The following is a 57,671-nucleotide window of genomic DNA, read 5'->3' as shown; positions in this document are numbered from 1 at the left end:
GCCCAACAGGGGATAGATGCGGCCAATCACTTTGTTGATCGGCAAAATAGTCGCCAAAATAAAATAGAAGAAAATAATAACTAAAGCTGTCATAAAATTAAGCGGCGTAATTTGCGCAATCAATTGTGCAGGACCTGCAGTAAAAGCTGCAGTCACAAGCAGCATCAAAACTAGCGACAAGCCGTTGATAAATACTTTGGCGTTCTTGCCCAAGTATTTCCCTACCAATGTCGGGAACTGTGCACCTCCGTGGCGCATGGACATGACTCCCGAAAAGTAATCATGCACCCCTCCGGCAAAAATACAGCCAAAGACGATCCAGACAAATGCAACAGGACCATACAAAGCTCCGGCAACTGCTCCGTATATCGGTCCAAGGCCGGCAATATTCAATAATTGAATCAGGTTGCCTTTCCACCAGCTCATCGGCACAAAATCCAATGTGTCTGTTTTGGAATAAGCCGGGGTCAGCGTGTTGTCATCGACTCCAAATACACGCTCGATAAATTTTGAATAAAATATATAACCTAAAATAAGTAAAACTAAGGCAGCGAAAAAAGTAATCATATGGCGTTTCCTCCTGATGTCGTGTTATATGTATAAATTATGATAACATGTATTTTCAATATATAAACATAATATTTAGAAAAAAACAAATATACTGTAAAATAACTATATCAAATACCCAGAAACTAGCTTCACTGATTTTATGTACCTAGATAGGAACTTTTTCACGCGCTTTGAATAGTATTTTAGAAGAAACGGCTAATAAAATATTATTCTTTAATCGTTTTTTGACCTCTCAAAAAGCGCACAGGGAAAGTTTCTCCCGTGCGCCTGTGATTTTTTTCAAATTCTTGCTTTTCGGATGCCTTGTATGGCGTCAACTGCTGAAGAAATAATTACGACTACCACTATGCTGCCGATCAGCCAATTGAGAGCAGATACCCCGCCGAACACATCCTCAAGTCCTTGGCGGAATGCCTGATTGATCAGGTTGGAATTGGTGAAGACCAGTACAAATACCAGAACGGATGTGAGCTGCACAAAGCTGTTGAACAACGCTAGTTTATTGGTCCATTGCACGGCCCGCCACTGATAGGCAGCCAACGTAATTTCAAGTACCACTACCAGGATGATCAAAGGCCAATAGGAAACCAATACTTCCTGATTGAAGATGGGCGTCGTAAACTCCAGGCCGCCCTGCTGTCCTTCCTGGTAAATCCCGAGCAGCTTGTCTGCATTAAAGTACACCGTCGTCCAGATTGCTGTCCAGATCAGGCTGCCAAATATTTGGCTCCTTGGAATTTTTTTATTTTTCGAGATATGCGGCCGCTCTGGAAACTCTCTCAAGCTATCCGGTGTCCATTCTTCGAAATTCAGTGCAAGCGGCCTTTGTGATTTTGAATGCTCAGCCCGCTCCACAATTGCCAGCACCAGCGTCAGCCAGAATATAGCCTGAATCACCGTGTTGATGATTCCAGAAATGATTCCTCCAACTAAATCTCCAATGATGGTGAAGACCGGCTCTTCTCCTGCGCCTGATACAATCGTGACAATGAGGATAATAATGGTGGCCACCGTTATGGCAATCGGGAGAATGAGCTTCAACAGCTGAAGATAAAGATCATAATACCGGGGACCTATCAAATACATCGGCTTCTCGGCATAGCGGCTTGCCAAAACAGCGGGATGGCCCAGTTCGGAAAGAATGTTTTTGACGTCCTGTTCCGAGTAATCTTCCGGCAGCCTCGCTTCAATCATCGACCTCAGTTCCACCTCAACTTTGCCCCGCCTTTTATCAGGAAGCCTTCTCATCACTTCCTTGACATACAGTTCAATCAGCTTCATGGAAAACACCTCCCTCTACGATTCCCTAAAACTGCCCGCCGCCTTTTGCTGGCTCTTCTTCGCCTGATCGCTGTCCCAATAAGCAATGGACGGTTCGTTTTCCTCGAACGTGCTCTGTTCTTTTTCTGCTGCATTAATCATACAACGTAATTTCTATTTTAAAAATAGAATTCATTTTATTTATTTGATTATTCTGATATCTATATTGCAGTTTGTTTAGAAACGCAAAAAAGCAGGCTCATGTCAATGAGCCTGCCGAGCTTCAGCTGCTGATTATTCGAAAGCTTTATCGAATTCCAATGCTTCTGCTATTTTGTTATCCTCGTTGTCATAGACATCGCTTGTGGTGATCGTCATCGAGTCAAAGCTGCCTTCTTCAACAATAAATCCGATATTACCCCGCTTTGTTTCGCCGGCAGCAAGTTCGCCGTTCAGTTCTTCCAGGTAAATATCATCTTCCCAAATCTTCAGTTCCTCTGCAGCAGTTTCCAATAAGGCTACTGGCGCAAAATGCAGCGGTTCATCCGAAGTATTCGTAATTTCCACGAACATTTTCACGACTTCAAACTCCTGGTCATGCGTATAAGAATGGAAAAAATCAATCAGGCTGTAATCGGGCTTTAGCTGAAGAATTTTTGATTCTTCTACAGTCAGCTCAACAGGACCAACCTCATAGGTTTCCTCGTCCATGTTCACCGCTTTGACTGCAGCTTCTCCTTTAGCATCCCGCTCTTTTTGGCCGGCTTCCTGCAGCAAGCGGTCATCTGTCACTTGCGGGCTTAGTACATAGTCTTCGTAATACTCCGGAATATCATTTTGGCCGGAGGCAGCCGATGCCACTACCGTTGAATCTGCCTGTTCCGAACACCCTCCAAGCAATAATGCGGAGAGCGCCAATAAATAAAGAGTTTTTTTCACGTCGGTACCTCATTTCACTGCTGTTTTATGCTGTCTTACTTATCGTCTATTTCCACTTTCGCTTTCAACAAATCAAAGATGATTTTTGCGTGGTCGGTGTTATCGAGCTGTCCTGCAAATTTATCGCTTGCTGGACCATAGGCGTAAACAGGCACATCTTCTCCTGTATGGCCGCCAGTTGTCCAGCCGGTATGCGAACGTTTATCGAAAATCTTCTCAATGGAATTGTCGATGGCTGTGTACTCGCCGCCCTCTGCCGCTTTTTTCACAGCATCAATTTCTTCCGTTGTCAGGTCAAGGTCAATATACTCAGCCAAAGTTTCCTCCACGCCGGCGCCGCCGACGATTTGTTCAGCCATGAAATCTGGTGTACGTTTTGCCGCTTTGATCGGCTCTCCGAACCAGTTGTAGATGCCGTCAGCGCCGATGGAAAAACCGCCGGTCGAATGGTCAGCTGTTGCAACAACAAGCGTATTGCCGTCTTCTTCTGCAAACTTGATCGCTGCCTGGAATGCTTTATCGTAATCCTCCATCTCGCTCATCGCAGCCACGATGTCGTTGTCATGTCCTGCCCAGTCAACTTGGCTGCCTTCTACCATCAGGAAGAAGCCTTCATCATCTTCCGATAACCGGTCAATGGCCGATTCCGTCATTTCCGCCAATGATGGCGTGCTGTCGTCACGGTCGATCATTTTCGGCAGACCAGCCGGTGCAAACAATCCGAGCACTTGCTCGTCATCGTTGCTTAACAACTCGTCACGGTCTGTGACATAGCTGTAGCCGTCTTTCTGGAACTCCTCCGTTAAGTTACGGTCACTCCGGTCAAACAAATCGGTTCCCCCGCCCAGAAGAACATCGACTTTGTGTTCGCCATCGATCAACTCGTCATAATAGTCATCTGCAATTGCATTCATGTTTTTTCGTGCAATGTCGTGTGCCCCGAAAGATGCCGGGGTCGCATGTGTAATTTCAGAACTTGCAACCAAGCCCGTTGCCTTGCCTTTTTCTTTTGCTGCTTCAAGGACTGTTTTTACTTCACTTTCATCGTTATCAACGGCGATGGCATTGTTATAGGTTTTAATGCCGGCTGCCATTGCTGTGGCAGCTGAAGCCGAATCCGTGATGTTTTGTGCAGGATCTTCCGGATAAGTCGATTGCTGTCCGACCAAATACGAATCAAAAGACATGTCTTCAACCATTTTCGTGGAAGCATCGTCTTTCAAGTAACGGTAAGCGGATGTATAAGATGTTCCAACTCCGTCGCCAATCAGGAAAATGACGTTTTGCACTTCGTCTTTTTTGCCGCCTTTTCCTTTGCCCTGGCTATGTTCGGGTGCTTTCCCTTGGTTCTTGCCGGGAGCATGTGCGTCAGCTGATGGAGCAAAAGAATGGATGCCTGTCAGAGCCACTGCAGAAGCTAAAGCAATCGGAAGTACTTTCAATTTCAAATTTTTATGTATCATTTTTTTCCCTCCAGTCATTTGATGAACAAACTCAGTGTAGTGTTCTATTGTTAAGCGTTGATGAGAAATTTGTTTAGCTTTTGTAAACTGGCAAAAACAGGTATTTTTACGCAATACAAAAAGCCCAGAATAAATTCCGGGCTTTTGATTACTTGACAGTTGATTGAGTTGTATTTTTCGCAAGAAATATATATGCCAGCAAGGCAATGGAGCACATGATGAAAATGACCAGCCCCATTGGAACTGCCGTATCTTCTCCTGCAATCCCTACTAATGGCGCAGTCGCTGCCCCAAGAATAAATGGCAGCAGGCCGAGCAATGCAGAAGCACTTCCAGCTACATGGCCCTGGCTTTCCATGGCAAGAGTGAAAGCGGCTGTCCCCACTACACCAATCGATGTGATAAAAAAGAAGATGGGGATGACGACTGCCAATAAAGGTCCATCCAGCAAAACTACAGCCAATAACACAGCACCGGCAGTTGTGGCTGTATAGAGCGCAGTTTCCAAAAACCGTTTTTCAGACCAGACATGCGAGAAGCGGCCGACAGCGTAACTGCCGATAATCAGTCCGATGCCGTTCATTCCGAATAGCAGGCTGAATGTCTGCGGCGATACTCCATACACATTCTGATAGATGAAGGGCGTACCCGACACATAAGCGAAAACGCCGCCGATCAGAAAGCCTTGCGCCAACGCATACCCTGTAAATTGGCGGTTTTTTAAGATTCCTGCAAAATTGCTGAAGGTTGCCTTCAGATTGCTTGGCACCCGTTTTTCAGGCGGCAGGCTTTCCTTAAGACGGAAAGCTGAAACAAGCAGCAGAATAATCCCCAGAACCGTCAGCACCAGGAAAATCCCTCTCCAGTCTGCAAACAGCAGGACTCCACTGCCGACAGAAGGCGCCAGCAACGGCACGAGGTTGTTGACAACCATCAACAAAGCAAACAATCTTGTCAATTCTGCTCCATTGCTAACATCCCGCACAATTGCCCGGGAAATAACTAATCCGCCAGAAGCTGCAAAACCTTGCACAAAACGCAGAAGAACAAATATGTAAATGTTCGGAGCAAATATACAAGCAATCGATGCCACGATGTAAGCCACCAGGGAAATCAGAAGCGGCTTTCGTCTTCCTTGCACATCGCTAAGTGCACCCGTGATCAATTGGCCAAGTGCAAGTCCAAGCAAACAAGCAGTCAAACTCAATTGAACAGATGTCGCATTGGTTTCATAGACGTCTGCAAGAATTGGAAAAGCCGGCAAATACATATCGATCGTAAAAGGAATCAAAGAAGTCAGTGCACCCATCAGCAAAATAAAATGGACGCGTTTTAAACCAGTCGAGCTTTCCAATATTTTCACACCTTCTTTTCTATTATAAGTTGACCTAAAGAAATCAGCTTTGGCCGGGTCGAAAGGCTAAGAGCCTCACATAAGAAATGCACTCAAGCATTCAAATCTAATTCGATTTGCGAAATATCCATTGCATAACAATACCTATATAAGTTGAACTAATGATCTTCGCCTGTTGATATTCCACAAATCAGCTCCGCTTTCCTACGGGCTTGCGCCGAAATCCCGCGGGAGTCTCCGCTGATTTGCTCCATATCCTTTATGATTACAGTGAGAAAACAAAGGCTCACTTCGAATTCACTCTATTTCTTAGCGCCGGCGCGCCCAGGGGCTAGACGAAGCAAGAAGACGGGCGCTCTTTGCCTGGCTTCTTGCGGGAGCTATGCCCAAAGCGTCCGAAGCGTTGTGTAAAAGCTAGATTCTTTAGTTCAACATATATAGTAAAAATAATTAGTGCAACTTATTCAATTCATCCAAGACTCGGTGTTCTTCTTTGCAGTAAAATTAACGTTTTCTAACATAACATAAAAGCTTCTGCATTTCTTTAAATATGTTCTTTCTTATCCCCATTTTTAAATCTTAAATTCAATAAGACAACTAAAAACCCACGGCTGACAGCCGCGGGCCCAATCAATATGATTAGTCGTATTGATTTTCCTTTACTTCACTTCCACAGTCCACCCGAGTGTATCTTCGATTTTTCCTGTTTGGATGCCCGTAATGGTATCGTACAGCTTTTGCGACAATTCACCGATTTCGTGGTTGTTGATGATCATCTTCTTGCCTTGCCAGTTAAGTTCTCCAACTGGAGAAATGACAGCGGCCGTACCGGTTCCGAAAACTTCCTCTACGTGGCCCGCTTCGTATGCTTCGTATAGTTCATCAATCGAAACGCGTTTTTCGGTTACGGTAATTCCCCATGTCCCCAGCAATTCGATAATGGACATGCGGGTAATGCCTTTTAAAATGCTGCCGTTCAGCTCAGGCGTTACCACTTCTCCGTTAATTTTGAAGAAGATGTTCATGCTGCCGACTTCTTCAATGTATTTTTTCTCAACGCCATCCAGCCACAGCACATCCGCATTGCCTTCTTTCTTGGCACTCGCCTGCGCCTGGTAGCCGGATGAATAGTTGCCGGCTGTTTTGGCCATACCGGTTCCGCCTTTTACAGCGCGGGTAAACTTATCTTCCACGTGAATGACAACCGGCTGAAGGCCGCCCGGGAAATAAGAGCCTACCGGCGACAAGATGACCATGTATTTATACGTTTGAGACGGTCCGACTGCAAGATTTGCATCTGTTGAGATGATGTAAGGACGGATGTACAGAGAAGTTCCCGGTGTTTTCGGAACCCAGTCTTTTTCGAGCTTGATCAATTGCGTCAAGTGCTCCAAAGCCTGCTCTTCATCGATTGGCGGAATGCTCAGGCGCTCGCTTGAAAGGTTCAGGCGCTCAAAGTTTTTCTCCGGACGGAACAACAAGATGCGTCCATCTTCTGTATGATAGGCTTTCATGCCTTCGAAGACCGTTTGGCCGTAATGGAAAATCATCGCTGCCGGATCTAACGTAATTGGTCCGTAGGGAACAATCTTCGGATCATACCAGCCTTTTTGCGTTTCATATTCCAAAATATACATATGGTCTGTAAACGTCGTCCCGAATGGCACCTGGTCTTTCACAGGCTTTGCTTTTTTGCTGTTGTTCTCAATAACTTCAAGTTGATGCGTCGTCATCGTCAGGACTCCTTTTTTGTGGAAATAATTTTAATTATCAGTAATGTGAATAATTATACACGTTCCTACTATCCTTTAAAAGCTTCTCCGTTCCACAATTCCGAAATTACGATAAAAGGCCTGTTCGTTTCCAAAACAAAAAGACCATTCAGCGAATGATCTCAATAAAGTGTGCAAGAATTTTGGCGGTAAGGCCCCAAATAACTTTGTCCTCAAAAATGTAGAAGTGTTCATCTACTTGACGCGTCCGCCAATTGTAATTTTCCCCTCCGGCAATCAAATCGTACGGAAAGCTTTCCTCCGGCTGGATATCGAAATTGATGCGGTATACTTTCGGCTCATTTTCCAGGAAAAAGGACAAAGGCACCGTAAAGATGCTGTCGACTTCCGGAGGATTGGGCACAAACTTGGCATCCTGCTCGATAACGCCGGCAAAGGTGTAGACAATCATGCCAAAAGGCGAAACAATATAGTCCAATGGAAAAATATCCGAAATTTCGGCTCTGCTTATCCCCAATTCCTCAATTGTTTCCCGGACTGCGGTGTCTTCTTCCGTCTGGTCCTCATAATCAATCCTGCCTCCAGGAAAACAGATTTCACCGGGCTGGTTTCTTAAGTCATAGGAGCGGACTTCAAAGAGGACATGAATTTCTCCGTCTTTTTCAATTAGGGGCAAAAGAATTGCATATTTTGAAAAATCCTTGTTTCCCAATACATCGGGAATCCGGTTTTTCACTTTATCCAGCATGCTTTTCGGATCCATATCAGCACCTCATCTCTTTCATCCATCTTACCAAACCCGGCGCAATAATTCCTTTTCGGAAGAGGCCATCTGCAGTCCGGCAGCCGAAATAGGCAGTCTACATCGTCAAAATTTCCCGTATGTCATCGGCCGTCATCGCTTTCAGCGGTTCTTCCCCTGACTGGATCACATCATCGATCAAATTCTTCTTTTTCATCTGCAGTTCATTGATTTTTTCTTCAATGGTGCCTTTGGCGACGAGCCGAATGACTTGGACTTCTTTTTTCTGCCCCATGCGATGAGCCCGGTCAGCGGCTTGCTGTTCGACTGCGGGATTCCACCAAAGGTCATATAAGATAACCGTATCGGCTCCGGTCAAATTCAGGCCGGTCCCGCCAGCTTTCAGGGAAATCAAAAACAATTCTCCTTGCCCTTCATTGAAACGGCGGCAGAGGTCCACCCGCTCTATCGGCGGTGTCTGGCCATCCAGGTAAAAGTAAGGCACACCTTCTCTTGCCAATTGATGGCCAATAATGCCAAGCATTTGCGTAAATTGTGAAAACACCAGCACACGCCGGCCAGATAGGCGGCATTCCTCTACAAGCTCCATCAGCTGATCAAATTTGGCGGACCCGCCATCATAGCCTTCGACAAACAGCGCGGGATGGCAGCACAATTGGCGCAGCCTCGTCAGCCCTGCCAGAATCCGGATACGGTTTTTCTGAAAACTGTCTTTGTTCAGGTGCTTTAGTGCATCCTGTTTTAATTCGGCTAAGTAAGCCGCATATAATTTCTTCTGCTCTTTTTGCAGCTCCGAAAAATGCATCGTTTCCACTTTATCCGGCAGCTCGGTTAAGACATCCGCCTTGATGCGGCGCAGGATAAACGGGCGGACCCGTTTTTTGATGCTGTCGCGCCTCATTTCGCTGAACAGCCGGCGATTCGGCAGCAGTTCCGGAAACACCACATTGAAAATCGACCACAATTCATCCAGCGAATTTTCGATTGGCGTGCCCGTCAGTGCGAACCGGTAATCCGCCTGAATGTCCTTGACCGCTTTTGCCGTTTGGGTAACTGGATTTTTAAAAGCCTGTGCTTCGTCCAAAAACAAACTGTGGAAACTGTGGTTCCGGTACAGCACCTGGTCCATGCGGAGCGATGGATAGGAAGTGATGACCACATCCAAGCCTTGTGTTTTTTGGATGGATGCGGCTCTTTGTGTTTTATTGCCATCAATGATTGCGGCTTTCACGCTGGGTGCAAACTTCTCCAGTTCATTCAGCCAGTTGTAGACAAGCGATGAAGGGGCGACTACCAGCACAGGCTTCTGCAGTTTGCGAATATTCGGCAGCACCGAAACGATAAAGGCAATGCTTTGCAAGGTTTTGCCGAGCCCCATGTCATCAGCCAAAATTCCGCCGAATTTATACGTTGCCAGCAGCTTGAGCCAGCGGAAACCGGCTTCCTGGTAATCACGCAGCACCCCATTCAAACTTTCCGGTATATCAGTTGCCAACTCGTCCGGTTGAGTCAAGTTTTGCAGCAAATGAGCAAAATTGGCACCTGGATCGAGCAGTTGCCCGTCATCCAACGAAGCTGCCAAATGCAGCCCATGGATCAGCGGCACCCGGATTTCCTCACGTCCGAAATTAGCCGCAGTGACATCCAATTCACGCAGGAAATCGCTTAATTCCATGAACTCAGCTGTCTCGAGCGACATTAACGTACCGTTAGGGATCCGATAATACGGCCGCTTTTCTTCTAACGCTTTCAAAATCTTTTTGATTTCCGCTTCCGGAACGTCCTGAAGATCAAAGCGGAACTCCAGCCAGTCGGTGCGCTCGCTGATTTCAACTTTCACTTTCGGACCACCGTAACTTTTTTGAACACGCAGCTTAACGGCAGTCGTCGCATAAATCTGCATCAGCTCTTCCAGTACGGGAATCACGTGGTACAGAAAATGGTATTCCAATTCTTCGTCCTGCATATAGAAGCCGCCATCAGTTTGTATAAAGGCGCTGTCTTTCATGATCCGCAGGATTTCCTGCTCCTGCTGGCGCTGCCGGCGAATCCCCGGGTAATGGCGGAAGTCGTCTTCCGGTTCTTCACAGGGATTGATGACCAAATGGCCATAATGGAATTCCACCCCGGCCAGCAGCCGGTGTTTGATGCGGTCAAGATACAATTTAGCGCGAAGAGGGGTTTCCACCAGCCGTTCGGCTACGGCATCGGCAATGTGAACTTTTCCTAAACGCTCCAGCCCTGGGACGACCGTAGCCATGAAATGGTCCATGTCCTCTGCCGGAATGAGCAGCTGATCACTGGATCCCGGCAGCAATTTCTTCAGTTCCACCAGGCGCCGGGTATCTTCTTCAGCCAAATAGACCAAGGCACCGTCTGCAGCAGCCATGTCGTATGCTTTCAGAATGAGCACACTCTCCAACCCTTCAACGTCCAGCCGAAAGCCGCCCAAACGGTTTTGATCAAAATGAAAAGACAGCGGCAGCTCTTTTTCAATGCGGAGGCCTTCCGTAATCCGTCCCACACCGACAAGCTTAACGTTAGGTGAAGCCTGCAGCAATGGCAGAAGCCGCTCCCAATCTGAAGCAGCCAGGACCAGCATGTCTGCCTCTTCTCTCTTTCCAGCCCCTGTCATCCGTGTTTTTGCCAAGTAAGTAAGAACCTTTTCGTTTTCTTCCTGCAGGCGATGCTGCGGTGAATAGTGGAAGGCCGGTGATTCTGTATAAGAATCTTCCATCTTTACGGCCGCCAGAAAGTCGGCAATATTCCCTATGGCTTCAAGTTCCTCTGTTCCAACTGCAAGCCGCAGACCGAGCACATAGCCTGCTCCATCCAATGGGACCGGCAGGATGCTGAATTCCACTTGAAGCGTTTGGCGCTTGTCAAAATACTGCCGCCTGCCTTTTGCGCCTGCGGTTTGCCGCGCAAACACATCCAGCATTTTGGTAGTGGGGTTTTCGCGTTGCTGCATATCATCAATGGCCAGCAAAACACCGGCAATGTGATGGCAGTAAGTCTTTACAAAACCGACCGGCGGACAGCTGCAGGAAGCCAGGACTTCTCCATCAGATTCCTGCCTGACGCTGACATGGAATTCATTGCGCCCGGTAACAATGCCTTTGATGAGCCGGTCTTCATTGGCATCCGGCATCAGACGGATTTTGCCGGCCTGAATAAAAGCACGGCCTTTTTTGTAAGCAGCCTGCCCGCATAATTTTTTTATTTTTGTTTCATTAAGTGAAAAGTTCATAAGGGCAGTTCCTTTCTAAGATGGCTGAATCCTGGAGACAATGGCGTAGGGTTTGTCGGTTCCCTCCATTATCTCTGACTGCGTGCAGCTAATCAACTTCGCTACTCGCTCATCAATGGTGAAGAAAGAAAATCCCTTCAACACGAAAGTTGAAGGGATTTTCTGTACGTGAAAAATGATTTTTTCAGTTTAACCCACATTGCCTGCCGGAGACTTCTCAATCTCCGGAATCTGCCTCTTGATCGCTTCAATGGCTTCTTCCAAGTTTTGGACCTGCAGCATCTTTTTTTGCTGATCCGGGTATTGAAGGCCCGTATGCTTGTAGCGGGAATCGTAATAATACTCCAGCAGCAAGCGCACGGCAGAGTCGAATTCACCGGTTTCCAGATCCGATTCGATCTGTTTTGAAATATCTTGCGGCATCCGTGTTTTGATCCGTTGGAAGGCGGCGATGCATTCGGCCTGGTATTCCACGGGACGGTAATCTTCGATAATTTCTTTGATTCGTTCCTCCATCGGCATATCAATGATAAGCTGGACGCTGTTGGCTTTCAGTTCCGTCACCCAATTGGGGATGACCACTTTGCCAATCCGCGCACTTTCCGCTTCAAACAGCACGAAAGGCGCCTTTTGGAGTTCACGGAATTGCTGAACGAACAGCGAATCGAATTTTTTTTGGTTGTTCGGCTCCACGCCGATATGGCCGAAAATCGATCCTTTGTGATTGGCCAGCCCCTCCAAATCGATAACAGGGTAGCCCTGCTTTTCCAAGGCTTTTAAAATTCTTGTTTTGCCTGTTCCGGTCAAGCCATTTAATACATACGCTTTAAAAGGAGCTTCCGGCTGCTCAAGCTGATTGATGACCCATCTGCGGTATTCACGGATCCCGCCCTCCAGCCGGTTGACGTGAACGTCCATCAGCGACAACAGGGTGGCGGTTGTTCGGCTGCGCATGCCGCCGCGCCAGCAAAACACTGTTTTATTGCCCTCAATCTGTTTAAACTGCCGAACAAATTCGGGCAACTTAGCGGATATAATTTCAAGACCGCGCACTTTGGCTGCTTCTACACTTGCCTGTTTATAAAGAGTGCCAATCTCGGCACGTTCTGCATCATCAAAAAATGGAATATTGATGCTCTCGGGAATCGAGAAATTTTGAAATTCGGATGGCGACCTGACATCGATCAGCACCATCTTTTTCTTTTCACTTAAAGGAATCAATTCTTTTACTGTAATATCAGTGAACATCCATTTTCCTCCAAACACGCACTTGTTTTAACTATTTTATAAGTATACACCCATCCCGAACGCTTTTCGTTTTTAAGTGCTTATCTATAGGAAGTGCCCACTCTCTCTTTTCCATTTTATCAGTCAAAGTTATTTCTATATATTTTGAACTAATGATTTTCGCCTGTTGATATTCCACAAATCAGCTCCGCTTTCGGGCCCGCAGGATGCGGGTCATGCAGCTGGCGCGGCAGGACGTCGCGGTGCCAGCTGCCAAGGGCTTGCGCCGAACTAACTCGGGCTCTTGGCCCGAGTGGATTTCTTGTATGCCGCTGCATCGCTGCGCTGCTCCCTTGGGAGTCTCCGCTGATTTGCTCCATATCCTTTATGATTACAGTGAGAAAACAGAGGCTCACTTCGAATTCACTCTATCTCTTAGCGCCGGCGCGTCCAAGGGTAAGGCGAAGCAAGAAGACGGGTGGCCAAAGCGATGGGAAAAAGCTGTTTTCTTTAGTACAACATATATAGTAAATTTTCTCCAAAGAGCTTTTCGCTTTCAAAATGCCCGGAAACCAAGGTTCTGAAGCATTTTCTTTTGACACCGAAAAGCTCAAGCATTATGATAACGGAGTATTCCCGACTAACTCACTAAGAAAAGGATGGTTTCATGACTTCAATTACGAAAGTTCAACCGGTCAACGACGCACAAGACCCCGTTGCACGGCAAGATACAGCTTTAAACAATCCTCAAGTTCCGTTGATTGTCGGTGGACTGGCCGTTGCAGCCTTATTGATGGTTTATTTACTGGCTACTCAGCACGTTTCCCAGCCAATCCTGCTGATCATCGGACTGTTGCTCGGCTATACCCTATTCCACGCACGTTTCGGTTTTACTTCAGCATTCCGGCGCCTGGCTTCTGTCGGCAACGGACAGGCAATGCGTTCGCATATGCTCATGCTGGCCGTAGCCGTAACGTTGTTTGCGCCAATCTTGGCGTACGGCTACTCGTTCTTCGGAACCGAAGTTGCCGGCTATGTTTCGCCAGTTGGCGTCAGCCTGGTCGTTGGTGCCTTCATCTTCGGGATTGGCATGCAGCTAGGCGGCGGCTGTGCTTCCGGCACCTTGTATGCAATCGGCGGCGGACGTACCGTTATGTTTGTTACTTTGTTGTTCTTCATTATCGGAACGACAATCGGTGCTTACCACCTGCCATTCTGGACTGAAGAAATGCCGGCATTTGAACCAATTTCATTGGCAACGTCTACTGGACTCGGCTATGGCGGGGCTTGGCTTGTATCGATTGTCATTTTCGGTTTGATTGCCTTAATCAGCGTGGTTATCGAGAAAAAAAGACGTGCACCAAAAATGGCGCCTGTCCCATCCGCATCTGGCTGGAGACGGATTTTCCGCGGCTCATGGCCGTTATTTGCAGCTGCGATTGTCCTGGCCGTTTTAAATGCTTTAACATTAATGGTTCGTGGAACACCATGGGGCATTACATCTGCCTTTGCTCTTTGGGGATCAAAAATCGCTGAGCTGTTCGGCGTTGACGTAGCAAGCTGGGGATATTGGCAAGGCGCCAATGCGGCCATGCTTGAAGCTTCGATCTTTGCAGATTCCACCACGATTTTAAACTTCGGTGTTATCATCGGGGCGTTCGTTGCTTCAGCAGCCGGTGGCTTGTTCAAATTCACCAAAGTGCGCGTGGGCAATTTCTTTGCTTCTGTTATCGGCGGCCTGCTGATGGGCTATGGTGCCCGTCTGGCATTCGGCTGCAACATCGGCGCTTACTTTGGCGGCATTGCTTCGTTCAGCCTTCACGGCTATATTTGGGGCATCCTGGCTTTGGCTGGAACGTTCGTTGCTTTGTACCTTCGTCCACTGTTCGGACTGTCGGTACCTAAATCCAACGATTCAGTTTGCTGACAAAAAACACTGTATAAATTCAAATCCCCCAAAACGCTCACCTTGCAGTGGCCGTTTTGGGGGATTTTTGTTATTCGCTTTACGCTTTTGATGCTTTTGCTTCCAATTGAGCCCATACTTTCGTTTTCAAGTAATGGTAGACGCCATTTTCATCGCAGCTAAACTCTGTTACTTCATCCACTAACTCTTGGATATGCTCTGCCGCATTTTTCATCGCTACGGCGTGGCTGACATATTCGAACATCTTGACATCGTTGTCGCTGTCCCCGATCGCCAGTGTCTCGCAGCCGGTCAAGCCGAACCGTTCCAGCATCTGGGCAATGCCCGATGCTTTGCTGACGCCTGCTACCATCACTTCGGCGTTATGCGGAGATGAGGGTGTCATCGAAAATTCCATGTTTTCCTGCAGTAACTTCAATTCAATTTTCCAGTCATTGATTTCATCGCGGGTTCTTGCGAAAAAGTAAAACTTGGAAAAATGACTGCCTGTAATTTCGTCTGTCCATTCAATTTCCTCTTCGATCGCTTTTTGGCGTGAAATCCATTCATTGATCTGCACGGAATCGGGTTTGGGATCCCGAACGGCAGCTTCAATAAACGCCTTATCCTGCTCCAGCACCAACCGCGGTTCTCTATGCGGGAAAAGTTCGTAGTAGATTTCGCGTTCCCGCGCCTTCGTTAAAACGGTTTCCACCAAATCCATCGGCAGTGCATGCTCAAACACCACTTCTTCGCCGATATATCCGGCCATGCCATTTGCGGTGATGATGCCGTCCACCGCAAATCCTTCCGGAAGCATTTCCGCCAGTTCATCCGCAGATCTTCCTGTTGCGATAAAAACGAAAACTCCTGCGCTTCGCAGTTCATCTATGATTTCTTTCGTATCCATGCTTACTTCGTTTGTATGATTTAAAATAGTCCCGTCCATATCCAAAAAGACGGCTTTAGGGTTAACTGCCACTCCATTACCTCCTGATGTTAAATACAATTGATTTAGCCTCAGTATACGCCTTGCTTTTTTTAAACTCAACGAAAGTGCAGCAACTCTTATTGGATCCGCCAGTTTAATACCTATTGCAGAAAGCAAAGAAATGCTAGAATAAGAGACAGAGAAATTTTCAGATTTTTTATGTGCCGATGGCGAAAGGATCCGCTTGAATCACGCGGCTCTTCTCCATTTCAGGAAGCATTGCGTCCACCACGTTTAACAAGCTGCTTCTAAAGGGCTTCTATAGATTGCAGGAAAATCGGTTGTGATGCCAGTCAGACCGGCAATAAAATCCGGAGGCAGATGGAGGCTTAAATGAAACAGATCTTGACCATACAAAAAGTATTGAATAACAATGTCGTCATTGCCAGCAATGACATGTACAAAGAAGCCGTATTGATCGGCAATGGCCTTGGCTTTAACCGGAAAAAGGGAGATTCTGTTCCATTCGATGAAGCAGACAAAACCTTTTTGCTGCAGGATGAAAAGGAAATGGAGCAGTACGTCAATCTGCTTCCTCATATCGAGGAGAAACTCATTGCCTTTATTCACGAGCTGCTGCTGTTTATCGAAGAAAAAATGGGCAAGGAGCTGAATGAACACATCCACGTGGCGCTGACAGACCATATCGCTTTTGCCATTAACCGGGCAAAAAAAGGGATCCAGTTCTCCAATCCTTTCTTGTTTGAGATCGAGTCGCTGTATCCCAAAGAATATATGGTGGCCAAAGAAGTGGTCCAAAAAGTGGAAGAGCGGACAGGGGTTTCGTTTCCGGAAGGGGAAATCGGCTTTATTGCGCTTCATGTCCACAGCGCCGTTACCGACAAGTCTTTGCGCGACATCAACCGCTACCATACTTTAATTTCGAAAATGGTTGGAATCATCGAAGACAGCCTGGACATCCATTTGGAAAAAGACAATATCGACTACCACCGCCTTATCCAGCACCTTCACCGTGCCATCGACCGCGCCGATAAAGGAGACCCGCTGGGAGAAGAAAATAAATTGGCGGCTATGTTGAAAAGTGAATATCCTGTATGCTATAATCTTGCTTGGAAGCTCATTAAAGTTATGCAAAACCAATTGAATAAGCCTGTGGATGAAGCTGAAGTCATGTATTTGACCATTCATCTGCAACGCTTGACACATAAATTCTGACCATACGTGTTACTGATTCGATCAGGCATGAGTATGAAAAGATGCAAAAGTTGACGCTTAGGACGATTCTGCCCTCTTATCGACTTTTCCCTTTTCTGCTCATGCCTTTTTGTATTCAATTGGCCTGTTCTATATTCAAAACAACGAGGAGGAAATCACATGTCATTCAATTTGTTCGGCACATTGCAAAAAGTTGGTAAAGCCCTCATGCTGCCCGTGGCACTGTTGCCTGCTGCCGGTATCCTATTGGCTTTTGGTACCAGCTTTGCACAAGACTCATTTTTGGAAGCGGTTCCGTTTATGGGAGCTGACTGGATTCAGCAATTATTATTCGTTATGGCGGAAGCCGGCGGCGTTATTTTCGACAACCTGCCTTTACTGTTTGCTGTAGGTGTCGCAATCGGCCTTGCCGGTGGTGATGGAGTAGCGGGACTTGCTGCGATCATCGGTTACTTGATCATGAACGTCACAATGAAAGCTTTTGGTGGAATTACCATGGAAATGACCGCTGACCCGGCATATGCCAATGTATTGGGAATTCCAACATTGCAGACAGGCGTATTCGGCGGGATTATCGTCGGTATAATGGCTGCCTTCATGTACAATAAATTCTTTAAAATCGAATTGCCACAGTTTTTAGGTTTCTTCGCAGGAAAGCGCTTTGTTCCGATTATTACGGCCTTCTCTGCTGTTTTTCTTGGAATCGTCATGTTTATGGTTTGGCCATTTGCCCAAACCGGCTTGAACACACTTTCCCACTTTATGCTGGAAACAAACCGCACGCTTGCAGCTTTCGTTTTCGGAACCATTGAACGCTCATTGATTCCATTCGGTTTGCATCATATTTTCTACTCACCGTTTTGGTTTGAATTTGGCCAATACACAAATGCTGCCGGTGAAATCATCCGCGGCGATCAACGCATCTTCTTTGCTCAACTGCAAGACGGTGTAGACTTTACAGCCGGCACATTCATGACTGGTAAATTCCCGTTCATGATGTTCGGCCTTCCGGCTGCGGCACTTGCCATCTACCATTGTGCACGCCCCGAGAAAAAGAAACTTGTCGGCGGTATCATGCTTTCAGGTGCTTTGACATCATTCCTTACAGGAATCACTGAACCTCTTGAGTTCTCGTTCTTGTTTGTAGCACCAGTTCTTTTCGGTATCCACGCAGTTTTTGCAGGTCTGTCGTTTATGACCATGCACTTGCTGGACGTGAAGATTGGTATGACATTCTCCGGCGGACTGATCGACTTCCTGCTGTTTGGGGTACTTCCAGGCAGAACAGAATGGTTCTGGGTCATTGTTGTCGGCCTCGTCTTCTCAGTCATCTACTACTTTGGTTTCCGCTTTGCCATCCAGAAGTTCAACTTGATGACACCTGGACGTGAAGCAGATGAAGAAGGCGATGAAGAAACAGAAGAAATCGGCGATCTGCCGTATGAAATTCTTGCTGCCATGGGCGGACAGGAAAACATTACACACCTCGATGCTTGTATCACGCGCCTGCGTGTCAGCGTAGCGGACAAAGGCAATGTCGATAAGAAGAGATTGAAAAAATTGGGCGCTTCCGGTGTTATGGAAGTCGGCAACAACATTCAAGCCATCTTCGGACCTGTCTCGGACAGCCTGCGCGGACAAATGCAGGACATCATCAATGGCAAATCGCCTCGACCTGCTGCTAAAGCAGCGGCTCCAACTGAAAATGCAGCTGCATCGGCAACACCGTTGGAATTCAACAACCCGATTACAGGCGAACTCCTGCCAATTTCAGAAGTTCCGGATCAGGTATTCTCAGGCAAAATGGTCGGAGACGGATTCGCCATCAAGCCGACAGAAGGAAAAGTTTATTCGCCGGTAAACGGCAAAGTCGTTACGGTCTTCCCTACCAAGCATGCTATCGGCATCGCGGCAGACAACGGCACAGAAATTCTGATCCACATCGGTATTGATACGGTCCATCTGAAAGGTGAAGGATTTACTTCACATATTGAACAAGGCGACCTCGTTGAACAAGGACAGCTTCTGATGGAGATGGACTTGGAATACATCGCTGAAAAAGCGGCGTCAATTATTACGCCGATTGTCTTCACGAACCTTGAAGAAGGCCAATCGATCAAACTTAAAAAATCCGGCGCTGTAGCAGCCAAGGATCAGGACATCATGGAAATTATCCATGGCGAACCTGTCGTTTGATAGAAAGCCAAACTAAAGCCCAGCTGCATTCGGAAAATTTCCGTATGCAGCTGGGCTTTCTTATATACACAAACAAATCAGGAGGCTGCATAAATGAATGTTTTAACCTTGAATTGCCACTCATGGCACGAAGAAAATCAGCATGACAAAATACGCCACTTTGCCGAAACCATTAAAGAAAAGGATTATGATGTCATCGCCCTTCAGGAAGTCAACCAATCAATTAAAGCCAAACTGCTGTACGGAGAAATTAAGGAAGATAATTTTGGAGTCGTGCTGCTGCAGGAGCTTGAAAAGATCGGTGTTTCGAATTATTCGCTTGTATGGAGTTTTTCCCACTTGGTCTACGGCATTTACGAAGAAGGCGTCGCCATTTTAACGAAGCATACCATTCTAGAAGAAGACTCTTTTTTCGTCAGCCAAAGCACTGCCATCGATTACTGGAAAACGCGAAAAATCGTTGGCGTTACAATCGATTGCGCAGGTACTCCGATCTCTTTCTACTCCTGCCATATGGGTTGGTGGATCGACGAGGAAGAACCTTTTAAGCAGCAGGCAGAACGTCTTCTGCAACAAGTCAAACAGGATGGCCTGCTTTTTCTGATGGGAGACTTTAACAACAGTGCTTCCCTATCAGGAGAGGGATACGACTTCTTAATCGGCCACGGGCTTCACGATACGTATGAGTTGGCACAACATAAAGACCATGGAACAACAGTCGAAGGAAAAATTACCGGATGGAATGACAACAAAGAAGATTTGCGCATCGATCTGATCTTGGCGAATAGCCCCGTAAATGTGCGATCTTCTCACGTCATTTTCAACAACCGCAACAAATCCGTTATTTCAGATCACTTTGGCGTAGAAGCAATAGTGGTTATTCCCAGATCAACGGAATCATGAAACAAGTACAAACTTAGAGTGGAGATTTGACGCTTCACTCTTCGCAGTTGAAACAGCGAATGCCTGCAGCGATTTCTAACAATCTGCTCTTCTTTGGTCATTTAAATGCTCTAAAACAAAACTGACCCCTAAGTTTTGTTGGGAATTGATACTTTTAACTAGTCCACACCTCTGCTAATCTTATCTGAAAAAGAAAAGATAGGAAGGTTACCGACAATGCAAAAAACAACTAGCTACTCACCTGCGAATAATTCCCGCACTCTTGATTTGGTTTTGACTTCCATGGCCATTGCACTTGTCTTTGTTGCCACGTTATTATTGAATATCCGCCTGCCGATTGCGGCAAACGGCGGCCTTGTCCACCTCGGTACTGCCATGCTCTTTATCATTGCGATCCTGTTCGGTCCAAAAAAAGGGCTGATTGCCGGTGCAGTCGGCATGGGCCTGTTTGACCTCGTTTCCGGATGGACGCTGTGGGCACCGATTACGATCCTGGCGCGAGGCCTGCAAGGTTACCTGGTCGGTAAAATCGCTTGGTCTGGCGGCAGAAACGGCGGCAGTACACGCTTCAACATTTTAGCTGCCGTCGTGTCAATTCCATTAATGGTCGCTATTTACTATTTGGGCGAAGCCATCATTTTCAGCAGTTGGATCATTCCGGCAGCTTCTATTCCCGGCAACCTTGTCCAAAATACTGTCGGCCTGATTATCGCCATTCCAGTGGCAATTGCTTTGAAGAAAACACCATTCTTTAAATAAGCTGACTTGGGATAAACTTCGATTTATAGAAAAAAGAGCGTGCCTAAACTTGGGCACGCTCTTTTTCAGTTATTCACTTTTGATAAGGTCAGCCCATCCCCCACCGGAATCAGCATGGATTCGAGCTGTGGATGATTCGCCACTGTTTTATTGAAAGCTTTCATAATTTCGGTATTGCGTGTGGCTTGGATGGTCTCATCCACTACTGTTCCAGCTGCCAGTACATTGTCCGCCACAATCAAAGCGCCAGGCGCTGCCAGCTTCAGGCAATAGTTCAAGTAATTTTCATAGTTTTCTTTGTCCGCATCGATAAAGAAAAAGTCGAACTTCCGATTTTCCTCAACCAGCTTTTCCAGGCTCTCTAAAGCCGCTCCTGTCCGATACGCAACCTGTTCACCAAAGCCCGCATTCTCCAAATTTCGGTAAGCCAATTGTGCATAGCTTTCCTCAAGTTCAAGAGAAGTCAGTTTGCCTTCTTTACTGTTGAACCCTCTAACCAGGCAAATTCCGCTATAACCGCCAAGAGCGCCAATTTCTAAAACATTTTTTGCATCTGAGATTGATACCAGCATCGTTAGCAATTTGCCGGATGAAGGCGATACCGAAATCGATGGCATGCCATTTTCTTCTATCGAGGAAATAACGCTCTCCAAAATTGGATCTTGTGCCGTGAAGACCGTATTGATATAGTGATTTGTTTTCTTCATGGTCTGCAGCTCCTTTTTCAATAATTTTTTTGTGTAGACGAACGGACATTCAAATAAAGTTTATACGCCATTATACAAAATTGTCCAAAAAAAGCCCCTTTCATCATTTCGGATGAAAGGGGCTTTCACAATGCATTCTTATATGAAACTTAGATTTCTATCGGGCTTTTTTCATCCAGTTGCAATGCTTTAGCTGTTGATGTATGAATTTCCTGAAGAAGCTCAGGGTTTTCAGACAAGGAAACACCGTAAGATGGAATCATTTCTTTGATTTTTGGTTCCCAGCCGCCTACTTCATCCGGGAAGCATTTTTTGAAGATCTCCAGCATCGCATGAACAGCTGTGGACGCACCAGGAGAAGCTCCAAGCAACGCAGCAACCGAACCGTCTGCAGCAGTGACAATTTCTGTACCAAATTGGAGAGTTCCTTTGCCTTTATCCGTATCTTTGATGACCTGTACACGTTGCCCGGCTACGACAACATCCCAATCCTTAAGTTTGGCAGTCGGAATAAACTCACGCAATTCTTCCACGCGTTTTTCATTCGACAACATGACCTGCTGGATAAGGTATTTGGTTAAGGACATTTCTTTGGCGCCTGCCGCCAGCATCGTGAAGACGTTGTTCGGTTTTACAGATCCGATCAAGTCCATGTTCGAACCTGTTTTCAGGAACTTCGGCGAAAATCCTGCGAACGGTCCGAACAACAACGATTTCTTGTTGTCGATAAAGCGCGTGTCCAAATGCGGAACTGACATCGGTGGAGCTCCGACTTTCGCTTTTCCGTATACTTTAGCGTGGTGCCGTTCGACGATTTCCGGATCGTTGCAGACCAGGAACATCCCGCTTACAGGGAATCCGCCAATGTGCTTGGATTCCGGAATGCCTGTTTTTTGAAGCAATGGCAAGCTTCCGCCGCCGCCCCCAATAAAGACGAAGTCCGCGCTGTGATATTCGATTTTATCATTTTCAAGGTCCTGCACTTTTACTTCCCAAGTGCCGTCGCCGCTGCGTTTGATGTCTTTCACTGCATGCTTGTAATTGATTTCGACCTGCTGTTCTTTCAAGTACTCAAACAGCATTTCCGTTAAAGCGCCAAAGTTGACGTCAGTCCCGGAATCGATTTTTGTAGCTGCGATTGCATCATTTGAAGTACGGCCTTCCATGATAAGCGGCATCCATTCCTTCAATTTTGCAGAATCGGCTGAATACTCCATTCCTTTGAATAGAGGGCTCTTAGACAATGCTTCAAACCGTTTGTTTAAGAATCGAACATTGTCTTCTCCCTGTACCATACTCATATGAGGAATCGACATGATAAAGTCCTGCGGATTGCTGATGCGTTTATTGTTTACAAGAAACGACCAAAACTGTCTTGACAGCTGGAATTGCTCATTGATGCTGATCGCTTTTTTGATGTCTACAGAACCGTCAGCCTGTTCCGGCGTATAGTTAAGCTCGCAAAGTGCGGCATGCCCTGTTCCGGCATTGTTCCATTCGTTCGAGCTTTCAGATCCCGCTTTTTCAAGTTTTTCAAATACTTTAATATTCCAATCGGGTGCTAGCTCTTTAAGCATGGCGCCTAAAGTTGCGCTCATGACTCCGGCACCGATTAAGATGACATTTCTTTTTTTCTGTTGGTTGTCCATTATAACCTTCCTTATCCCGTATATTTGCATATAGGTGCAGCTGCTCCTGATCAAATAATACAAAAAGCCAGGTTCAACCGAAACGCACCTTTTCTGCTTCAATTGTATAATTATATCACATTTTTTGATTGTACTCTTCTGGTTTTGCCTGTCAAGTATACCTCACTTGGTGCCAGTACAAAAGAAAGATGCCCGTTTCCAGTTTAAGGACTTTATTAAACGTACAAATGGCAGACACATGGGGGGTGTCTGCCATTAGAGTTTATCTATTTCAGTTCTTTTGCGCTTGCAAGGTTTCGTACTGGCGAACGACTTCTTTAGTGATGTCACTGTCTTCCGGCAGGCCGCTGAACGTTTTCAGCGCAGCTGCCGGTCCGGATTTCCGGATCACTTCCTGGATTTCCATGGCTTCCTCGTCTTCCGGATAATCGAACAACAGCGCAGCCGCGATGGCATTGGCTAAGTTGGTGTATGGCAATCCAGCCTTTTGCGCCTGGGTTGCAGGACGGATGAGCCGGTCTTCAGGACCGAGTTTACGGATAGGGGCACGGCCGACTCGTGTCACGCCATCATTCAAATAGGCATTTTTAAAGCGTTCAATGTTCTTGTTGATATAAGCCAAATGCTCTTCTTCATCGATGCCGTATTCCTTCACCAGATAAGCGCCGGTTTCTTTAAGTGTTTCTCTGACTTGGTCGACAATCTTGTCATCAGCCAAGGTTTCGTCGATGGTGGACTTTCCAGCAAGATAGCCCAGGTAAGCGATTACGGCATGGCCTGTGTTTACTGTAAACAGCTTGCGTTCAATGAACGGAGCAAGGTCTTCAACCATCTTCATGCCGGTTACTGAAGGAATGTCTTCAGTCGTTTCCACAACCCATTCGAAATAAGGTTCAACCAGAACGTCCAGTGAACTTTGGTCCTGGATCGGAACAATGCGGTCAACCGCTGAATTAAAGAAATACACTTTTCCGTCCAACTGGCTCTTAGCCTCTTCATCAAGATTATCCATGATGTGCTGCTTAAGGATATCCGTTGCCCCAATTTGGTTTTCACAAGCAATGACGTAAATCTTATCATCTGTTTCCGCTACGCGCTTGGCTAAGCCGCGGGCAATCAGCGGTGCGATTCTCGGCAAGATGTTCGGGCCAATCGCTGTCGTTAAATAAGTTGCTTGCTGAATCGCGTCGATCACATCGGTTTCGTTCGTCATGTTATTAATGCCGGATACGTTTTCAATGGTGATGGATTCTTCCTGGGACTGAGCCATTTTTACTTTGTAACTTTTTTCTTCGTTCAGCTTATTGATAACCTGCTCTGCAACATCCACAAATGTTACGTGGTAGCCCGATTCGGAAAATAAAGCCCCGATAAATCCTCTGCCAATGTTTCCTGCGCCAAAATGAATGGTTTGTTTCACTGATCATCATTCCTTTATCAAGTTTTTTTGTAGATACTCCAAGAAAATGTCTTCTAATTTTTGACGAATCACTTTTTCATTCGAGGAGGAGAAAATCATCATCGATACGTCGCTTTCGATCAAACTGGTGCTGATCAAGCTCAATATTTCCTGCTCTCTGCCCGTCAGCGCGGTGGGTGCCAGCATCAAGAGCAGATTTTTCATCGGCATGGTTACGCCGTCCATTCCTTTAACCAGGAGTGGATTGTCCAAGTGGACGATTTGGAAGACCGGTTTTTGAATCGAATCATCACGACAGTGAAAAAGCGCCATATTGGTATCCGGAATCCCCAATCCGCCTTTCTTTTCCCGCTCTTTCAATTCTTGCATGGCCGAGGCGGAATCTGTAATCAGCCCTTCCCTTTTCGCCAGTTCAATGACTTCCTTCAACACGTCCCAATGATCCGTGGCAAGATGTTTATGGATGACCTTGAAATTGGCCAGAATCGCATCTATGCTGGCCTGCACTTCTTTTATTTCCCGCAGGACCTGATGGATATCGGGGCGGCCTTTCGGTACCAAGGTACCGCTGGAATTTCCTGGATTTAAGTATTGCCGTTTCCCGGTGATTTTCTCCACATTGTTCTGCAGATAACTTTCGATATAGCCGATATCCCGATCGCTAAGCAATGGGCTCACCATAATGTAATCGACTTCTGTAACAGGCAGCCGGATAGTTGAAATCACCAAGTCATAATCCTGAAAATGTGCCGTTTGAAAATCATTGATCGACAGGATTTCCACCGAATTGATTTCCGGCAGCTCTTTTTGAATCCGGCTTGCCAGCATTTTCGAAGTCCCGATGCCTGTCGGACAAATGACGACCGCATCAATTCGGACCTTTTCTTCCTTCATCAGCAAAGCCGAACCAAAATGGAGGACGATAAAAGCTGTCTCATCAGCTGAAAAATCGAGATCTTTAAACTCGTTTTCCAATCCCTGCTTGACCGCCATAAACAACACCGGGTATTTCCGCCTGATTTCATCCGTCAACGGATTAAACGATTCGAGCTTTTGATTTAACCGGAAGATTGAAGGCCCCATGTGCGCAAGCAGCCCCTGGTACAGCGAAAAATCATCGATCAAATCGACATGAAGCTGCGCTGAAACATCTCGGATCAAGTTTTTTATCAGCCGTCCAAGCAGCACGCTGTCGTAATAGGCTAAATCCGCCGCCTGCACTTTCGAGCCTTTCAAAATGACTGCTAAAAAATGCACATCGGCGTCCGTCAGCCGAACCGAAAGCTGCTCTTGCAACTCTTCACTCACATTTTCCATCAACCGGTACTCGTTGTCAGAGTCCTTCCCTGTCCCGTCTCCCGGCTCCAGCATGAATCCAGCTTCTGTCCGCTGAAGCGCCAGGCAACTGTAGACGACCAATCCGATATAGTCGCTGTCCGCCAGCCTGGTTTGTTCCTTGTTGATTTTTTGGTCCACCAATTGATCCACGACCGCCAAGTATTTAGGCGAAAAATAACCAAGAATGTTCTCTTCTTGGCTTTTTCCCTGTTGAAGAAAATACAAACTCTCGATCATTTCCTCATAGAAGTAAGCGAGGATAAAGCTGCCAAGAGCGTGGCGCTTGTCGGCTTCTTCGCCATCCACTTCGACGCCCACGCCTCTTGTCCGCGACAGCTCAATCGAAAACTTCCGCAGCCAGTCAGTTACCTCATCCAAATAGGCAGTCAAGGTGGCGGTGCTGATCCCCAATTGTCCGGCAAGCACCTGCTTTTTGAAAAAAGGCCCTTCGTGCAATAAAATAATCAGCAGTTTCAGCTTTCTCTCTTCCGGGGTTTCATCTGCCGGACTGACTGTCATCAGATTTTGGATCAGCCGGTAAACTTGTTCATTTTTTCCTGCAATAAAAAGCCCTTCGTCTCCCGTGCGTTCGACGGCCAGTTCAAATTGCTGCAGCATTTTCCCTACTGATTTTAAGTCCCGCTGGATTGTCCGGGCACTGACATCCAAATATGAAGACAGCGAATGCACGGTATGTTTTCCGGAAGTTCTGACAATCAGTTCGATAATGGATTTTTCCCTAAACGTGATAAACATTCAGCTCACTCATTTCACTTTTGGATGCCTTCTTCAAGACCAGGAAATGCAGATAGAACAAAAAGGCAGGAATCCCCGCCTTTCTATTGCTGCTATTCAGTTGCTGTTGATGATGGCCATTAGTTCTTTAGCCGTTTTTGCATTGACCAGCTGATCCACATTGTCCTGTTCGGCACAAATGACGGCGATTCCTGAAAGGATTTCCAAATGCGTGCCATCCTTACCGGCGATGCCAAAAATCATTTTTGCACTTTCTCCATTAAAGTCTACTCCATTTGGAACCTGAACAACAGTAAAGCCTGACTTGATGACGGATTTTTTTGCTTCTTCCGTTCCATGAGGGATCGCGACATTGTTGCCCATATAAGTCGTCGTTATTTCCTCTCGCTTCAACATTTCATCCACATAAGACTCTTCGACGTATCCGCCTTTGACCAATGCTTGTCCTGCAAAGCGGATTGCGTCTTCTTTTGTGCGGAATTTCTGTCCGATAAAGATATTTTCCTCAAGCAGGAGCTGATCATCTTCTGGATTGTGCGGAACAGCTGCTTCGCTTTCTTCCGCCAGCTCATGCTGATCACCAGTCCCTCCATTTTGAAGACGGTCGATCAGTTTGTCGTACTCCGGGCTTGATAGGAAGTTGTCGACTGAAATATGGTAAGCATCCGGCACCTTGTTTTCGGCACGCGGCGTCAGTTTTTCCTGTGTAATGACAATTTGGGAATCGGCAGGAATCGTGCTGATGGCTGTATTCGAAACCGATACGCCCAGTCCAGCTTCTTTCACTTTCTTGCGCAGAAGAGAAGCGCCCATTGCACTCGATCCCATTCCGGCATCACAGGCAAAAACGATTTTTTGTACATTTGACGGGAAGACTCCGTTTCCAGCGCCTGCTGGTGACGTTATTTCCCGGGAAATAGAACTTTTCTTGCCTTTCATCTGTTCCATTTTCTTTGTTGCTTCTTCCATATCTTCATCTGTTTGCTTGCTGGATTTCAAAACGATTGCAGAAATGGCGAATGATACGGCTGTAGCGACAAAGACAGCTGCAAAGTTGGCCAGATAAGCCAGGCTTTCAGGCGGTGTAACCGCTGCAATCGCCAAGATGCTCCCCGGTGATGCAGGCGCAACCAATCCGCCACCCATTAATACAAGTGTAAAGACTCCGCTCATCCCGCCGAAAATGACAGCTAACAAAAGCATCGGCTTCATCAATACGTACGGGAAATAAATTTCGTGAATGCCTCCAAAGAAATGGATGATGGCTGCACCAGGCGCTGATTGCTTCGCAATGCCTTTTCCAAAAAGCATAAACCCAAGCAGCACTCCAAGTCCTGGCCCCGGATTCGCTTCCAGAAGGAACAGAATCGATTTCCCTGTCTGCTGAACTTGCTCCAACCCGATCGGTGTCAATACACCGTGATTGATGGCGTTATTCAGGAATAAAATCTTCGCTGGTTCGATCAAGATGCTGGTTAATGGCAATAAGCCTGCATCAAGCAACCAGTCCACACCTGAAACAAGAACCGATGTAAACGAACTCACAGCCGGTCCGATTCCGAGAAATGCTAGAATGGCAAGTGCACCGCCCAGAATTCCGGCAGAAAAGTTGTTGACCAGCATTTCAAAACCGGTGCGGACTTTCCCTTCGATCAATTGGTCAAATTTCTTGATAACGTATGCGCCGAGCGGACCCATAATCATGGCGCCCAGGAACATTGGTGTATCAGGAGCCCCGACAATGACACCCATTGTCGCGATGGTTCCTACCACTCCACCCCGTTGGTCGTAAATCAATCGACCGCCTGTGTAACCGATCAGCAGCGGCAGCATGTAGGTAACCATAGGCCCTACTAATGAGCCAAGACCTTCATTCGGGAAAAATCCTGTCGGGATAAATAGCGCTGTAATCAATCCCCATGCAATAAATGCACCAATATTCGGCAAAACCATTGAGCTCAGGAAATTTCCGAACTTCTGCACGCGAATCTTCATTTTTGAATCGTTCATGTAATCCTCTCCTTCTAACTATACTTATAATGTTCCTTTATCATAGACCTCGGATGGAAGCGCATTCAATAACAAGGAAAGTCAACTTTGTCGGGCTTGTCGTGACAAGAGTGTTGTTTTACAGAAAAAGACTGTCCCTCGTCAGGAAGCATGACGAAAGGACAGCCTTTTTTATTGTAGTAATCCCATAAAAATAGTCAAAGATCATAAAACAGGAAAGTCTTTCTGAAAAAGCAACGGAATCCTCTGAGCCTGCTACAGAAACCTGCTGTGCAATCTTAAATTGGGAACTTGGGTATTGAAACCAGGGCTCATTCACTCTTTTTAGGAAGTTTTACCACAAAAGCGGTTTTGCCCAATGTGCTTTCTGCTCTGATTTGGCCGCCATGCAATTCCAAAATGCTTTTTACAATTGCTAAGCCTAATCCTGAACCGCCTGTATACTGGGAACGTGATTTTTCGACTCTATAGAACCGTTCGAATAGGTAGGGCAAATCGATGCTTGGGATAGCCTGGCCATAGTTAGCTATTTCGATTTCGATAAGTTCTTCCGATTCTTTTACCGAGAGGTCAATATACTTCCCTTCTTTGCCATACCGGATGGCATTTTCGATCAGATTTCCAAATACTCTTGCCAGCTTTGGTCCTTCTCCCATGACAAACGGCCTTTCCGTGAATGAAAAGTGCTGCCGCATCTCCATTCCTTCTTCTTTAAGCTGGAACTGGAACTGAACGGATAATTGGTTCATCATTTCCTCCAGATTGATCGGCACTTCGTTGACCAGCGCTTCTTTATTCTGCACCAGGGTGTACTCGAATAAATCATTAAGTAATTTGTTGAGTTCATGAGATTTCTGATGGATGATCTGAATGTAATACCTGAGCTCTACTTCACTTTTATACCGGTCTTCGTTGATCAAATCCAAATAGCCGACAATTGAAGTTAAGGGCGAACGAAGGTCGTGGGCGACATTGGTGATCAAATCGTTCTTTATCTCAGCCGCTTTTTTTTGCTCGGCTTTCGCTTCTTCTAGTTGCAGGATGATCTGATTCACTTTTTCCGCTAATTCCCCTATCACCCCTTCATCTTCAATTGTCAGTGCCTGATCAAACTGCCCTTTTGCGATGCTTTCCATTTCTTTCATCATGTTCTTCAACATACTTTCCATATATCTTTGCCGCTCAAAAAGATAAAAAAAGGATAAGAATAGAGCGAATGGCAGAAAACATAATAGAATGAAAGGCATCAAACCAAAAGAGCTGCTCAGCTCGATAAAATCTGCGAGGCGGGAAGATTGTGTTTCCAGAAAATACAGCGCAAAAATAAGGACTTGAGCAGTTACAGCTGTCAGTAAGACTGCCAGAACGATATACAGTAGCAATTTCCATAATGGAAGAAACTTAATGACTTTTTTCAATTTTGTAGCCTACTCCCCAAACAGTTTGAACCAGAGCTTCCCCAGGACTGGCTGCTTGCATCTTATCCCGAAGATTCTTTATGTGCACCATAACTGTTTTATTTGATCCTATACTGTCTTCCTGCCACAGCCGCCTGAAAATTTCCTCCGAGCTAAAGACGGAGCCTTGGTTTTTAGCAAGTAAATATAAGATATCAAATTCACTGGAAGTCAATTTGATTTCCTTGCCATGTATACTGACGCCGTGGCCCTTTTTGTCGATTTTCCAGGAATGGATCTGGATGCTTTCCTGTTCCTTGTCTGGCAAACTATAGCTTGCGCGCCGCAGCAAGCCTTTTACCCGAGCATTCAATTCCAGGGGATTAAACGGTTTGGTCATGTAATCATCCGCACCCGTCATGAGGCCGGTGATTTTGTCCATGTCCTGCACCTTGGCACTGAGCATGAGAATCGGCACCTGGCTGGTTGCCCGCACTTGCCGGCAAAACTCCAAACCGTCCATGCGCGGCATCATAACATCCAGAACGATCAGATCGATAGAGGCACGTTCGATGACTGCCAATGCCTCTAGTCCATCCTGCGCCTGCTGGACATCATACCCTTCATTTCGTAAATAGATCTCTGCCAGCCCCGCAATATCACGGTCATCGTCAACAATCAAAATAGTTTTGCCCACGCTTGTTCTCCCCCTCTATAAGATCCATTCTATCAATCTATTCCGGCTCTTTTTTCCAAGCTGAACTTATGGAAAACGGTTTGAGCCTGTGAAATTCTTAAAATCTGCCTTATTAGTAGAAACCCTATCACAGCCCCTAATGTATTCGCAATCAAATCATTGATATCAGTACTTCTTCCGCTTCCGAGCAAGATCCGGATAGCTAATTGGGTGAGTTCAAACGATAAACTAACATAAAATCCAAGGCGGGCTGCCTGTTTAACAGACCGGATTTTCCGGCTCAAAAACGGCAAGTACATGCCGAAGGGCACCAGCATGATGATGTTCAATACGAAGGTCTTCACATCAATCGTCAAGACCGGAATAAAGTTGGTTGATTTGTACCACGGTGTCAGGTTTCGGTATTCACCGAGATTCACTTCAATTGGGAAAAACACCAAATGCATCATAGTTAAAAAATAAATGGCAAAAGACAGCATTAGCGTAAATTGGCCAACAGCATAGTTTTTCTTTAAAAAGGTGGCAACAAGCAAGTAAATAAGAAAAAGCAGAAACGCCGGCAACAGGATGTAAGTAGAATCGATGGTGAAGATGATTGAATCATTCATTTTTCTTCCTCCTAGCAATAATTATTTTATTTGGTTTTTGGATCGGCAGGTCTTTCTTCAAGGGATAAGTAAAGTATAATCAGCATTTTTAAAGTTTTTCTTAAGAAAAGAGAAATGATTTTTTAATATTGAACAATAAAAAAAGAAGCCATTCCGGCAGCCATTTAATGGCCAGGAAATCGCTTCTTTTTAACTGATATTTTTTGAATAGCTGAAACTCAATTTCGCCAGCGGACGTTAAATTACGCAGAACCTCCGGAAGCTGCAGCCGCCTGATCGGCTTTCACACAATCGATCGCCACAACAACGGCGATGACAACCGCCTCCATCTCTTCATCCAGAATCTCCACTTTGTAGCTGTCGCCCCAGCTGAACCATTCCTTGTTCACCTGGCCAACCACTTCTCCATGCTGCAATATTTGAAAATCCATATCCCACCAGTTTCCGCGAATCTCGATGCCGGTGCCGTCAATCGTATAGCGCGCCTTGAATATGGAAAATTCCTTCTTAATCGTTAAGCGTTCCTGGCCATTGACCTCTACAAAAAACTTAGGCAGGAAACTGAAAGTCTTTTTGGTGATGAGCGCGACTTCATCTCTCTTTGTGTTCATGATGGCGAAGGTCTTCGGAATTTGCATAAAGCTGCCTTCCACATAATAAACATCATTCTGCTCTTGATCCTTCACCGTAAATTTGCCGCTTAAGCTGAATACCCTTTGTTTGATATAGAGTTGTTTGATTTTATCGTCTCCTTTTGACAAGTTGACATTTATGCCTGAAAAACTCGAAGCTTCAATAAAGTAAACTGCACTTTATGTTTATTCAACAAATTATACAGGAATGCCTTCCCAGAGAAAAAAGATGTCAAACTTGTCTCGGGAGAAGATTAAGCTTGGCTAGAAAAGCTTTTGACCCTTCCATACTTAAAAACCACCTAAAACACTTTGGCATCAAAGTTTTAGGCGGTTCTATTCAAACATACTTATCTTTAAAATAATCCGAACCAATACCGCCAGCCACCATCAAAAATAATGGCAGGAAGTTTGAGAGAAATCTTGGCACGCCTTCTGGTATCACAACAGATGTTCCGAAAAAGTAATTCGATGCGAAAATGATGATTTTCGACACTAGTAAAAAGACTCCTAGCATAAACACACTATCACAAAAAAATTTCCACTTTGGGTGCGCCAGCTGCTTACTGTCTTGAATCACTTTGTCCTTCAATTCTTCATCACTCCTTAAAAGCTCGTCTATCGTCACGCCAAACAAATCACTCAAATTGATGATCACTTCAATGCTTGGGTAGTTTTTTCCAGTTTCCCATTTTGAAACGGATTGCCGGCTAACGTGAATCTTGTCTGCCAGATCCGCCTGCGACCACCCCTTCTTTTCTCTTTCACTTTTCAAGCGTTCACTGAAAACCATAGTCTCACTCGCCTTTCCTTCTAATTTCAGTATTAAGAAACAGCGATATAAAGTAAAGATAGTTCTAGGCGCATCTGGGTGCAACCTCTGCTTGCTTTCTTTAGAATTCAAGAGATGAAACAAAAAGAGATCAAAGCTGCCACATGGCTGCCTTGATCCCTTTAAAACTATTTCATTTACGAGCCCAAGCGGCAATGCCTGCAATGTCCTCAGGAGTTGTTCTGCAGCACCCTCCGATGATCTGGGCACCCGCTTCATGCCAGCGTTGTGTGCTAGAGGCAAACTGATTTGCTGAAGATCCTTCTCCCCATGTTTTGCTTGTCGGGTCGTATTCTTCGCCTGAATTTGGATAAACAATGATTGGCTTCGCAGTCTGGCTTCTTACTTCAGTAATCAGCGACTCAATAATATGAGGTGCTGAACAGTTGATGCCGATTGCGGCCACTTGATCCTGTTCATCCAGCCACTGTGCACAATTGGAGATCTTTTCTCCGTCGCTTATATGATGTTCATCTTTCGCACTAAAACTGAACCACGCATAAACATCCGGAAATTCTTTTAATACCTTAACGATGGCTTTAGCTTCTGCCAGGCAGGGAATGGTTTCACATGCTAAAATGTCTGCACCCGCATCGATCAATACCTCGATTCGGTCCTTATGGAAAGCCACCAGTTCTGCTTCGCTTACCGAATAGTCGCCGCGGTATTCAGAGCCATCCGACAAAAAAGCGCCGTACGGGCCGACAGATGCAGCAACTAACGGTTTCGGTCTGTTCGACTGATCTTCCAACTCTCCCCAAAACTCATCCCGGGCTTCTGCTGCAAGTTGGACGGACCTTTGGATCAAGCCGACTGCTTCCTCTTCGGTCAGCCCTCTTTCTTTATATCCTCTGATGGTTGCCTGGTAGCTGGCGGTGATGGCGCAGTCTGCACCGGCCTGGAAATAGTCCGAGTGAACTTTTTTGATCAGCTCCGGATTTTCCATTAATACTTTTGCCGACCACAAACGGTCATTTAAATTACAGCCGTAGTTTTCCAGCTCTGTAGCCATTGCCCCGTCAAGAATGAGGATCGGGAAGTGATTTAAAATTTGTTCAATCGGGTTCATTCCAAAACATCCTTTCCAAATCCAATCTCTTCCCGCCATCTATTAATTGTTTCTTGTCGCTTTGCTTAAAAATTGCTTGGTTCTTTCCATTTTCGGGTCAGTAAAAAGCTGCTCAGGCGTGCCTTCTTCGATGATTACACCATCTTCCATAAAGATGATCCGGTCCGAGATTTCACGTGCGAAATTAAGTTCGTGTGTAACGATAAACATCGTCTTCCCTGTATCTGCTACAGCTCTGATTGTTGCCAACACTTCATCCACCAGCTCGGGATCTAAAGAAGATGTCGGTTCATCAAACAATAAAACTTCCGGATTGAGCGCAAGTGCACGGGCGATGCCAACCCGTTGCTGCTGCCCGCCTGACAGTTGTGCCGGATAGTGGCTTAGTTTGTCTGACAAGCCCACTCGTTCAAGAATTTCCATGCTCTTCTTTTTCGCTTCGTCCTTCTTCAATTGTTTAACGCTTGTTAAGCCAATCATCACATTTTGGAGCACAGTCAAATTTTTGAACAAGTTGTATTGTTGAAAAACCATTCCTGTCGACGTTCTTAACGCAAAGATATCCGACTTGCCGGCTGATTCCACATCCACTCTTTTGCCGCCGATTTCCACGATTCCGCTAGTCGGCTGTTCCAGGAAATTGATGCAGCGCAACAGTGTCGATTTGCCTGAGCCGCTTGGCCCTAAAATAGAAACAACTTCACCTTTAGCGACGCTTATATTGATCCCCTTCAGCACATGGTGGCTGTCGTAGTATTTATGTATGTTTTCCAGTTTGATCATGAAGCAATCCCTCTTTCATATCTGCGAGCCCGCTTCTCTAATTTGACCAGCAATCGCTCTACTGCAATGCACAGAATCCAATAAACAATGGACACCGCGATATATACTTCGAAAAATGCCAAGCCGCGGGAGCCAAGAATCTTGGCTTGCCCCATAATATCCACAACCCCAATGATAAAGACCAAGGACGTGTCTTTAATCGTGCTGATGAACATGTTGCCCAGGTTTGGAATCGCGACGGCCAGTGCCTGCGGAAAAATAATTTGAAGCATCATTTGCGTTGGCTTCATCCCGATTGCTTTCGCTGCTTCAAATTGTCCGCGATCAACGGATTCAATCGCCGACCGGATTGTCTCCGACAAATAAGCACCCAGATTGATTGAAAACGCCAGCAGCGCATACACTTCAGGCGCAATGCTGTTGACGTCGGCAGACTGAAGCCAGCCATACTCGATCTGCAAGTAGTAAATGATTTTAGGTATTCCGTAAAATACGAGATAGATCTGAACCAGGAGAGGCGTTCCTCTGATAAAAGATACGTATATCGACGTAATTACGCTTAATACCGGAACCTTGTATATTTTGATCAACGCGGTGAAAACTCCGATAAATAAACTCAAAATCAATGAGCCGACCGCTATTCCGATAGTAATCGGGAGCCGTGAAACGATAGCAGGAAAGCTTTCGATCAAAAAATGTATATCCAGTAAATTTTCCATTTTCTCTTTCCTTCCACAAACCTATTCGGGGATGTATTCTCCACCAGTCCATTTGATCGACAGTTCCGCTAACGTGCCGTCTTCTTTAAGTTCTTTCAAAATCGGATCAATCAATGCCTTTAACTCTTCACCCTCTTCTCCATTTTTCAAGACAATTCCCATATCATCGTTCACCAGAGGCTGCCCGACAATTTCTACTCCTAAATCATTTTTCTCCAGCACGGCATCAATCATAATCGGGTCGTTGACGTAAGCATCAACACGGCCGTTTTGTACGTCCTGCAACATTTCTGAAGGGTTACCGCTTTCGCTGTATTTCAAATCAATCGGAGTGTCGGCTGTTTCGTTATATTCCTCCAGCAGCAGCGTATAGGAATCTCCCGCTAAAGCACCCACCGACTTTCCTTCCAAATCCTCTACGGTCTGGATATCTTCCCTGCCGGTTTTCACAGCAATCACCGTTTCAGCTGCAAAATAAGATTCATCTGTGAACAAATACTTTTCCTGGCGCTCCGGTGTTTTTGCCACTTGATCCGCTATTGCCTGGATCTTATTGGACTCCAGTGCGAGAAACATGCTGTCCCAAGGCACTGCGACAAACTCAAATGTGTAGCCATCGAGCTTCTCATCGATCGCCTTTACCATTTCTACGTCATATCCTGTCAGTTCATTTGTGTCGTCTGCAAAAGCAAAAGGCGGGTAATCATTTTGCGTTCCCACCGTAATGATTTGATCACCCGTTGCGCTTGCTGCTTCCTCCGACGAACATCCGCTTAATGCTCCAATTGCGCTTATTGATAAAAATAGTGATCCCAATACATAACTTTTTCTTTTCATTTTTAAGCTCCTTTTTTGGACAGAGAGTGGCAATTCAATTTGGTAATGAAAGACAATGGCTGTTTTTTTGCTTTTGCAATTTTTTCAACTTATAGCGAATCTCCTTCTTTCCTTTGTAAATAAAAAAACCTCTTCCAATAGGAAAGAGGTTTTAGCCGAATTCTTATCTCTCAGAATAAAACACTCTGCAGGAATTAGCACCTCTCATAAAAATGATGGTTGCTGGACGTCACAGGGCCTGTCCCTCAGTCTCTCTTGATAAGTTATTTAGTTTTAACATATTAACGATAGTATGGGACATTGCCTCTCTTGTCAAACACATTTTTCTTTAAATTTGAATTTTTATAAAAATTGGAAAGAAACAGGTGCATAATGAACGATTGACAAGCTTTCAAATCTTACATACTATCTACTAATAATTCATATTCAACGTTCGAGAAGCAGTTGTTTTTGAACCTGACATTATTTCTGTAAGGAATGGAGTGAAAAAATGACTGAACAAGCTATTTTTGATGTTGCAATAATTGGTGCAGGCACGATGGGAATGGCTGCTGGTGCTTTTTTGGCGCAGCAAAAAGTAAAAACCGTATTAATCGATGCATTTGATCCGCCGCACAGCCATGGCAGCCACCACGGGGATACCCGTCTGATCCGGCATGCTTACGGGGAAGGCAGGCAATACGTAACGCTAGTGAAGCGTGCCCAGCAATTGTGGGAAGAGCTGGAACAGCAAACAGGATATAAGATCTTCGAAAAAACCGGCGTGATCGGCTTAGGCCCGAAAGATTCACCCTTTCTAGAAGAAACAATTGCTTCTGCCCAGAAGCATGACCTTTCGTTAGAGCTTCTGACGGGCTGGGAAATCAATGCCAGATGGCCTGGATTTTCTGTGCCGGAACATTTTATTGGCTGCTTCGAAGCGGAGTCAGGCGTCATTTACAGCGAGAATGCCATTCAAGCATATAAAGAAACGGCGCTTGCACATGGGGCGCAACTTGTTCCTAATACAGCCGTTCAGCATATCGATTTAAGCGACGAAAAGGGTGTAAAGATTACAACTGAACTCACAACATTTTATGCCAAGAAAGTCATCGTCACGGCGGGAGCTTGGGCGGCAAAGCTGTTGCCGGATTTAGATCTGCCGATTCAACCTACTCGTAAAGCTGTAGCTTGGTTTGAAGCACCTTCAGAGCTGTACGATGCTGCAAATTTCCCGGCTTTTTTTGTAGAAGATCAGCATAAGAAGTTTTATGGTTTCCCCATTTTGAATGGCCGTGGGGTCAAAATTGGAAGATCTGACGGTGGCCAGCCGATCGACCCAGACCTCCAAACGCAAAACTTTGGATTATACGAAACCGATGAAAGCGACTTGCGGGAAGGACTGGAACGTTACCTGCATCAGGCAAACGGCAAACTAGAGCAAGGGAAAACCTGTCTATACACACTTTCAAGCGATCATGATTTTATCGTTGATGTTCATCCGGAAGATAGCCGCGTCCTCTTTGCCTGCGGATTTTCCGGACACGGCTTCAAGTTTGGCAGTGTCATGGGAGAAGCATTGAGCCAATTGGCCATAACAGGCGAAAGCGAGCTGGACATTTCAATCTTCGCTCTTAGCAGATTTGGTTTGAAGCCCCAATCACCAAATCTTGAGAACAAATACCCGAAAAAAGTGTGAGTGACAAAAGATCCAACATCTTATTTAACAAAAAAATCCCGGTCAGCATTTTGCGCTGACCGGGATTTTTTTTATTAGTTTTCTAGGTTAAAACGATCGGCATTCATCACTTTGTTCCATGCTTTGATGAAATCACGAACGAATTTCTCTTGGTTGTCGTCTTGTGCGTAAACTTCGGCAACTGCACGAAGAATCGCATTCGAGCCGAATACTAAGTCAAAGCGTGTTGCTGTGCGAACAACTTCGCCTGTCGTACGGTTTTTACCTTCGTATTTATTGAATTCTACTGGCGTCCACTCGATGTTCATGTCCAACAAGTTAACGAAGAAATCGTTTGTTAACACGCCGACTTTGTCGGTGAAGATTCCTTCTGTTGCTCCTTGGTAGTTTGCACCGAATGCGCGCATGCCGCCGACTAGAACAGTCATTTCCGGCGCTGTTAAGCCAAGCAAGTTCGCTTTATCAAGCAGCATTTCTTCCGGGCTTGTTGCGTATTCTTTCTTCTGGTAGTTTCTGAAACCATCTGAGATCGGCTCCAACACTTCGAAGCTTTCCGCATCGGTTTGTGCTTCAAGTGCATCTCCGCGGCCTTGAGTGAATGGTACCGCAATATCAAATCCAGCTGCTTTTACAGCTTGTTCGATTGCAGCGTTTCCTCCCAACACGATCAAGTCAGCGATGCTGATTTTGTTGTCAGTGCCTGCTTTCAAGTGCTCGTAGAAGTAAAGAACTTTCGCCAATTCTTCTGGCTCGTTTACTTCCCACTCGCGTTGAGGAGCAAAACGGATGCGTGCTCCATTTGCACCGCCGCGCTTGTCTGAATCACGGTATGTGCTGGCAGAAGCCCAAGCTGTTTTGACCAATAGCTGCGGGTTTATTCCGCTTTCAAGGATCTTCACTTTCAGCTCATCCAATTCCTTGTCTTTCAATGTACCTGGTGCTGCCGGTACTGGATCTTGCCAGATCAAATCTTCTGCTGGAACTTCTGGTCCCAAATAACGCTCTTTTGGTCCCATGTCGCGGTGAAGAAGTTTGAACCACGCGCGAGCAAAGGCATCCTGGAACTCTTCCATATTTTCATAATAACGGCGTGAAATCTTTTCGTATGCTGGATCCATGCGAAGTGCCATGTCTGCCGTCGTCATCATTGTTTTCACTTTGATGGACGAATCTTCTGCATCAGGTGCCATTTGTTCTTCCGACAAATCTTTTGCTGTCCATTGGTAAGCGCCTGCAGGAGATTTTGTCAATTCCCACTCGTAGCCAAACAATTGCTCGTAATAGCCATTATCCCATTGGATCGGGTTGGCAGTCCAAGCGCCTTCGATGCCGCTTGAAATCGTATCGCGCCCTTTTCCTGAACCGTACGAGCTCTTCCAGCCCATTCCCAGGTTCTCCATTACAGCAGCTTCCGGATCGTCGCCTACGTTAGACGCATCTCCAGCGCCGTGAGCTTTACCGAATGTATGTCCCCCTGCGATCAATGCAACGGTCTCTTCATCGTTCATTCCCATACGGCCAAATGTCTCGCGGATGTCGAAAGCACTTGCAAGAGGATCCGGTTTGCCATTAGGTCCTTGTGGATCTACATAGATCAAGCCCATTACAACTGCGGCAAGCGGTTTTTCTAACTCGCGGTCGCCTGAATAACGGTTATCCGACAGCCACTCTTTTTCATTGCCCCAATAGACGTCTTCTTCCGGCGCCCAAATGTCTTCACGGCCTCCACCGAATCCGAAGGTTTTGAAGCCCATCGATTCAAGTGCCACGTTGCCCGTTAAGAGAAGTAAATCTGCCCATGAAATTTTGTTTCCGTATTTTTTCTTGATCGGCCACAATAAACGGCGGGCCTTGTCCAAGTTTACGTTATCCGGCCAGCTGTTAAGCGGCGCAAAACGCTGGTTTCCGGTAGCACCGCCTCCACGGCCGTCCAGTGCACGGTAAGTACCTGCGGCGTGCCACGACATACGGATAAATAAACCGCCGTAATGGCCATAGTCAGCCGGCCACCATTCTTGGCTGTTGGTCATCAAATCGTGAAGATCCTGCTTTAATGCATCATAATCCAATTTCTCGAATTCTGCCTTGTAATCAAATTCTTCCCCTAGAGGATTCGATTTTTTATCATGCTGATGAAGGATGTTGACATTCAGCATGTTCGGCCACCAGTCTTTATTCTGGGTCTTGCCTGGTTTGTTCGATGTTGTAATGGCACTATCTTTGTGCCCACCTGTTTGGCTGCTTGGTTGCCCGCCTGCGCCCGTTATCGGACATTGTGCATCTGATGCAGCGGTGTGGCGCTTTTGCTCATTGTTGTTTTCCATCTTTAAAACCCTCCTAAAAATAATGAAAATAGTGAACGTTACTCTAAAACTATTGATGCCGGCTATTGCTATCGGCATGTAATAATTCTTACATTAGAATTATACTAAACTAGAGAAGAACTGAACAGTAATAAGGATGAAAATTGGAACAACTCTTTTCTGCAATCTCTGAATGCAGAAAGAGCTGCTCCGATTTCTTCCCCATATTTTCACTATTGCTTCAACTTTTCGCTGTACACTCAAACAACTCCCGATCAGAGCTGGTTAAAAAACGAGGCGAACAGGACAAAAACAAGCACAAGAACAATGAGCGTGATAAGGATGCCCGGCAGCACGACAATGAAAAATCCTTTCCAAGACGACACACGATGCGCTTCACCTACTGCTTTGCAGACGATGATGAATGTCCAAACAGACACTGCCCCCATTACCAAAGACATGACGACGACAAGCGGATCGCCTTCCACATCCCTCCGGTCTGCAAAGAAAGTTGATGGCGACGCCAAAGCCCAGACAATCAGCAGCGGCAAGAGCCAAATTTGCGGGATTTGCGCTGTGGCAAGCGCCTTGAACATTTCCTGATAGGTTGCCGTTCCTTTAAACAACCGCCCAACCAGCATCAATATCGCTGCGCCCAGAAAATAGCCAAATGCACTTCCTATCGGACCGGTAATCAACGCCTGAAGAATAGCTGACCACGCCTGCATATCAGCGTTTTGGGTGTTCATGAGCCCGATCAGGCCTGAAGCAAATCCCGTCAAGATAATAAGGAAAATGATGTATTTGGCGGACTTGCGGTCAATAACGAAGCGTACGGTTTCACATGTGCGCAGCCAAATATCGGTTAAAGGATTGACTTCCCGCTCTTTGCGTAATCGATTTTCTCTTACCATGGTGCCTCTCTCCTTTCCCTTAGTTATCTCAATGGCGGCAGCAGCATCTCCCCATTTCCCTCATACTTATACAATACACCCTTACACTTCCACTTACCTGAATTTTCAGTTTTATTAAACTATATAGTTAGAATCAATAAATATAGAAAATATAAAAGACATTCTTTCAGGTATTATCTGCCTGAAAGAATGCCTTTTATGAAAACAATAAGTTTTAAAGCGGGTCGCCAGCTGGCAATGAAATGACTTTTTCGATAAATTGAAGAGCCCTTTCAATGATAAAATCCAGCTCATGATCCATAGAAGCAATGTGATAGGAATTATGCAGTTCGTATTTCTGCGTGTTTTCTGATTGAACTTTACTGAGAATATAGTCTGTATTGCCGGGCGGCACCACGTGATCTTCGAGCGATTGGAAACAAACGACCGGACAACGCACGTCCGCAAGTTTAGCATCGACAGCATTCATGTAACGTAATAGTTGCTGATACGCTTTGACCGGAGCCTGCTCATAAGTGATTTCCACCGCATCCGCGTTTTTGATATCCGGTTGGCCTTCTGAGACATACCCGGAGGACGGCTGGTTGCGGTACGTTTCAAACGCAGGAATGTCGATCGCCGGATTGATCAGGCCAATTCCTTGAATATCCGGGTGGCGGCTGGCCAAATCCAAGCTTAAGGTGCCACCCATCGATTGGCCGATGACGAAAACGGCCGAACATGTCTGCTCGAGTTCTTTATAGGCCTCTTCTACCCGGGCAAACCAATCATTGCAGGTAAACTGTTCAAGGTCTTTAGGATGCGTGCCGTGGCCAGGGAGCCTCGGACAGGAAACTGTATAGCCATGGGCAGCAATCGCTTCGCCCAGTTCCTTAACACTTTGCGGCGTGCCTAAAAAGCCATGGCACAACAAAATGCCGGTGCTGTTTCCTTTCAGAAAAAATGAGTCAGCTTGAGGGATAACGGGATATTGTTCATTACTCATGTTAAATCCTCCTTTGGCTGTTCTAAAGCAAGAAAGTTTCCTCCTGCCGATTGTTCTATACTGATCCTGCTGAAAAAAGCTTATTCATATTAGACTATAATTAAAACCTACTTGTCAACTAGGCTTTAAAATCGCATCGGTTAAGCTACTATATTTCCAATGCGCTGCCCGAACTGAAAAAAGAGTCTCTCCTTAATGGTGAAGGAGAGACTCTTTTTCGATGGTGACGACCTGGCTTGTTTCTGCAGCTTCCATGATTCCTAAAATGACTTTCAGCGATTTGAGTGCGTCTTCTCCGGTAACAATCGGCTCCTGATCCAAGCGAATGGCTTCAACAAAAGCATCGATGACGCCGCTGGGTGTTTGGTTATCGTTCGTTTGAATCGCTTCCAGCTCGTAGTTTATTTTTTCTCCGGACTGCATGATGATTTCCAGCTGATACTGGTCGTTATGGTAAATTTTCATGATGCCTTTCTCGCAATAGACAATGGTGCTGTTGTCTTCTTCGCCATAATATGTCCAGGAAAACGCAGCGTTTCCAATACGTCCTTTTTTGGTTGCCAGGCTGCATACCAGATTGTCGCATACTCCAATCGGCTCTCCGTTCTCATCCACTTTATGCAACGCCCCTTCAAATGCGCTTACTTGGACAATTTCGTCGTCGAGCAAATAATGCAGCAAATCAATTTTGTGGATGCCGAGGTCTCCGCCGACGCCAAATCCTGACCGCTCTTTTTTAAAAAACCATGTGGACTTGGTTTTATTGATGCCCCAGGCTTCAGGACCTGAATGTCCGAAAGCCGTACGGAACGTCAGAACCTTTCCCAGTTCTCCGCCGGCAATGATTTCTCTCGCTTTTTGGTGGGCGCGCGTAAAACGCTGGTTATGGTCCACCATCAGTTTTTTACCGGACTTTTTCTGTGCCTCTAAAATGGTTCGTGCATTTTCTGCCGTCAATGAAATCGGTTTTTCACACAGCACGTGCTTTCCACTCAACAGCGCCTGGGTCGAGAACAAATGGTGGTGCTCATTTGACGAACAATCGCTGATGGCAACGATGTCAGGATCGTCAAACAACTCATCAACGCTCCTTGCGATGCTGCCGCCAAACAGTTCCACCATCGCCTCGGAGCGGTCGAGATTGCGGTCGTAAAAAACAATCTCATCGACATATGGATTTGCTGAATATTCCGGTGCATGGCGCATTTTTGTAATCGAGCCGCACCCGATAATGCCTACCTTGATGCCCATCCCATCTCCTCCTACTCTCGTTTTTGGAACACAACGGCGATGATGATGATCAATCCTTTAACAAATCCTTGAAGATGAGGAGAAACATTCATCAGATTCATCATATTGTTCAGGATACCCAAAATCAGGATGCCGAAAATGGTTCCTATAATTTTTCCGCGTCCGCCGGTCATTCGCGTTCCTCCAATGATAACAGCTGCAATGGCATCGAGTTCATATTGCGCACCCGAACTGGAAGAAGAAATCGAATTCAGGCGTGAAGTTTCAATAACCGCCGCGATCCCGACCAGCGTGCCAATCAGCGTATAAACTCCGATCTTGATGCGGTCGATGCGGATCGCTGACAGCATTGCTGCCTTTTCGTTTGATCCAAGGGCGTAAACGTACCTGCCGAACCGGGTTTTGTGCATCAATACATAAATCAATATCGCCATGACGAAGAAAATAATGACGGGAACATCGAAAATCCACAAATTGCTGTTGGCGATGGCGGTAAATCCGCTGACTTCACCGGACACGCTGCCGCCTTCTGCGATGTAAAGCGCGATTGAACGCGCCCCCGCCATCATCCCGAGTGTGGCAATAAATGAGGCAATCCTGCCTTTCGCGACCATCAGGCCATTCAGGAATCCGGCAAACGAGCCAACCAGGAGAGCCGTGAAAACCCCGACTAAGATGCTGCCCGAGGCGTTCAATGCCAGCACCGAGACAACACCGGCAAGCGCCAATACAGAACCAACCGATAAATCGATGCCGCCTGACAGCATGACGACCGTCATGCCAAGCGCAATAATGCCGATAATCGAGACTTGCATCAGGATATTCAATTGGTTATTGATATCAAGAAACCGTGGGTTCATCACGGAGGCGGCGATATAAATAATGACAAATGCAATAATGACACTGTATTCCGACCATAGCCAGGTCATCCGGCTCTTCATGTTCGGAGATTCCGGACTGTATTCTTTTGTATTGATGTTAGCCAATTTTCTCTCCCTCCCTTTTCGCTCCTGTGGCGTAATGCATGATCTCTTCTTCGCTTGCCTCATCGCCTGTAAAATGCGCCGTAATTTCCCCGTGGTACATCACATGGATGTTGTGGCAAATCCGCATCACTTCCGGAGCTTCCGACGATAGGATAATGATGGCTTTGCCAAGCTTGGCAAGTGCAATGATCTGTTGATAAATCTCCTGTTTTGCGCCAACATCAATGCCTTGTGTCGGATTGTCGAAAATGAGGATATCCGTTTCCGCTTCCAGCCATTTGGCGATGATGACTTTCTGCTGGTTTCCGCCGCTCAATTTATCAATGGTGATGCGCGGATTGTGCACTTTAATGTTCAATAGTTTTTTATACGCATTGAATTTCTGCTGTTCTTTTTTATCCTGTATAAAACCCAGGCGTTCAAAATTCCCCATCGATGACAAACTCATATTGTGGATGACACTCAAATCTTTAATGATGGCATTTTCTTTCCGGTCTTTCGGCACATAGCCCAGCCCTGCCTGCAGCGCTTTTCGCGGGTGAGTTATTTTCACAACTTGCCCTTTCACTTTCACCGTCCCTGCGTATTTTTTCCGGTAGCCAAACAAGCTTTCAAAAAGTTCTGTCCGGCCATCTCCTGCGAGACCTGTAAAACCTACTATTTGGCCCTTTTGTACGGTAAAATTAATGTCCTTGAACAAGCCTGTACTCGTTAGCCCTACCACTTCCAATGCCAGTTCTCCAAAGCTATGCTCATGCACGTACCGCTCCTGGGAAATGGCTTTTCCCACCATCAGTTTGGTGATCATTTCCAGGTTTTCATTTTGCATAACATCTGTTTTCACCAGCTGGCCATCCCGCAAAACGGTATAGCGGTCACATACTTCCTGAATTTCCTTTAACTTATGTGAAATATAGATGATGGAAACACCGGATTTTTTTAAGTTGCGCATCAGTTCAAATAGCCGGCTCACCTCATGTTCTGCGAGCGAGGTCGTCGGTTCATCCATGATGATCAACTGCGACTTGTGCAGCAAAGCTTTTGAAATCTCAATCAATTGCTTATAGGAAGTCGCCAGATTGCGGACATATTCTTTCGGATTGATGTATACGCCAAGCTCCGCTAAAATTTCGCGGGTTTGGCGGCACATTTCTTCCACGTTCAAAAACCCGATTTTACTGCGAATTTCTGAACCTAGAAACATATTTTCATACACTTTCAAATCTCCGACCATATTCAGCTCCTGGTGGATAAAGCTAATTCCTTGCGCCTGTGAAACATGCGGATTTGCCATGCTGATCTTTTCGCCTTTGACAAAAATTTCTCCGTTGTCTGGTTGATGGACACCGCCTAAAATATTCATCAGTGTCGATTTGCCTGCCCCATTTTCTCCGAGCAAAGCATGGATTTCTCCTTGTTCCACTTCCAGTGTCACCTTTTTCAAAACCGGTACGCCGTTAAACGACTTTTCGATATTGTGCATTGCCACGAAAGGATGTGAAGCCACGTCGTTACCCCCTTATAGGAAAAGAGGAAATGCAATGGCTTCATTGCATTTCCTGGCAGTTCGCTTAAAATTTCGATTCTGGATCGTAATACTCGTCCACATTCTCACTTGTCACTTGCGTCGCTTCCTTCACGACCATCGATTCAGCCGGCTCCTCACCCTTTGCAAGATCACCTGCGATGGTCACCGCATCTTCCACCATAGTCGGCGAGTAGAGGAACGTCGCTTTCATGAGTCCGTCATTTTGAATATCTTCAAAAACGCCTTTTGCTCCGCCTGCGCCTGTGACAAATTGGATATCCGTGCGGCCTGCTTCTTCAATGGCCTGCAAGACACCTAGAGCCATGCCGTCATCCTGTGTAAAGACTGCATCAATTTCAGGATTGGCCTGCAAAATGTTCTGCATAACTTCCAATGAGGTTTCGGTAGAAAAATCTCCGCTTTGTGAGGCAATGATTTCCATTCCCGGTTCGCCGGCAACGGCTTCTTGGAATCCAGCACCCCGCTGTTCGGTTACTGAACTTGGAGGGCCGGTGATCTCAACGATTTTGCCTTCGCCGTTCAATTGTTCGACGAAATACTTGCCGGCGTTGACACCGATGCCTTCATTGTCCCCTTTGACCACAACCGTAGCTGCATCGTTTTCAAGTTCCCGGTCAACGATGACCAGCGGAATGCCCGCGTCCTTGATTTTTTGACCGACCGGACTCAAAGCCGCAGATTCGATCGGCAGCATGACAATAACGTCCACTTCCTGTGCAATCAGGTCATCCACGTCGTTTGCCTGTGTGTTCGGGTCTGCCGCATTGGTCATGACGTATTCAATGCCTTCGCTTTCCTGCAGCTCCATCGCCTGCTGCTCCGCGCTTTCGATTAACGCTCCCATCCAGCCATGCGTTGCCGAAGGAAGCGAAATGCCGATCGTCAATTGCTCTTCTCCTCCGCCTTCATCTGCCGAACCTGCATCTTCTGTTGCCGCGTCGCCGCATGCTGCCAATGCAAAAATTGTGATGAAAGACAATAAAATGATCCATAATTTCTTCACTTTATTCACCCCTTAGTTTTTTTATAAATCCCCTTTGATGTAAGCGATTACAATTGAAGCTAAGACCAACGCTCTATCATCAACCAATTTAATAACAGAGCGTTGATCTCAGCTGTTCTAACCCGTTGTCGATTCCCTTATGACCAGTTCAAAGCCTAAAACCACGCTATCTACCGGCTTTCCTTGAATTTTTTCAATCAGCATCCGTGCCGCCACTGTTCCCATCTTATACATCGGCTGGGCAACGGTTGTCAGTGCCGGGTTGGTCATATTGGAAAAATCGATTTTATCAAAACCAACTACAGCAATATCGTTCGGTACGTGGAGGCCGGCGGCGTTGATTTCTTTAAGGGCACCGATTGCCAATAGATCCGATACGGCAAACACGGCTGTTGGCCTGTCTTCCAGTTTAAGAATTTTTTTCATCGCCAGCTGCCCTTCTTCAAAACCCAGTTCCTGTGTATAGAGGATATAGTCCGGATCCAGTGGAATATCGTGTTCCTGGAGCGCCCGCTCGTATCCCATCCGCCGTTCCCGGGCGTATAGGAACTTCTCATCCGAGTTCATCAATGCGATTTTCCGGTGTCCGATTTGGATCAGATGTTTGACTGCACGGTAAGATGCCTCTTCGCTGTCGATGGTGACATACGGAATTCCAATGCCGCCGCCATATTCGCTGCATTGTATAATGGCGTAGTTTTCAGCCAGTTCTTTTAAGGTCTCCACGTTCACAGCGGGATCCATCGAAATAATGCCATCGGCCATCTTCTTCCGCAGCAAGTCGAAATAAATTTCCTCCTTTTCCGGCTTCGAGTCTGTTTCACACAACAAAATGCTGTAATTTTGGCTGAGTGCCATATTCTCGATTCCTTTGATGATTTCAAAATAGAATGGGTTGGAAATCGTCGGGATCAAGATCAGCACAATGCGGCTTTCCGAATTCCGCAGGTTTCGCCCCAGCATGCTCGGCTCATAATTTAAGTATTGGATCGCCTCCTCTACCTTCTGCTTGGTTTTGGCTGTGACAATGTTTTTTCCGGTGAGCACCCGGGAGACAGTTGCAACTGAAACTCCTGCATGTTTAGCCACCTGTTGGATGTTTGCCATATTGGTTCCTTCTTTCCGACACGATACGTATGCTATAAAATGAAATCGATTACATTTTCATCATAAATTATTCAGAATTATCTGTCAACAACTAATTTTTAATGAAAAAACCGTTGATTTACGGCAATTATTTCTATATGTTAAGAATGTAATGGTTTACATGACGGTGTATTCAGAAATTTAGAATGGAGGGATTTTCGTGAAACTGGGAGTTTTTACTGTATTGTTCTCCGATCGGAACTTTGAAGACATGCTGGCTTACGTGGCTTCAAAAGGCATCGAAGCCATCGAACTTGGCACGGGCGGCTATCCGGGAGATGCCCATTGCAAATTGGACAACTTGCTGGAAGATGAGGAAAAGCAGCACCTTTTCAAGCAGCAAATCAAAGACGCCGGCTTGATCATCAGCGCACTCAGCTGCCACGCCAACCCGCTCCACCCGCAAAAGCAAATTGCGGATGAAGCGGATGAGTTGCTCGTCAAGACCATGCAGTTGGCGTCGAAACTCGGCGTTCCCGTCGTCAACACCTTTTCCGGCTGCCCGGGCGACCACGAAAACGCGCTGTACCCTAACTGGCCCATTGCTGCATGGCCAAATGATTTCCAGGAAATCTTAAAGTGGCAATGGGAAGAAAAGCTGATTCCTTACTGGAAAGAAAAAAACAGCTTAGCCGAATCACTCAACGTCAAAATCGGCCTTGAATTGCACGGCGGTTTTTCCGTTCATACCCCTGCAACTATGCTGCGGCTCCGGGAAGCATGCGGACCTACGATCGGCGCGAACCTGGATCCAAGCCATATGTGGTGGCAAGGCATCGATCCCGTGGAAGCCATCAAAATTCTTGGACGCGAAAATGCCATCCACCATTTCCATGCCAAAGATACCGTCATTGACCAGCAAAACACCAACCGAAACGGCCTGACCGATATGACCGACTATTCCCAGATGAAAGACCGTTCCTGGTATTTCCGCACCGTCGGATTTGGCCACGACCAAAAAACCTGGGCCGACATCATCAGCACCTTGCGCCTCTACGACTACGATTACGTGGTCAGCATTGAACACGAGGACGGACTGATGTCGATCAACGAAGGCTTTACGAAAGCTGTAGAGAATTTGAAGCCTGTGATGGTGAAAGAGTCTGTTGGGGAGATGTGGTGGACGTGATCAAGCCTCTCACTACAACTTAAGCCTAAGTAATTTTTGGTTACTCTTCATTATGGATAGTAAAAAGCGGAATCCGTTGGTGGATTCCGCTTTTTACTATCGTTTTATATACCGACGAACACAGTATTCAACTAAAGATTTACAATAACCCTAAACTCTCCAGCAGCAAATAACTTCCTGTAAACAATAAAATGGCGTAGGTGAAGATTCGAAAAACATGTTGATTGATCCGCCCGAATAATAATTCTCCGATGTATAACCCTGCCGCTACTAGAGGAACACCCCATAAACTGGATAACCAGACGGTGCTATTCGTCCCTGCAAAAAGCATATGAATCATTAAACTGACAAAATAGATGAACAGATAAAATGCCAGCGTTGTACTTCGCAATACTTCTTTTTTTGTATCGGTTCCCGAAAAATATAACAGGATTGGAGGCCCTGGCATTCCGATACTTGTCGTGAGGGAACCTGAAAGACCCCCAATGAACAGGTCTGTTTTTTTGCTTTGGCTGATTCGGAATTTAAAGATAAGCAGCACCGTCAACAGCAGAATAAGGATACTTACACCCAGCTTCAATCCATCCAAATTGAGGGATAAAAAGAGGAGGATCCCAATGGGCAGTCCCGCGAAACTCCCCATAACAAATCTTTTAAGGATGCCAAAATCAATATCCTTTCTGATTTTCATGATCAATGCACTGGATATGAGCAAAGAAAGGATCAAGTTTATCTGGATGGCCTCGACCGGCTTAAAGAGCAAAAGCAGAAAAGGTGTCGCCAAAATAGAAAAGCCGAACCCTGTACTCGTCTGGAGAATGGAGGCAATCAAAATGATGATGATAAATGCTGCAATCTCCATAAAACACCTGCTTTCCCTATTACATTGCCAACTGAAGAATCACTCAAGTTCCTCTCCTACTCCAACTCTTCCTCCGCAAGCAACTTGAAGCCTTCAATCATCGTGTCTTCTTCCACTTCGATCAGGATACAGCGTTTGCCGTTGTAGTTCACTTCTTTAACGTAACGTAAGTCTTGGGGACTAATCGCGATATTAGCGACTTTCGTACTGATTTTAATGGATTTGGACGAGTAGCTTGGAACGATATGGCTGGCTTTTATTTCATAGGTTTTGTCCTCCACCACTTGCTGGAAGGCCCGCTCCACTTTTTCCGGACTGACGTCTTTGACACCGCTTGCCTTCAGAACACGCGTAATCTCCGTTGTATTTAAAATAGGTGCACCCTCTTCATCGTCATCACTTTCTTCTGCCACGACCAGCATCTGGTTGATTTCGTCGTATACGCCGGCGAGTGTTCTCGAGTTCACTTCGTCGCTGCCGATTACGGCTTTGACGATTTCTTCGAATACTGCTTTCTCTTCCTCAGCCGTAATGATTTCATCGCCGTTCAAGACATTTTCGATAAACTGAAAATCCGGCTTGTTCGCTTTGCCCGCCGCATAGAGGATGTGGTGGATATCTGCGGAATTATCCGTGAAGCTCGGGAACAGAAACCCACCGATTGGCGAGCTTAATTTAATGACGGGATCGACAAGCACATTTGCCTTATACTCTTTTTCGACAAAATCAAACACAAGTGAACTTTTCGGCAGTTCTGTCTGGTTCATGCTGCAAAGAATAAACGAAGTCGTATACACCTCGTCGCGCATGTCGATTTCCGTTTCGTCGGGGCTTCGTCTTGTCGTTTTCGAATAATTTCCGCGAATGAACGTGACGACCATGTCTTTTTCATACGGCCGGTCTTCCACCATCTTCAAGGCGATGCGCTGCATATTCTCTTTCCATTCAGCGACTTCTTTTGCCTCAAGCCCTTCGTACAGGAGGGCCTGCGTATGGTCTGCCTGCCCCTCTTCTTGCGGCTGGAACTTCACTTCGAACATCTTGGCATCCAGCTTTCCGCCCAGTACCTTTTTAAAATTATCAAAGAACAGCTCTTGCTGCTCCCGGTCCAGCATGGAAAACGAACGGCTCTCTTCATGAAAAATCTCACTGCTTTCCTGCTGGATGTAAATGTTATAAATTTCAGCGATTTTCAATAAATCGGTATCCAGTTTAAATCGTTTGCGAATGTCCGCTATATCTTTTTTATTCATTTCAAATTCCAACTCCCTAACTTGTAAGTCCATGATGTATACAAAAAAAGAGCATCCAAAGCTAGCTAGCTTTTGGTGCTCTTTCATTATAACAATATTTATGTGGAATAAAGGAACACAGGCAATTTCGAATTGAGTAGATCGGACCGAAACACCGTTCTTTTACTTTAGAAGATTGCCTCCTAAACTTCTGAGTTCAGCGCTTTGTAACTCTGAGATGCAGAACCTATACTCTATCAAACTCATCGGGATCCGCAAACATACGTTGATCCTTATTCAGGGCATTAATTTTGTCCATGTTCTCCTGTGAAATTTCAAAATCAAAAACACCTGCATTTTCAGCAATACGGTGAGGTTTAACTGACTTTGGAATTGTCACAATTCCCGTTTGTATGTCCCAACGGATAATAATCTGGGCCGTTGACTTGTTGTATTCTTTTGCAATTTCCATCAAAGCCGGTTCATTTAGCAGTTCTCCCTGCATTAATGGAGACCACGCTTCGAGTTGGATGCCGTGTTTCTTACAAAAATCATGAAGTTCCCGTTGATTAAATCGCGGATGATACTCTACTTGATTGACCATCGGTACCACTTCACAGTCCTCGATGATTTCTTCAAGGTGAGTAACTTTGAAATTACTAACGCCAATGGCTCGAACACGTCCATCCTTGTAAAGCTTTTCAAGCGCTTTCCACGTTTCTGCGAATTTCCCTTTAGAAGGAAGGGGCCAATGAATCAAATACAGATCCAAGTAATCCAAGCCCAGTTTCTCCATACTTTCATCAAACGCTGCGAGGGTGGCTTCATACCCGTGGTTGGCGTTCCACACTTTTGTCGTAATGAACAATTCTTCTCTCGGAACATGGGTTTCCGCAAGCGCTTTGCCGACGCCTTCTTCATTTCCATAAATAGCGGCCGTATCGATGCTGCGGTAGCCCACTTCAAGAGCCGATTTTATGGACTGTTCGACTTCTGCGCCATCTTCTACTTTAAAGACGCCCAGGCCCAGCCATGGCATTTTTACCCCGTTATGTAAGGTAGTTGTTGGTTGAATTGGATTTGACATGTTTGCACCCCTTAACTAAATTTCTCGATTCATTTATAGATTTACGTAATTTCTCCACTTATGGACAGGCTTCCAATTCAGAAGCTGCTTGGCCTTCTCGTTGTTTAACAGCGGCTCGAAGCCTGTCAGTTCTTTTTTGAAACTGGTTACATCCGGAAAGCATGTCTCCATCAATTGTTTGCTTTCAATGTCCATGCTGGTTTCATCTGCTCCGATATTCAAGGCAACAGAACCAAGCCCATCCGTTTCCACGGCCAGTCGATAAGCACTAGCTGCATCACGGGTATCAATATAGCTCCACAAAATGGTTTTCCGCTGTTCCGGATCGTGGATGAACCCAGGAAAATTCGAATACATTTCAGGTGCAATAACATTTCCCAACCGGAACGATACAACCTGCATGCCTGTTCTGCGGTGGATCATGTCAGCTGTGTTTTCATTAACAATCTTGGACAAACCATAGCTTTCTTCTGGCAATTGCGGGTGTTGCTCATCTATCGGCACGTACTGTGGGTTAAGATTTTGTTTTGAAAAACAAATACCATATGAAGACTCACTTGATGAAATGACAGCTTTTTTAATTCCCAAACTTCCCGCAGCTTCTAAAATGTTATACGTAGACATGACGTTATTCTGAAAAGTCACTTCGTTTGGATGTGAGTAAGCAACCGGAATCGCCGCAAGATGTATAACTGCATCAGCGCCAGCCAACACACCATAAACCTCGCCCAGATTCGTCAAATCTGTAATCACCGTTCTGCAAAGCGCTTCTTTTGGGTGCTTCAGATCTGCGTTCACAACTTCATAACCATTCTCCAAAAATTCTTTTATCACGTCCCGGCCCAGCAGACCACTTCCACCTGTTACGACTACCTTTTGCATGTTCATCCCTCCATTTTCTAAGTATTACTGAATTGCGCAGATAAAACTGGATCATACATCAACTTTGTTCATCAATCAAACTAACTATATGTCAAAAACTATTTATCATCAAGTACATTAGTTTGGCTTTTGACTCTCTTTGATCATAACCATCTGCAAGGTGCAAAAAGCAACTCAGCCAATACTTAAGCTGCAGAGATTCCCTATTTAACCGCTCGTTGCGTACAGCCGGCGATGAAGCTGATGGACCTGCTCTGCCAGTTCAGGGACAGGACCCTCTACTGCCGCGTCCTTGATCACTTCTTGGATGGACAGATTCCGGACACGCGATGGCGCAGCCCCCATTTCACTTCGCCAGCCGGCCAATTGCTCCGAGGAACTTGCGTAAACGATCCTTCCTAAGCCGACCATTCCATGAGCCGCCGCACACATCGGGCAATGTTCTCCGGAAGTATAGACGGTCGCCTTGCTTCTTTCTTCAAGAGGCAGGTTATTTGCCGCCCACCTTGCTATCGCAAACTCCGGATGCTGTGTATGATCGCCGCCTGCCACGTGGTTGTGGTCTTCAAACAGCACTTCTCCAGCAGCCGAAACAAGAACGGACCCGAATGGCTCGTCTCCTTTTTCCAAAGCTGTTTCCGCCAATTCCACACAACGCCGCAAATGCTTCAAATCCGTTTCGCTAATCATTTATGACTCCTCCTTAATTTAAATCTATAACAAGTTATTTCTATCCACTTGCTGAATCACCTTTAAATTTTTGGTACAAAAATACATAGAGCGGTTGTTTATCATCATCCTAAGTGGCCTTTTGATACTTCGCTTACAATTCCGTTGTGACTACAGATTTCCCTTGCAGCATTTAACGGTTTGGAGCGCCTCTGGGTAGAGGGATGCTTTTTATTTTTTCCAAGTAAATATTTAAACAACAAATAAAAATCGATAATAAATAAACATTTATTGTTATTCGATAAATAATTTGCTAAAATCATATTAATAATACCGATGTAAGCAAGAATTAAGAGGACAACTATAAGAGGAGGTTAAAATTGTGGACAGCAACAATATGGTTATCGAAAATAGCGCAAATCCCAATGAGCTGGAAAGATTATTTAGAGAAGACCCGAAAGCATTTAAAAAAGCATTTGCGCACGCTTTCGAACAAACCCCTGATTCACCGGTTCTTGCCGTTTGGTATGAAAGATTGCATTACAAGGAAGCGGCAAATCCAGAAAAAGATTTCTTTCTTCAAAAAGAGTTCTTATTCATGGGCATTTTAGCAATACTGGCCGGGATAAGCACCAGGATTATATTCCATTTTGTTGAGCAGCAGGCAATTGCCCCAGTTAACCTTGCTTTTGGGGTACTTCCCTTTATTGCCGCCTATTTTGTATATAAAAATCCTCCTAAAAAATCTGTTCTTTACTGCCTTGCAGTGTTATTCCTGATCTCTGGGAATTATCTGAATATGCTGCCCTTAGAATATACAGACAGCATCATTCTTGCTTACTTGCACCTTCCCATATTCTTATGGGGATTGGTGGGTCTTGCATTTACAGGGAATGAATATGGCAAAGACAGCATGAGGTTAGCCTATCTTAAATTTAATTTGAATTTCTTCGTCCTCTACGCCGGTATGGCAATCAGCGGAATGCTGCTAGCGGCAATTACCCTGCAGTTATTCAGCTTTATCGGATTAAATATAGAAGAATTCTATTTTAGTAATATCGTTTTATTTGGAGCTGCTGCCATCGCTGTTGTGACCGCATACGTGGTATCAGGGAATCTTAAACTCGCTAAAAATATTGCCCCGTATATAGCTAAAATTTTCAGTCCACTCGTCCTGGCAACATTGTTAGCCTATCTTATAGCGGTTATTTGGCTGGAAAAAAACCCATTCTTAGATCGCAACTTCCTAATAGCCTTTAACGGCATACTCCTGGGTGTGCTGGCCGTCACCATATTTTCCATCACCGAAAGCGGCTCAGATGAGAAAAAGAACATTTTCGATTATATAAATTTCGCCTTAATTGTTCTGGCTCTTATCATCGACAGTGTGGCTTTGTCAGCCATAGTATTCAGACTTTCTTCTTATGGCATTACCCCCAACCGGCTTGCTGTTTTAGGCGTAAACATCGTTATTTGGGCCAATTTAATTTGGATCATGCTTTCCTATCTGCGTTTTCTGCGAAACAAAACCGGTCCTTCCACTATCCAAGATGCCGTTACGAAATATTTGCCGGTCTATGGAATTTGGGCAGCTTTCGTTATATTTGCTTTTCCGATAATTTTTAATTAGAAAAGCATTTTTATACAACGGCACCTTTGCTCTCTTCATCATGAATCTGTACAAGCCAAGAATACCTTGCAAGTTTTTATAAATTGCTTGGTATTCTTGGCTTGTATTTGTTTTTATAAAATTTTATTTACTTATGATAAGGCTCGCCGCAGCATTTCTAAATGAGGTTCTCAATCACTCGAGACTGGCAACTACATAAGTTGAACTTAATAGTTATATTAAATGATATTCCGCAAAACAACTACGCTTGCCCCAAGCTAACTCGGGCTATAGCCCGAGTGGATCTCGGCACTTCGTCGAAACAGAATTGGAAAGCTAATTCCGTTTCTGCTCCCGCAGGCGTCTCCGCTATTTTGCTCCATATCAAGGTGTTTCTGAGCGCCGTCGCGTCCCCGGGCTGGGCGAAGCAAAAAGACGAGTGTCCTTTTCGGCTTATTGCGGGAGCCATGCCCAGAGCGACCGAAGTGGATGTTAAAAATCCTAATTCTTAAGTTCAACTTATATAGTTTGAAAATGAAAAAGGACCCCACGAAGAGATCCTCACACATTTTTAGCAACAGGAAAGTGTTTGATGTTCTTCTTCCCCCATTCGTCCATCAGCAAAACGATTGGCATGAGGCTTTCCCCTAAATCTGTTAAAGAATATTCCACTTTCGATGGAACTTCAGGAAATACTTTCCGATGAACAATCCCATCTTCTTCTAACTCTCTGATTTGCGTGGTTAATACCTTATGTGTAATTTTTGGAAGCAATCGTTTAATCTCACTAAATCGCAAAGTACCTTCTGTTTCTAAATAGTAAATAATGATGATTTTCCATTTGCCGCTGATAATCGATAAGGTCAGTTCTTTTTCGCAATTAAATTCGCCACACTCAATTTCTCTTTTTATTTCTGACCGTAAATCATCCATTGGATTGCCCCTTCCTTCTGTTTCCTGAAAGTATCCTTTTGGTAACCTTCTCACAAAAAAGTGCGTTCTTCCAATAAAAAGAATTATAATTTAGAATAAACAGAATATACGGATTTCTTAATTTCTCAGCAAAATGTTTTGATTCCCTCTTGGATGCTGGATTGGTGTAAGGATTTCATTTTACAGGTGAGAAAATGGATTGGAGATGACAGAAATGGCAGGAAACAGAGCGGTGGTATACAGAGGTGCTGGACATGTAACCGTTGAAGATATTAGTTACCCCGAATTAATCATTAGAGACGGTCCTGGGGTAAATCCGTTAAATGTCGGGCGGAAATGTGAGCATGGAGTGATTGTAAAAATCGTTACCACGAATATTTGCGGAAGCGACCAACACATGGTGCGGGGTCGGACGACAGCTCCTGAAGGGCTTGTCCTCGGCCATGAAATTACCGGCGAAGTCATTGAAGTGGGCCGGGATGTTGAATTTATAAAAAAAGGAGACCTGGTGTCTGTACCGTTTAATATTGCCTGTGGCCGCTGCCGCAGCTGCAAAGAGCAGGATACACATATTTGCGAGAACGTAAACCCGGATCGTCCGGGGTCTGCTTATGGCTATGTCGACATGGGCGGATGGGTCGGCGGCCAATCGGAATATGTCATGGTCCCTTATGCAGATTTTCAGTTGCTGAAATTTCCGGATAAAGATCAGGCGATGGAAAAAATACTTGATTTAACGATGCTTTCTGATATTTTTCCGACAGGTTATCACGGTGCCGTAAGTGCTGGCGTAAAACCAGGATCTACTGTCTATGTTGCCGGGGCTGGCCCTGTAGGTTTAGCCGCTGCCCACTCTGCCCAACTGTTGGGGGCATCTGTTGTCATCGTAGGGGATTTAAACAAAGAGCGCCTTGCACAAGCCCATAGTTTCGGCTGTGAAACCGTAAACCTTCGGGAACATGCGAATCTTGGGGAACAAATCGCTCAGATCCTGGGTGTCCCGGAAGTTGATTGCGCCATTGATTGCGTCGGCTTTGAAGCTAGCGGACATGGCGAGGGGGCCGGTGAAGCACCCGCTATCGTATTAAATTCCATTATGGAAGTGACTCGTGCAGGCGGACGTCTTGGCATACCTGGCCTCTATGTGACCGGTGATCCAGGTGCTTCCGATGAAGATGCAAAAAATGGAACCTTGAAAGTGCGCTTAGGACTTGGCTGGGCCAAAGCACATACTTTTGTAACAGGTCAAACTCCGGTTATGAGATACCATCGCGACTTGATGATGTCGATTTTAAGCGGGAGAGCGCAAATTGCCAAAGCGGTAAATGCAACGGTAATCTCTTTAGACCAAGCACCAGCAGCCTACGCTGAATTTGACCAAGGCGCTTCCAAAAAGTTTGTCATTGACCCTCATGGAAATTTTAAGAAGTAACATATTTTCCTATATGCTCATAGAAAAACGAGGAGGTTTGTTTTTGGCAAGTAAAAAATGCAGTGAATGGCAGTTAA

At 45.7% G+C, this 57,671-nt stretch carries 49 protein-coding genes and 1 riboswitch (1 of these 50 running past the window's edge); of the genes, 9 read left to right on the top strand and 40 right to left on the bottom strand.

Going from position 1 to position 57,671, the window contains the following annotated elements:
- The 11 genes from GJB59_RS07620 to GJB59_RS07575 form a co-directional block, all read right to left on the bottom strand.
- Positions 1–567 carry the 5' portion of a carbon starvation CstA family protein gene (locus GJB59_RS07620; RefSeq protein ID WP_142830365.1) on the bottom strand. Its footprint begins 870 nt before the window's first position, so 567 of the gene's 1,437 nt are visible here — the first part of the coding sequence; it begins with the start codon at positions 565–567; its stop codon lies beyond the left edge, outside the window.
- Between the two features lie 282 nt (positions 568–849).
- Positions 850–1,851: an HAAS signaling domain-containing protein gene (locus tag GJB59_RS07615; RefSeq protein WP_142830367.1), complete on the bottom strand. Its 1,002-nt coding sequence runs from the start codon at positions 1,849–1,851 to the stop codon at positions 850–852.
- 15 nt (positions 1,852–1,866) lie between these two features.
- Positions 1,867–1,992: a hypothetical protein gene (locus GJB59_RS19190; protein WP_268951316.1), complete on the bottom strand. Its 126-nt coding sequence runs from the start codon at positions 1,990–1,992 to the stop codon at positions 1,867–1,869.
- Positions 1,993–2,124: 132 nt separating this feature from the next.
- Positions 2,125–2,769, bottom strand: a complete 645-nt coding sequence (locus GJB59_RS07610) for a DUF4352 domain-containing protein (RefSeq protein ID WP_142830369.1) — start codon at positions 2,767–2,769, stop codon at positions 2,125–2,127.
- A gap of 35 nt (positions 2,770–2,804) precedes the next feature.
- A complete protein-coding gene (locus GJB59_RS07605) occupies positions 2,805–4,232 on the bottom strand; it encodes an alkaline phosphatase (protein WP_142830371.1) in 1,428 nt (475 codons plus the stop codon).
- Between the two features lie 148 nt (positions 4,233–4,380).
- Positions 4,381–5,586 (bottom strand): multidrug effflux MFS transporter, encoded by a 1,206-nt coding sequence (locus GJB59_RS07600; protein WP_142830455.1) that lies wholly within the window; start codon positions 5,584–5,586, stop codon positions 4,381–4,383.
- A 659-nt stretch (positions 5,587–6,245) separates the two neighbouring features.
- On the bottom strand, positions 6,246–7,319 hold the full coding sequence (locus GJB59_RS07595; RefSeq protein WP_142830373.1) for a branched-chain amino acid aminotransferase: 1,074 nt from the start codon (positions 7,317–7,319) through the stop codon (positions 6,246–6,248).
- A gap of 148 nt (positions 7,320–7,467) precedes the next feature.
- Positions 7,468–8,082 (bottom strand): NUDIX hydrolase, encoded by a 615-nt coding sequence (locus tag GJB59_RS07590; RefSeq protein WP_142830376.1) that lies wholly within the window; start codon positions 8,080–8,082, stop codon positions 7,468–7,470.
- A gap of 97 nt (positions 8,083–8,179) precedes the next feature.
- A complete protein-coding gene (locus GJB59_RS07585) occupies positions 8,180–11,332 on the bottom strand; it encodes a DEAD/DEAH box helicase (RefSeq protein ID WP_142830378.1) in 3,153 nt (1,050 codons plus the stop codon).
- Between the two features lie 189 nt (positions 11,333–11,521).
- Positions 11,522–12,580 carry a tRNA 2-selenouridine(34) synthase MnmH gene (gene mnmH / locus GJB59_RS07580; protein WP_142830380.1) on the bottom strand — a complete coding sequence of 353 codons (1,059 nt, stop codon included), beginning with the start codon at positions 12,578–12,580 and terminating at the stop codon, positions 11,522–11,524.
- A gap of 149 nt (positions 12,581–12,729) precedes the next feature.
- Entirely contained in the window at positions 12,730–12,897 is a 168-nt protein-coding gene (locus GJB59_RS07575; protein ID WP_185960127.1) for a hypothetical protein, read from the bottom strand.
- A gap of 329 nt (positions 12,898–13,226) precedes the next feature.
- On the opposite strand from GJB59_RS07575, the gene GJB59_RS07570 reads away from it, so the two are divergent.
- Entirely contained in the window at positions 13,227–14,486 is a 1,260-nt protein-coding gene (locus tag GJB59_RS07570; protein WP_142830382.1) for a YeeE/YedE family protein, read from the top strand.
- Between the two features lie 79 nt (positions 14,487–14,565).
- Here the strand turns inward: GJB59_RS07570 and GJB59_RS07565 are convergent, their stop codons facing one another.
- Positions 14,566–15,447 (bottom strand): Cof-type HAD-IIB family hydrolase, encoded by an 882-nt coding sequence (locus GJB59_RS07565; protein WP_142830384.1) that lies wholly within the window; start codon positions 15,445–15,447, stop codon positions 14,566–14,568.
- Positions 15,448–15,789: 342 nt separating this feature from the next.
- Between GJB59_RS07565 and glcT the strand changes: the two genes are divergently transcribed.
- The 4 genes from glcT to GJB59_RS07545 all read left to right on the top strand — a co-directional run bounded on the left by glcT (position 15,790) and on the right by GJB59_RS07545 (position 20,490).
- On the top strand, positions 15,790–16,632 hold the full coding sequence (gene glcT / locus GJB59_RS07560) for a glucose PTS transporter transcription antiterminator GlcT (RefSeq protein ID WP_142830386.1): 843 nt from the start codon (positions 15,790–15,792) through the stop codon (positions 16,630–16,632).
- A 159-nt stretch (positions 16,633–16,791) separates the two neighbouring features.
- Entirely contained in the window at positions 16,792–18,828 is a 2,037-nt protein-coding gene (ptsG, locus tag GJB59_RS07555; protein ID WP_142830389.1) for a glucose-specific PTS transporter subunit IIBC, read from the top strand.
- A 93-nt stretch (positions 18,829–18,921) separates the two neighbouring features.
- The gene (locus GJB59_RS07550; RefSeq protein WP_142830391.1) at positions 18,922–19,731 is read left to right on the top strand and encodes an endonuclease/exonuclease/phosphatase family protein; all 810 of its coding nucleotides are present in this window, start codon (positions 18,922–18,924) and stop codon (positions 19,729–19,731) included.
- Between the two features lie 216 nt (positions 19,732–19,947).
- On the top strand, positions 19,948–20,490 hold the full coding sequence (locus tag GJB59_RS07545; protein ID WP_142830393.1) for an ECF transporter S component: 543 nt from the start codon (positions 19,948–19,950) through the stop codon (positions 20,488–20,490).
- A 65-nt stretch (positions 20,491–20,555) separates the two neighbouring features.
- Here GJB59_RS07545 and GJB59_RS07540 read toward each other — a convergent pair whose 3' ends face one another.
- From GJB59_RS07540 to GJB59_RS07475, 14 genes are all read right to left on the bottom strand, one after another.
- Positions 20,556–21,197 (bottom strand): O-methyltransferase, encoded by a 642-nt coding sequence (locus tag GJB59_RS07540; RefSeq protein ID WP_142830395.1) that lies wholly within the window; start codon positions 21,195–21,197, stop codon positions 20,556–20,558.
- Between the two features lie 149 nt (positions 21,198–21,346).
- The gene (locus tag GJB59_RS07535) at positions 21,347–22,846 is read right to left on the bottom strand and encodes a malate:quinone oxidoreductase (protein ID WP_142830397.1); all 1,500 of its coding nucleotides are present in this window, start codon (positions 22,844–22,846) and stop codon (positions 21,347–21,349) included.
- A gap of 271 nt (positions 22,847–23,117) precedes the next feature.
- On the bottom strand, positions 23,118–24,266 hold the full coding sequence (locus GJB59_RS07530) for a mannitol-1-phosphate 5-dehydrogenase (protein WP_142830399.1): 1,149 nt from the start codon (positions 24,264–24,266) through the stop codon (positions 23,118–23,120).
- A 6-nt stretch (positions 24,267–24,272) separates the two neighbouring features.
- Positions 24,273–26,360 carry a BglG family transcription antiterminator gene (locus GJB59_RS07525; protein WP_142830401.1) on the bottom strand — a complete coding sequence of 696 codons (2,088 nt, stop codon included), beginning with the start codon at positions 26,358–26,360 and terminating at the stop codon, positions 24,273–24,275.
- Positions 26,361–26,456: 96 nt separating this feature from the next.
- Positions 26,457–28,370 carry a PTS mannitol transporter subunit IICBA gene (locus GJB59_RS07520; protein WP_142830404.1) on the bottom strand — a complete coding sequence of 638 codons (1,914 nt, stop codon included), beginning with the start codon at positions 28,368–28,370 and terminating at the stop codon, positions 26,457–26,459.
- Between the two features lie 311 nt (positions 28,371–28,681).
- A complete protein-coding gene (locus tag GJB59_RS07515) occupies positions 28,682–29,788 on the bottom strand; it encodes a sensor histidine kinase (RefSeq protein WP_142830406.1) in 1,107 nt (368 codons plus the stop codon).
- On the bottom strand, positions 29,772–30,464 hold the full coding sequence (locus GJB59_RS07510; protein WP_142830408.1) for a response regulator transcription factor: 693 nt from the start codon (positions 30,462–30,464) through the stop codon (positions 29,772–29,774). Before GJB59_RS07510 ends, GJB59_RS07515 begins: the two co-directional genes overlap by 17 nt.
- Positions 30,465–30,496: 32 nt before the next feature.
- Positions 30,497–31,072 carry a VanZ family protein gene (locus GJB59_RS07505; protein WP_142830410.1) on the bottom strand — a complete coding sequence of 192 codons (576 nt, stop codon included), beginning with the start codon at positions 31,070–31,072 and terminating at the stop codon, positions 30,497–30,499.
- Positions 31,073–31,314: 242 nt separating this feature from the next.
- The gene (locus GJB59_RS07500) at positions 31,315–31,812 is read right to left on the bottom strand and encodes an LURP-one-related/scramblase family protein (RefSeq protein ID WP_142830457.1); all 498 of its coding nucleotides are present in this window, start codon (positions 31,810–31,812) and stop codon (positions 31,315–31,317) included.
- Between the two features lie 232 nt (positions 31,813–32,044).
- A complete protein-coding gene (locus GJB59_RS07495; protein WP_142830412.1) occupies positions 32,045–32,497 on the bottom strand; it encodes a helix-turn-helix domain-containing protein in 453 nt (150 codons plus the stop codon).
- 172 nt (positions 32,498–32,669) lie between these two features.
- Complete coding sequence (mmuM, locus tag GJB59_RS07490) at positions 32,670–33,605, bottom strand: homocysteine S-methyltransferase (RefSeq protein ID WP_142830414.1); 936 nt, start codon at positions 33,603–33,605, stop codon at positions 32,670–32,672.
- Between the two features lie 42 nt (positions 33,606–33,647).
- The gene (locus tag GJB59_RS07485; protein WP_142830416.1) at positions 33,648–34,388 is read right to left on the bottom strand and encodes an amino acid ABC transporter ATP-binding protein; all 741 of its coding nucleotides are present in this window, start codon (positions 34,386–34,388) and stop codon (positions 33,648–33,650) included.
- Positions 34,385–35,107, bottom strand: a complete 723-nt coding sequence (locus tag GJB59_RS07480) for an amino acid ABC transporter permease (RefSeq protein ID WP_142830418.1) — start codon at positions 35,105–35,107, stop codon at positions 34,385–34,387. Before GJB59_RS07480 ends, GJB59_RS07485 begins: the two co-directional genes overlap by 4 nt.
- A 21-nt stretch (positions 35,108–35,128) precedes the next feature.
- Positions 35,129–35,944, bottom strand: a complete 816-nt coding sequence (locus GJB59_RS07475; RefSeq protein ID WP_142830420.1) for a transporter substrate-binding domain-containing protein — start codon at positions 35,942–35,944, stop codon at positions 35,129–35,131.
- 160 nt (positions 35,945–36,104) lie between these two features.
- Positions 36,105–36,209, bottom strand: a riboswitch (SAM riboswitch).
- Positions 36,210–36,434: 225 nt separating this feature from the next.
- On the opposite strand from GJB59_RS07475, the gene solA reads away from it, so the two are divergent.
- A complete protein-coding gene (solA, locus tag GJB59_RS07470; protein ID WP_142830422.1) occupies positions 36,435–37,622 on the top strand; it encodes an N-methyl-L-tryptophan oxidase in 1,188 nt (395 codons plus the stop codon).
- A 74-nt stretch (positions 37,623–37,696) separates the two neighbouring features.
- On the opposite strand, the gene katG is transcribed toward solA, so the two are convergent.
- The 8 genes from katG to GJB59_RS07430 form a co-directional block, all read right to left on the bottom strand.
- Positions 37,697–39,946 (bottom strand): catalase/peroxidase HPI, encoded by a 2,250-nt coding sequence (katG, locus tag GJB59_RS07465; RefSeq protein WP_142830424.1) that lies wholly within the window; start codon positions 39,944–39,946, stop codon positions 37,697–37,699.
- Positions 39,947–40,200: 254 nt separating this feature from the next.
- Complete coding sequence (locus tag GJB59_RS07460; RefSeq protein ID WP_142830426.1) at positions 40,201–40,839, bottom strand: Yip1 family protein; 639 nt, start codon at positions 40,837–40,839, stop codon at positions 40,201–40,203.
- A 214-nt stretch (positions 40,840–41,053) separates the two neighbouring features.
- Positions 41,054–41,824 (bottom strand): alpha/beta hydrolase, encoded by a 771-nt coding sequence (locus GJB59_RS07455; protein WP_142830429.1) that lies wholly within the window; start codon positions 41,822–41,824, stop codon positions 41,054–41,056.
- Between the two features lie 192 nt (positions 41,825–42,016).
- Positions 42,017–43,075: a Gfo/Idh/MocA family protein gene (locus GJB59_RS07450; RefSeq protein WP_142830431.1), complete on the bottom strand. Its 1,059-nt coding sequence runs from the start codon at positions 43,073–43,075 to the stop codon at positions 42,017–42,019.
- A gap of 11 nt (positions 43,076–43,086) precedes the next feature.
- Positions 43,087–44,061 carry an ABC transporter permease gene (locus GJB59_RS07445; protein ID WP_236015506.1) on the bottom strand — a complete coding sequence of 325 codons (975 nt, stop codon included), beginning with the start codon at positions 44,059–44,061 and terminating at the stop codon, positions 43,087–43,089.
- Positions 44,054–45,568, bottom strand: a complete 1,515-nt coding sequence (locus GJB59_RS07440) for a sugar ABC transporter ATP-binding protein (protein ID WP_244946850.1) — start codon at positions 45,566–45,568, stop codon at positions 44,054–44,056. The genes GJB59_RS07445 and GJB59_RS07440 overlap by 8 nt, the downstream gene beginning before the upstream one ends.
- A 64-nt stretch (positions 45,569–45,632) precedes the next feature.
- Positions 45,633–46,613 carry a substrate-binding domain-containing protein gene (locus GJB59_RS07435; protein WP_142830433.1) on the bottom strand — a complete coding sequence of 327 codons (981 nt, stop codon included), beginning with the start codon at positions 46,611–46,613 and terminating at the stop codon, positions 45,633–45,635.
- Between the two features lie 117 nt (positions 46,614–46,730).
- Entirely contained in the window at positions 46,731–47,720 is a 990-nt protein-coding gene (locus GJB59_RS07430; protein ID WP_142830435.1) for a LacI family DNA-binding transcriptional regulator, read from the bottom strand.
- 199 nt (positions 47,721–47,919) lie between these two features.
- On the opposite strand from GJB59_RS07430, the gene GJB59_RS07425 reads away from it, so the two are divergent.
- Positions 47,920–48,888 carry a sugar phosphate isomerase/epimerase family protein gene (locus tag GJB59_RS07425; RefSeq protein ID WP_142830437.1) on the top strand — a complete coding sequence of 323 codons (969 nt, stop codon included), beginning with the start codon at positions 47,920–47,922 and terminating at the stop codon, positions 48,886–48,888.
- A gap of 139 nt (positions 48,889–49,027) precedes the next feature.
- Here the strand turns inward: GJB59_RS07425 and GJB59_RS07420 are convergent, their stop codons facing one another.
- The 5 genes from GJB59_RS07420 to GJB59_RS07400 form a co-directional block, all read right to left on the bottom strand.
- Positions 49,028–49,750 carry a sulfite exporter TauE/SafE family protein gene (locus tag GJB59_RS07420; RefSeq protein WP_142830439.1) on the bottom strand — a complete coding sequence of 241 codons (723 nt, stop codon included), beginning with the start codon at positions 49,748–49,750 and terminating at the stop codon, positions 49,028–49,030.
- A 56-nt stretch (positions 49,751–49,806) separates the two neighbouring features.
- Positions 49,807–51,003, bottom strand: a complete 1,197-nt coding sequence (locus GJB59_RS07415; protein ID WP_142830441.1) for a DUF4317 domain-containing protein — start codon at positions 51,001–51,003, stop codon at positions 49,807–49,809.
- A gap of 226 nt (positions 51,004–51,229) precedes the next feature.
- Positions 51,230–52,069 carry an aldo/keto reductase gene (locus GJB59_RS07410; protein WP_142830443.1) on the bottom strand — a complete coding sequence of 280 codons (840 nt, stop codon included), beginning with the start codon at positions 52,067–52,069 and terminating at the stop codon, positions 51,230–51,232.
- A 33-nt stretch (positions 52,070–52,102) separates the two neighbouring features.
- The gene (locus GJB59_RS07405; protein ID WP_142830445.1) at positions 52,103–52,951 is read right to left on the bottom strand and encodes an NAD-dependent epimerase/dehydratase family protein; all 849 of its coding nucleotides are present in this window, start codon (positions 52,949–52,951) and stop codon (positions 52,103–52,105) included.
- Positions 52,952–53,158: 207 nt separating this feature from the next.
- Entirely contained in the window at positions 53,159–53,641 is a 483-nt protein-coding gene (locus tag GJB59_RS07400) for a nucleoside deaminase (protein ID WP_142830447.1), read from the bottom strand.
- A 361-nt stretch (positions 53,642–54,002) separates the two neighbouring features.
- On the opposite strand from GJB59_RS07400, the gene GJB59_RS07395 reads away from it, so the two are divergent.
- Entirely contained in the window at positions 54,003–55,250 is a 1,248-nt protein-coding gene (locus tag GJB59_RS07395; RefSeq protein WP_142830449.1) for a DUF4153 domain-containing protein, read from the top strand.
- Positions 55,251–55,790: 540 nt separating this feature from the next.
- Here GJB59_RS07395 and GJB59_RS07390 read toward each other — a convergent pair.
- Positions 55,791–56,162 (bottom strand): winged helix-turn-helix transcriptional regulator, encoded by a 372-nt coding sequence (locus GJB59_RS07390; RefSeq protein WP_142830451.1) that lies wholly within the window; start codon positions 56,160–56,162, stop codon positions 55,791–55,793.
- 214 nt (positions 56,163–56,376) lie between these two features.
- On the opposite strand from GJB59_RS07390, the gene fdhA reads away from it, so the two are divergent.
- Positions 56,377–57,594, top strand: a complete 1,218-nt coding sequence (gene fdhA / locus GJB59_RS07385; protein WP_142830453.1) for a formaldehyde dehydrogenase, glutathione-independent — start codon at positions 56,377–56,379, stop codon at positions 57,592–57,594.
- The last annotated feature ends 77 nt before the right edge of the window (positions 57,595–57,671 follow it).

Source organism: Planococcus soli, assembly GCF_016881065.1.
GTDB classification, from domain to species: domain Bacteria; phylum Bacillota; class Bacilli; order Bacillales_A; family Planococcaceae; genus Planococcus; species Planococcus soli.
This window is presented reverse-complemented; position numbering and strand designations above follow the sequence as displayed.

Bases quoted from the DNA above. Each gene is read 5' to 3' on its own strand.
- GJB59_RS07400 (WP_142830447.1), bottom strand. From the start codon at position 53,641: ATGATTAGCGAAACGGATTTGAAGCATTTGCGGCGTTGTGTGGAATTG.
- GJB59_RS07415 (WP_142830441.1), bottom strand. From the start codon at position 51,003: ATGAATAAAAAAGATATAGCGGACATTCGCAAACGATTTAAACTGGAT.
- GJB59_RS07590 (WP_142830376.1), bottom strand. From the start codon at position 8,082: ATGGATCCGAAAAGCATGCTGGATAAAGTGAAAAACCGGATTCCCGAT.
- ptsG (WP_142830389.1), top strand. From the start codon at position 16,792: ATGTCATTCAATTTGTTCGGCACATTGCAAAAAGTTGGTAAAGCCCTC.
- glcT (WP_142830386.1), top strand. From the start codon at position 15,790: ATGAAACAGATCTTGACCATACAAAAAGTATTGAATAACAATGTCGTC.
- GJB59_RS19190 (WP_268951316.1), bottom strand. From the start codon at position 1,992: ATGATTAATGCAGCAGAAAAAGAACAGAGCACGTTCGAGGAAAACGAA.
- GJB59_RS07535 (WP_142830397.1), bottom strand. From the start codon at position 22,846: ATGGACAACCAACAGAAAAAAAGAAATGTCATCTTAATCGGTGCCGGA.
- GJB59_RS07390 (WP_142830451.1), bottom strand. From the start codon at position 56,162: ATGGATGATTTACGGTCAGAAATAAAAAGAGAAATTGAGTGTGGCGAA.
- GJB59_RS07575 (WP_185960127.1), bottom strand. From the start codon at position 12,897: ATGCAGCGGCATACAAGAAATCCACTCGGGCCAAGAGCCCGAGTTAGT.
- GJB59_RS07570 (WP_142830382.1), top strand. From the start codon at position 13,227: ATGACTTCAATTACGAAAGTTCAACCGGTCAACGACGCACAAGACCCC.
- GJB59_RS07455 (WP_142830429.1), bottom strand. From the start codon at position 41,824: ATGAGTAATGAACAATATCCCGTTATCCCTCAAGCTGACTCATTTTTT.
- GJB59_RS07450 (WP_142830431.1), bottom strand. From the start codon at position 43,075: ATGGGCATCAAGGTAGGCATTATCGGGTGCGGCTCGATTACAAAAATG.
- GJB59_RS07545 (WP_142830393.1), top strand. From the start codon at position 19,948: ATGCAAAAAACAACTAGCTACTCACCTGCGAATAATTCCCGCACTCTT.
- katG (WP_142830424.1), bottom strand. From the start codon at position 39,946: ATGGAAAACAACAATGAGCAAAAGCGCCACACCGCTGCATCAGATGCA.
- mmuM (WP_142830414.1), bottom strand. From the start codon at position 33,605: ATGAACCCGATTGAACAAATTTTAAATCACTTCCCGATCCTCATTCTT.
- GJB59_RS07475 (WP_142830420.1), bottom strand. From the start codon at position 35,944: ATGAAAAGAAAAAGTTATGTATTGGGATCACTATTTTTATCAATAAGC.
- GJB59_RS07430 (WP_142830435.1), bottom strand. From the start codon at position 47,720: ATGGCAAACATCCAACAGGTGGCTAAACATGCAGGAGTTTCAGTTGCA.
- GJB59_RS07540 (WP_142830395.1), bottom strand. From the start codon at position 21,197: ATGAAGAAAACAAATCACTATATCAATACGGTCTTCACGGCACAAGAT.
- GJB59_RS07485 (WP_142830416.1), bottom strand. From the start codon at position 34,388: ATGATCAAACTGGAAAACATACATAAATACTACGACAGCCACCATGTG.
- GJB59_RS07480 (WP_142830418.1), bottom strand. From the start codon at position 35,107: ATGGAAAATTTACTGGATATACATTTTTTGATCGAAAGCTTTCCTGCT.
- GJB59_RS07420 (WP_142830439.1), bottom strand. From the start codon at position 49,750: ATGGAGATTGCAGCATTTATCATCATCATTTTGATTGCCTCCATTCTC.
- GJB59_RS07525 (WP_142830401.1), bottom strand. From the start codon at position 26,360: ATGTTTATCACGTTTAGGGAAAAATCCATTATCGAACTGATTGTCAGA.
- GJB59_RS07595 (WP_142830373.1), bottom strand. From the start codon at position 7,319: ATGACGACGCATCAACTTGAAGTTATTGAGAACAACAGCAAAAAAGCA.
- GJB59_RS07405 (WP_142830445.1), bottom strand. From the start codon at position 52,951: ATGCAAAAGGTAGTCGTAACAGGTGGAAGTGGTCTGCTGGGCCGGGAC.
- GJB59_RS07505 (WP_142830410.1), bottom strand. From the start codon at position 31,072: ATGAATGATTCAATCATCTTCACCATCGATTCTACTTACATCCTGTTG.
- mnmH (WP_142830380.1), bottom strand. From the start codon at position 12,580: ATGTTCACTGATATTACAGTAAAAGAATTGATTCCTTTAAGTGAAAAG.
- GJB59_RS07520 (WP_142830404.1), bottom strand. From the start codon at position 28,370: ATGAACGATTCAAAAATGAAGATTCGCGTGCAGAAGTTCGGAAATTTC.
- GJB59_RS07460 (WP_142830426.1), bottom strand. From the start codon at position 40,839: ATGGTAAGAGAAAATCGATTACGCAAAGAGCGGGAAGTCAATCCTTTA.
- GJB59_RS07495 (WP_142830412.1), bottom strand. From the start codon at position 32,497: ATGGTTTTCAGTGAACGCTTGAAAAGTGAAAGAGAAAAGAAGGGGTGG.
- solA (WP_142830422.1), top strand. From the start codon at position 36,435: ATGACTGAACAAGCTATTTTTGATGTTGCAATAATTGGTGCAGGCACG.
- GJB59_RS07615 (WP_142830367.1), bottom strand. From the start codon at position 1,851: ATGAAGCTGATTGAACTGTATGTCAAGGAAGTGATGAGAAGGCTTCCT.
- GJB59_RS07585 (WP_142830378.1), bottom strand. From the start codon at position 11,332: ATGAACTTTTCACTTAATGAAACAAAAATAAAAAAATTATGCGGGCAG.
- GJB59_RS07605 (WP_142830371.1), bottom strand. From the start codon at position 4,232: ATGATACATAAAAATTTGAAATTGAAAGTACTTCCGATTGCTTTAGCT.
- GJB59_RS07550 (WP_142830391.1), top strand. From the start codon at position 18,922: ATGAATGTTTTAACCTTGAATTGCCACTCATGGCACGAAGAAAATCAG.
- fdhA (WP_142830453.1), top strand. From the start codon at position 56,377: ATGGCAGGAAACAGAGCGGTGGTATACAGAGGTGCTGGACATGTAACC.
- GJB59_RS07410 (WP_142830443.1), bottom strand. From the start codon at position 52,069: ATGTCAAATCCAATTCAACCAACAACTACCTTACATAACGGGGTAAAA.